Here is a 55,208-nt window from a genome sequence, read left to right on the forward strand (position 1 = left end):
ACGCGCCGTCGGCGAGCTCGCGGGCGGCACGGGCGGCCATCTCGATGCGGGACAGGGCCATCAGCGGGTCTCCTCACGGACGGTGCGCTTCTCGATGCGCTTGGCGATGTCGGGTCCGACCTCGATGATGCGGTGCACGTACACCCCGGGCAGGTGGACGGCATCCGGGTCGATCTCTCCCGGCTCGACGAGGTGCTCGACCTGCACGATGCACGTGCGGCCGGCCATCGCGGCGAGCGGGTTGAAGGCGCGCGCGGCCTTGCGGAAGACGAGGTTGCCGTGGCGGTCGCCCTTCCAGGCGTGCACGAGCGCGTAGTCGGTGGTGATGGCCTCTTCGAGGACGAACTCGCGGGGCTCTCCATCGACCTCGAACGTGCGGACGTCTTTCGCGGGTGAGGCGACGGCGACCCCGCCCGAGCCGTCGTACCGTCGCGGAAGGCCGCCCTCGGCCACCTGCGTGCCCACGCCCGTCTGGGTGTAGAACGCGGCGATGCCCGACCCCCCGGCGCGCAGCTTCTCGGCGAGCGTTCCCTGCGGGGTGAGCTCGAGCTCGAGCTCGCCCGAGAGGAACTGCCGCTCGAACTCCTTGTTCTCGCCGACGTACGACGAGGTCATCTTGCGGATGCGACCGGCACCGAGAAGGACGCCCAGCCCCCAGTCGTCGACGCCGCAGTTGTTCGACACGACCGACAGGTCGCGGGTGCCCTGAGCGAGCAGCGCCTCGATCAGCGCGATGGGGTTGCCCGACAGGCCGAATCCGCCCACGGCGAGCGAGGACCCGTCGGCGATGTCGGCGACGGCCTCGGCGGCGGACGCGACGGTCTTGTCGATCATGAGTGTCCCCCGCGGGTGGCGGCGCCGCGCGGCGCGGGCGGGAACAGGGTCGTGTCGACCACGCGGACTCCTTCGTAACAGCGTGCGTCCACTCTCGGTCGGGGTATCGACGCGGGGCCACCGTGTTCTTGTCATGTGGATGCCGCAGCGCGTAGTGTCCACATGGTGGACACCCCCGCTTCTCCCGCCGCCTCGGCATCCCCTTCCGCCGTCCCCGGCGCTCAGGCCATCGCCCGCGCCGCGCACCTGCTGCGCCTGGTCACCTCGGCCGGCGACGGCGGCGCCGGCGTCGGGGACCTCGCGCGCGAGGCGGGACTGACCCGGCCGACGGCGCACCGCCTGCTGAGCGCCCTGCGCGTCGAGGGTCTCGTCGACCGCGACGACGCGAGCGGACACTGGCTGCCGGGGCCGGAACTCTTCCTGATGGGGAGTGTGGCGGCATCCCGGTTCGACATCACCGCGATCGCACGCGACATCGTCCGCTCCCTCGCGGTGCGGACGGAGGAGAGCGCGTTCCTGTCGGTACGGCGCGGCGACGAGACCGTCTGCCTCGTCCGCGAGGACGGGAGCTTCCCGATCCGGTCGTTCGTGCTGTCGGAGGGGGTGCGCTTTCCCCTCGGGGTGGCGTCGGCGGGGCTCGCGATCCTGGCGTTCCTGCCGCCCGAGGACGTGGACGCGTATCTCGAGCGGCATCCGGAACTGTCCGAGAAGTGGGGGGCCTCGCACGCGCCCGCGCGTCTGCGGTCGCGGATCGCCGACACGAAGGCGCGCGGGTACGCGGTCAATCCGGGCCTGATCGTCGAGGGCAGCTGGGGCGTGGGGGCGGCGGTGTTCACGCGCACGGGCGATCCGCAATGGGCCCTGAGCCTGACGGGCGTGGAGTTCCGCTTCGGCGGCGAGCGCCTCGCCGAGCTTGGGCGGATCCTGCTGGCGCACGCTCACCAGCTGTCCACGCGGATCGCGGCGCGGTAGCAGCGGCATCCCGCCCCGTTTCATACCCTAGGTATATAACGGGGGTATACTTATGTGCATGACCCGCGACGACGACCTGCAGCGACTCCTGCTCGCGGTGCACGCCCTCACGCGCATCGCGGCCCTCGACACCCAGAGCGAGGCTCCCGCCGCCCAGTGGCGCACCCTGACGCTCCTGCGCGATCACGGTCCGCAGCGCCTGGGCGACCTGGCCACGCTGAGTCGTGTGACGCAGCCGGGCATGACCCGGCTGGTGCATCAGATGGATGCCGCCGGCCTCGTCGCCCGCACCGTCCATCCCGGCGATTCCCGGGTCAGCGTCGTCACCGCGACCGACCAGGGCCTCGCGGCCCTGGAGCGGTGGTACGAGCAGTTCCGCGCCGCCCTGTCGCCCCACGTCGCCGATCTGACGGACGACGAATGGGAGGCGGTCGGAGTCGCCGCGTCGGCGCTGTCGACGCGCGTGGGACTCGTGCCCGTCGGGTCGCATGACAACTCTTCACGAACCGAGCAGAAGGAGGCCGTCCGGTGAGCACCGGTACCGCAGCAGCACCCAGTGTCTGGAAACAGCCCGCCCAAGTGTGGGCCGTCGCGTTCGCGTGCGTCGTGGCGTTCATGGGAATCGGTCTGGTCGACCCGATCCTGCCCGCGATCGCCGAGTCGCTGAAGGCGTCGCCGGTCGAGACCGAGCTGCTGTTCACCAGCTACCTCGTGGTGACGGGACTGGCGATGCTGGTCACGAGCTGGATCTCGAGCCGCATCGGCGCCAAGGCCACCCTGCTGGTGGGCCTGGGACTCATCGTGGTCTTCTCGTTCCTCTGCGCGATCAGCGAGAGCGTGGATGCCGTGATCGGCTTCCGTGCCGGCTGGGGCCTGGGCAACGCCCTGTTCATCTCGACCGCGCTCGCCACGATCGTCGGCGCCGCCTCGGGCGGCAGCTCGGCCGCGATCATCCTGTACGAGGCCGCCCTGGGCCTGGGCATCGCCGTGGGCCCGCTGCTCGGCGGCGTTCTGGGCGAGGTCAGCTGGCGCGGTCCGTTCTTCGGCGTCGTCGTGCTGATGGCGATCGCGTTCGTCGCGGTGATGGTGCTGCTGCGCGGTCCCGCCCCGGCGCGTACCCCGCTGCCCTTCAGCGCCCCCTTCCGTGCGCTGGGGCGTCCGGCGCTGGCGATCCTGGCCGCGACCGCGCTGTTCTACAACATCGGCTTCTTCACGCTGCTGGCGTTCTCGCCGTTCCCCCTGGGCTTCGGCGCGATGGGGATCGGTCTCACCTTCTTCGGCTGGGGCGTGGGACTCGCGATCACGAGCGTGTGGGTCGCCCCGCTGCTGCTGCGCCGCATGCGCCTGACCTCGGTGCTGCTGATCGCGCTGCCGCTGCTCGCGGTCGATCTGCTGGTCGCGGCGTTCATCGTGTCGTCGGCTGCGGCTCTCGTCGTCTGCATCATCGTCGGCGGTCTCGTGCTCGGCGTGGTGAACACCGCGCTGACCGAGGCCGTGATGGAGGCCACCGACCTGCCGCGTTCGGTCGCGTCGTCGGCGTACTCCGCGGTGCGCTTCCTCGGAGGAGCCGTCGCTCCCCCGCTCGCCGCGCTCCTCTGGCACGCGTTCAACGCGGGAGTGCCTTACGTGATGGCCGCCGTGTCGGTCGCTCTGTCGGCGCTGTGCATCCTGTTCGGTCGGCGACTGCTCGCCCACGTCGACGGGGCGCACCCGGATGCCGCGGACGAGGGCGCCGCCGTCCTGGTGGGCGACGCCGCGTAAGACTCCCGGAGCGGCTACCCCGCCGCGTGCACCACGGCTCTCGCGCCGGGTGCCGACATGACGATCGAGTAATGGTCGACGTGCGGCACCCGGCGCGTCGTCGTCAACGCGGGGTGAGCGGTGCGGAGGGCCGCGAGGTCGGGATACAGCGGCGGTGTCTCACCGCGCAGCCCCCGCTCGGCGACGAGCAGGGCGGTGGGCCGCGGCATCCGCTCTCTGGCCCGCGCGATCGCCGCTCCGGTGTTCTGGTCGATCGAATCGGCCTCGACGGTCGCGAAGGTCGTCGCCGGGCGCAGCTGTCCGGGCGTTCCCCGCAGGTCGTAGGCGAAGTAAGCGTCCAGCAGAGGGTCCTCTCTGCCCGTGAACGCCGGGTGCGCCCGCCAGAAGTCCCGGTAGGCGCGGGCGGTGGCGAACCGCATGTCGAGGCGGGCGGCGGTGGGCCCGAGCACGTGACGCACCGCGTCGCGGGGGTGCATCCCCGCGGGGAGGTCGAGCGGAAGACCCCCGTCGACGAGGACCACGCGATCGATCCGGTTCGGATGCCGATCGGCGAGCACGAGCGAGACGAACGCGCCCATCGAGTGCCCCACGACGACGGCCCGGTCGATGGCCTTCGCGTCGAGAACGGCGACGAGGTCATCGGCGTGGCGCGCGAGGGGGGATGCGCCCCCCGCCGTCGGAAGCGGCATGGCGGTGCTGCGTCCGCGTCCGCGCAGATCGGGCGCGATCAGCCGCGCCGTCGTCTCGCGCGCGAGCCACGCCCACGCGAGGTGCGACGCCGTGACCCCGTGCACGAGCAGCCACGGGATGCCGTCGGCATCCGGATGCCACTCCCCCACCCGCAGGGTCCCGCCCGGGACGGGGACGTCGGTGCGGGCGGGTGGGGGCTCTCGGTTTGCGGGACCGATCGCGCCGGACGTGCTTGGCTCTTCGATGCCGCCGCCCGCGTCGTGGTCTTCGGCGCCGTCGGCTCCCTCGTTGTTCGGGGCGTCATCACCTCGCTCGTGCATGGGGGAATGCTGGCACGATCACGCGCGCCACGCACCGGTCCTTCGGAGCCTGGCGGTACGGTCTCGACGACGGCGCCCGCTCCCGCGAGAGATCATCGAAGCCCCCGTTTTCTGCCTGATCGGGATTTCTCTTCGATGTCGGAGGTCCTCGATACCGTCTCCGCATGACGGACTCCCGCGCGACTCTCGACCGGCCGCTGCCGGCTCGTCAGTCGCGCGCGTTCCCCTCAGACGCGGGGTTCGATCGCTACCCGGATGCCGTGTTCCCCCACGACCGCCGGTTCGATCTGCCGCCCCTCAGCGAGGACGAGCTGCTGCTCGACGCCGACACCGCATGGGCGCGACAGGGCGTGGACGAGTGGGCGCCGTGGCCTGAGCTCGACGAGGAATGGCCGGTGAGCCACGACCTGGGTGGGATGTTCGCTGCCGGGTCCGAGCGTGGCGGGTCCGGACGTGACCAGTCTGGGCGTGCCGGGACCGAGCCTGCCGGGGCCGAGCGTGCCGCACCGGGCCTCGTCGCACCCGAAGCCCATCCAAGCGACAGCGCACAACCCGAAGCCCTCGCAGCCAACTCCCCCGATGCGCATCTGGCGGCACTCGAGGCCGTCGCCGTCCAGCGTCGCCGCGCGACCGCCGAGGAGTACCGACTGATCGCGCTCATCCTCGACGGCGCGGTCACCCACCCCGAGCCGTGGGTGGGCCCCGACCCGACGCTCGACCTCGCGTGGGACGACGCGCGGGGGCGTTCGGTCGCGGCGGTGAGGCGTGATCGCCTCGACATGGCCGAGCGCGCCGCGGTGGCCGAGGTCGCGGTGCGTCTTCGTCTGTCCGAGCAGACGGTGCGGGTCCGCGCGAGCCAGGCCCGTACGCTGCAGGAGCGCACTCCCGTGTCGTGGCAGACGTTCGTCGACGGGCGCACGTCCGAGCGGCACGCGGTCGAGACCGCTCGCCTCGCCTCGTCGCTCCCCCACGACGACCCCGACTCGTGGACGGCGTTCGACGCCGGTGCCGCCGATCGCGCGCATCGCCTGACACCCGCCCGTTTCGCGGTGGCGGCACGCGCCCTGCGGGAACGGGTGCACGCGGAATCGATCGAGGAGCGCCATCGCCGTGCGGCGCGCGACCGCGGGGTATGGATGACGGCCGAGCTCGACGGAATGGCCACGCTGAGCGCCCTCATGCCCGCCGATCGCGCGTACGCGGCCATGTCGACCCTGGATCGGGCCGCTCGTCACCTCGCCACGGCGCCCGGCGAGGATCGCACGCTCGCGCAGCTCCGCGCAGACGTCATGGCCGGCCTTCTCGTCACCCCCGCCGGGGCCCCCGCATCTCGCCCACCCACGACGCCCGACTCGCCCACTGCATCCGACCCGCCCACTGCATCCGACCCGCCCACTGCGTCCGACCAACCCACTGCGCCCCACCCGCTCACTGCGTCCGGCCCGCCCGTCGCGCCCGGCTCACCCGTCAGTTCACAGCCAGCCGCGACGCCGACGTCCCGCGCCCGCCCCGGCCCCGCCTCCATCGTCGTCACCGTCCCCGCCCTGACGCTCCTTGGCGCCGGCGACGAGCCCGCCCTGCTCGACGGCTACGGCCCCATCGACCTCGACACCACTCGACGGCTGGCCGGCGAGTCCGCCACCTGGACCCGGCTGCTGACGCACCCGCTCACCGGCGCCCCGCTCGCCCTCGACCGCACGTCCTACCGCGTCACGGCCGCTCTGCGTCGATGGCTGGGGGTCACCTCTGCGACGTGCATCTTCCCGGGCTGCGGCCGCGCGGCCCGAGCGTGCGACATCGATCACCTGACCGCGTGGTCCGACGGGGGCACGACCGATGCCGACAATCTGGAACCCGAGTGCCGCCCTCACCACCGCCTGCGTCACGAAACGAAGTGGACCCCGGTTCGCGATCCCGACAGCGGCGATGTGCGCTGGCGATCCCCCCTCGGTCACGAGACAGGGGTCGATCCGCCGCCGTTCTGATCGTTCAGCCGGACTCCCCGGCAGTATTCACCGCCGCCTCGGGCCCTCGACGACAGCAGCCTGTCACTCCCCGTTCCCGCCGACGTCCGCCACCCGCTCGATCAGCACCTCCCACAGCTGCTCGAACCGCGCGTTCCACGGCGTCGCGAAGACACCGGCATGCCACCGGCGTTCCACCTCGTCGAGGGTCACCCATTCGGCATCCTGGACCTCCTCGGGGTCCGGCGTCGGGGTCGGCTCCCCGTCGATGGGTGCCACCCACAGGTCGAACAGCGCGCGCTCCTCGATCACCCGTCCCACCAGCACGAGATCATCGGGCGCGACGCGCAGACCCGTCTCTTCGGCGAGTTCGCGAAGGGCGCCCGCGCGGCTCGACTCCCCGCGCAACGCACTGCCCGCCGGGAACTCCCACGCGAGCGGATAGTCCTTCGACGCCGCGCGCAGGCTCATGAGCACACGTCCGCTCGTCCCCACCAGACAGACGGATGCCACGATGTGGAACGAGCCCGCCGGGACCGGCCCGTCCCCCCGCCGGTGCAGAGCGCCGGTCGGTGTCCCCTGGACGTCCGTGACATCCCACATCTCATCGTCGGCCATGGCGCCTCCCCCTCTCGAGCGCGCACCCGCACGCCCGAGGCTCATCATGCCGGGCAGCGCCGCAGATGCCAGGGAGCTTGCGCGGGGGCGCCGTCGCATCGTGACGGGTCACCGCGACCCGCAACGACGTACGCCGCGACCCTGCCCGCGCGCCGAGATCCTGCCCGCGCGCTGAAATCCTGCCCGCGCGCCGCGACCCCGCCCGCGCCCGCGCCCGCGCCCGCGCCCGCGCCCGCGCCCGCGATCCTGCCCGCCATGACCCCGCCTGCGCCCACGACCCTGCGCACGCACCGCATCGACGATGAGACCAGAACGCTCCCGAGCGCCCCTTGCTCCGCGAACCGGACCGAGCCCGCCGCGTGAGCGACGCCGGGTGAGCGACACCGTCAGAGCGGACCATTCGACGGGTCCACCTCGCAACCGCGCGACGCGATCGACCCACGTCGAACCCCAGGACACCGGACGCCCGATGTCGGCACCGCCGCTCGCAACGCCCGCCGACACGACGACCACCGGAAGACGCCCGTCGCGCCGACGTTCACGCGGACGACCCTTCCGATGTGCCGCACGTTCGCCACCCGCAACGCGAAAAGGCCCGGTTTCCCGGGCCTTTTCTCTGTGGTGCACCCCCTGGGACTCGAACCCAGAACCCACTGATTAAGAGTCAGTTGCTCTGCCGATTGAGCTAGAGGTGCGTTCCGTTCGGCGTGAAAATCGCTTTCCGCGCCGAGGGAATACGTTACCAGGCGTGACGCGACCACGCCAAATCGAGGCGAGGGCGACGGTTATCCTGGACGCGTGTCCCGCATCGAAGAGCCCGCCGCGACGCCCGCGGACCTGACCGACGATCTCGCACTCGCCCTGCGATTGGCCGACGCGGCCGACGCCGTGGCCATGGAGCGCTTCGACGCGGCCGACCTGCGCATCGACACCAAACCGGACCGCACGCACGTCACCGAGGCGGATCTCGCGACCGAGCGCGCGATCCGACAGATCCTGGATGCCGAGCGCCCCGCCGATTCCATCCTGGGCGAGGAGTACGGCACGTCCGGCGACACGGCGCGCCGCTGGGTCATCGACCCGATCGACGGGACCCACAACTACATGCGCGGCATCCCGGTGTGGGCGACGCTCATCGCCCTCACCGTGGACGGCGTCCCGCAGGTCGGCGTCGTCAGCCAGCCGGCCATCGGCCGTCGCTGGTGGGCCGCCGTCGGCCATGGCGCGTGGACCACCACCGCGTCCGGCGACACCCGACGCATCCACGTGTCGCGGATCGACGAGGTCGCGGCATCCAGCATCAGCTTCCAGAGCATCGAGCAGTGGGACGACGTCGACCTCGTCCCCACGCTCGAGAAGCTCTCGCGCGCCGTCTGGCGCGACCGCGCCTACGGCGACGCGCTCCCCTACATGTGGCTCGCCGAGGGACGCCTCGAACTCGTCGCCGAATTCGGCGTCAAAGAGTACGACATCGCCGCGATCGCCCCCATCGTCCGAGAGGCCGGGGGCCGATTCACCGCGTTCGACGGCTCCGACCGCCTCGACGCCGAGTCGTCGCTCGCCACGAACGGCACCCTCCACGACGCCTTCTTCCGTCTCCTGCACGAAGAGGACTCCCGATGACGGTGACCCGCGGATGCCACGCCCCCGCCCTCCTCACCGGACGTCGCCGTACCGCGAAGCGCGCCCCGCTGGCCGCTGCCCTCGTCACGGCGGCCGCCGTCGCCCTGGCCGGGTGCGCGGCATCCGCCACCCCCGACGCCGCGCCCAGCGTCGCCCCCACCGCCGAGGGCCCGACCATCGCGGCCCCCGACACCACCGCGACGCCGAAGTCCGGGACTGAAGCCCTCGAGCCGACCTGCGAGAACATCATTCCGCAGGCCACGGCCGACGACTTCACGAGTCTGGGCTGGACGTTCCAGTCCGAACCGTTCCGCATCGGCGCGAACGCGCTGGATGACGGCATCCAGTGCAAGTGGGGCGACACGAAGATCGCCTCCGACCGCGTGCAGATCTTCGGATGGGCGCCGATCGACGCCGCCGACGCCGCCCAGGCGCAGAAGGACCTCGTCGCCGCGGGATGGAAGGTCGAGAAGGCCGACGAGGGCACCTACGTCACCGAGAACCCCGAGTGGCTCGGCGGACGCGGGGTCGACGGGTACGGCCTGACGTACCTGTTCGGCGACGGCTGGGTCAAGCTCGCCGACACGAAGCAGAGTCTCGTCCTGGTCGAGGGGCCGCAGTAGGGTTCCCGCGCCCCGCTCACCGGTACGGATTCACCGCGCCCGGGTCCCGCCCGGCCGCGAACCCCTCGTCCCACGCGTCGCCCCGCGCCTCGAGACCCCGCCACAGCTCGTCGGCCCGCAGCACCCGGTGCGCCAGGGCGACCCAGTCGCTCCACCCGCCCTCGATCGCGTCCTCGCCGTCGCGTCCCGCGACCCGCCACCGCGCCGCGTCCGGCACGGGGTCGAGGTGGAACGGACCGATGTCGATGCGAGCGCTGCGAGGGTCGGGCATCCCCCGACGCTAGCGGGGCGCGCCCCCGGGAGCGCGTAGGCTCGACCCTCGTGGCTATCGGCGCGACCATTCATACATTCACGGTTCAGCTCTCGGACGTCGATCGCGGCGTCTACGACGAACTGAACCTCCGGGTCGCCCGGCATCCGTCCGAGACAGCGCCGTACATGCTCACGCGCGTGCTGGCGTACTGCCTCGAGTACGAAGAGGGCATCGCCTTCAGCGAGGGCGTGGCCGCGACGGACGAACCCGCCGTGATGGTCAAGGACATGACCGGGGCTCTCGTCGCCTGGGTCGAGGTGGGGGCTCCGGATGCCGCCCGCCTCCACACGGGCAGCATGAAGGCCGAGCGGGTCGCCGTCTACACGCACCGCGACCCCGACAAGGTCGCCGCCGCGTGGGCCGGCAAGCGCATCCACCGCGCCGACGAGGTGCGGCTGCACAGCTTCGAGCCCGGGTTCGTCGAACGCCTCTCGGAGGCGATCGAGCGACGCAACACCGCGACCCTCACCCGCACCGAGGGACGCGTGTACCTCGAACTGAACGGCGCCTCGGGCGACAGCGAGATCTTCAGCCGCAGCGCGGACTGACGCGTGACGGCGGCGGTAATACGCCGTCGAACTCCCCGGGTATACCCGCCCGCACGCATGAAGAAAGCCCCTGTCCCCGCCGAAACGGGCGGGAGCAGGGGCTTTCTCACGTGACGACGACTCGTGGAGCTGGGGGGAATCGAACCCCCGTCCAACGCTGGGTCTCCGCGTTTTCTCCGGGCGCAGTCTGTGCAGACGTTCTGCTCGGCCCCGACCTTTGTCACAGACACCTAAGTCGACAGGCCCAGCCTGGGAAAAGTCCCGCGTGACGTCCAGACGCCATCACGCAGCAAGACCCCTAAATGACGCCAGGATCCGTGGCGGGGTCACACACGGTCTGACGGACTATCGGGCTCGCTTACGCAGCGAGGGCGAAGTCAGTGCGCTTAGCATTGGCACTTATTGTTTTGCAGGGAGCGTTTACGAGATAACCCCACATCCTCGGCCCGCTTCTCGCAGGTTCGCAGGCGCTGTCGAAACCGATCAGCCCCGGGAACTCCGTGAAGGAGCGGTCGTCGTCACGCTGTTGAATTACCAACCCGGATGCCGAAGCACCCGAGCATCACAGCCTACAACGAATCGCGCGGCGCCGTATTCCCCGCGGCGGTCTCGTCGTAGGCTCACGCCATGAGCGACGTCGTCATCACCGTCCGGGGCGAGAGCCACGCCCGCGTCCGCGCCGAAGAGGCGGCGGTGCGCGTCACCGTGTCCACCGACGGCCCCTCGCGCGGACCGGTCGTCGAACGCGCCCAGGAGCGCGCCTCGAGCATCCAGGACGGACTGGTGGCACACCTGCGCTCCGGCGAGGTGTCGGAATGGTCGAGCGCGCGCGTCTCGGTGTGGTCGGACCGACCGTGGAACAACGAGGGCGCCCAACTCCCCCTGGTGCACCACGCGAGCGTCGAGGTGTCGGCCACCTTCACCGACGCGGGAGCCCTCTCGTGGTGGCTCGGCGACGTCGCCGAGTCCGACGACGTCCAGGTGACCGCGGTCGAATGGAGCCTGTCGTCCGACACCCGCGCGCGCGTCGAGCGCGAGGTCGCCGCCGAGGCGGTGCACGTCGCCGTCGAGCGGGCCGCTGCCTATGCAGACGCGCTGGGACTGGCATCCGTCGCCGCTGTCGAGATCGCGGATGCCGGACTCCTCGGCGCCCGCGCAGAGTCTCCCGCTCCCCTGGGTGCGCGTCTGATGGCCGCGTCGGCGGGAGGGGGCCCCTCGTTCAGTCTGCAGCCGCCCGAGATCGACGTGACGTCGGTCGTCGAGGGACGCTTCCGGGCGGAGTGACCGGAGTTACTCGCCGAGGCGGTTCTTCGTGCGCATCGCGCGTTCCGCCTCGCGCTTGTCCTCGCGCTCGCGGATCGTCTGCCGCTTCTCGAACTCGCGCCTTCCCTTGGCGACCGCGATCTCGACCTTGGCCCGACCGTCCAAGAAGTACAGCCGCAGCGGCACGAGCGTGTAGCCGCCCGCGGCCACCGCGTGCGAGAGCTTGATGATCTCTTCTTTGTGCAGCAGCAGCTTGCGCGTGCGCTTCGCGGAGTGGTTGGTCCAGTGCCCCTGCGAGTACTCGGGGATGTGCACGGCGTCGAGGAACGCCTGCCCGCCGTCGATGTACGCGTAGCCGTCCGTCAGGTTCGCGCGCCCCTGGCGCAGCGACTTCACCTCGGTGCCGGTCAGCACCAGGCCCGCTTCGTACGTCTTCTCGATGGCGTAGTCGTGACGCGCCTTCTTGTTCGACGCGATGAGCTTCTCACCCTGCTCACGAGGCATGGTGCCACCTCCTCATGATCATGGGCACACAGAGCCTTGAAGTCTACCGGATGCCGAGACGGCGGACGCCCCGCGCGTCAGGCGCGCAGCCAGCGACGGATCGCGAAGCTCGCGCTCAGCGCTGCCAGGATCACGCCGATCACCACGATCGCCGGGATGACGAACGCCACGTCGCCGAGGTCGACCCACGACGTGATGAACGCGACGCTCCCCCGCAGGTACTGGTTGACGCCGACGCCGACGATCGCCCACACGGCCACGCTGGCGAGCGCCGAGCCGATGAGCGCCGCCAGCACGCCCTCGACGACGAACGGCGTCTGGATGAACCGGTTGGACGCCCCGACGAGGCGCATGATGCCGAGCTCGCGGCGACGGGCGAACGCCGACAGACGGATCGTCGTGGCGATGAGCAGCACCGCGGCGATGAGCATGAGCCCGGCGATGCCGACCGCGACGTAGGTGGCGACCGTCAACGCCTGGAAGAGCGGCTCGAGGTACTGCAGCTGATCATCGACGGACTCGACGCCCACCTGACCGCTGAAGGCTTCGGCGATCACGTCGGACTGGCTCTGGTCGACCAGGTTGATGTTGAAGGTCGCGTTGAACTGGTCCGCCGTCACCACGCCGACGATGTCGTCGGGCAGCTGCTGCTTGGCGTTCTCGAACACCTCGTCGCTGGTGAGGAAGGTGTAGTCGCGGATGAGGGGCGCCAGCGCGGAGCCGTCGAGGGTCGCGCGCACCTGGTCGATCTGCTCCTGCGAGGCGGCCTCGCCCGCGGTGCACGTCGGCTCGTTCGACGACGTCGCGCACATGAAGACCGACACCTGCGCACGGTCCGACCAGTACGACTGCATCTTGCCGATCTGCATCTGCATGAGCATCGCCGCGCCGACGAACGTCAGCGACACGAACGTGACGAGGATGACCGAGATCACCATCGAGGCGTTGCGCCGAAGACCCGTGAAGGCCTCCGACAGGATGAGCCCGAACCTCATGACGTGGGTCCCACTTCGTCGTTGCGGTCTTTCTTTCCTCCGAGGCCGAGCCGGTCGGCCACGCCCAGAGCCTCCACGTCGGGAGTCGTCACCGGGATGGATCGCGTGGAGGTCCCGGGCTCGCGCTGCTGTTCGGCCGGCGCGGTGGTCACAGAGGGGGTGGATGCCGCGGCATCCGGGGTCTGGGTGGCACGCGGCGCGTCGGCCGAGGACCGCTCATCGGGGCGGGGCGCGTCGGGGCGCTGCGCGTCGGCGCGCTGCGCATCCGCGCGCGGCAGAGGCTCGACGGGACCGGTCAGCCCGGTCACCTCGCGCTGCACCTCGAGCACGGCCGTCAGCGCGGCCACCGCCGCGGCACCACGTTCGACCTCGGGCGCGAGGCGCGGCAGGCTCGACGTGTCGCCGTAGCCGCCGTGACGCTCGTCGCGGACCATCTCGCCGCCGCGCAGCTCGATCACGCGGCGCTGCATCTGGTCGACGAAGCCCGCCTCGTGCGTGGCCATGACCACGGTCGTCCCGCCGGCGTTGATGCGCGCGAGCAGGCGCATGATGTCGATCGACGTGCCGGGGTCGAGGTTTCCGGTCGGCTCGTCGGCCAGCAGCACCTGGGGGCGGTTCACCAGGGCGCGGGCGATCGCGACGCGCTGCTGCTCGCCGCCCGAGAGCTCGTGCGGCAGACGCTTCTCTTTGCCGTCCAGACCGACCAGCGCCAGCACCTCGGGCACGGCCTGCTGGATGAACCCGCGCGAAGCGCCGGTGACCTGCAGCGTGAACGCGACGTTCTGGTGCACGGTCTTGTTCGGCAGCAGGCGGAAGTCCTGGAACACCGAACCGATATGGCGCCGGAAGTACGGCACCTTGCGGTTCGACAGCGTGCGCAGGTCGCGACCGAGCACGACGACGCGCCCCTCGCTGGGGGTCTCGGCCCGCAGGATCAGCTGCAGGCAGGACGACTTGCCCGAACCCGAGGCTCCGACGAGGAAGACGAACTCCCCGCGCTGCACCTCGAAGTCCACGGCGTTCAGGGCGGGCTTCGCGGTGCCGCGATACCGCTTGGTGACGTTCTCGAACCGGATCATGGCTCGACGAGCCTAAGCGCGGGTCCCGGTCCCGCCGTCAGGACGCGCCGTGTCGTGAAACGCGGAAAGCCCCGTGGATGCCGGGCGACCGGCATCCACGGGGCTTCCGACCGAGGTCGGGACGATCAGTCGTCGTCGTCCTTGCGCTTGCGCCAGCGGATGCCGGCCGCGATGAGACCGTCCAGGTCGCCGTCGAACACGACGGCGGGGTTGCCGACCTCGTAACCGGTGCGCAGATCCTTGACGAGCTGCTGACCGTAGAGGAAGTACGAGCGCATCTGGTCGCCCCAGCTCGCGGTGATCGTGCCGGCGAGCTCCTTCTTCTTGGCGGCTTCTTCTTCGCGCTTGAGCAGCAGCAGGCGCGTTTGCAGCACGCGCATGGCGGCGGCGCGGTTCTGGATCTGCGACTTCTCGTTCTGCATCGACACGACCAGGCCCGTGGGCAGGTGGGTGATGCGGACGGCGGAGTCGGTCGTGTTGACCGACTGCCCGCCGGGGCCGGACGAGCGGAACACGTCGACGCGGATGTCGCCCTCGGGGACGTCGACCTCGACGGCCTCCTCCATCACGGGGATGACCTCGACCGCGGCGAAGCTCGTCTGGCGCTTGTCGGCACCGCCGAAGGGGCTGATGCGCGCGAGACGGTGCGTCCCCGCCTCGACGGACAGAGTGCCGTAGGCGTAGGGCACGTCGACCTCGAAGGTGGCCGACTTGATGCCGGCGCCCTCGGCGTACGAGGTGTCCATGACCTTGACGGGGTACTTGTGCCGCTCGGCCCAGCGCAGGTACATGCGCAGCAGCATCTCGGCGAAGTCGGTCGCGTCGTCGCCGCCCGCGCCGGAGCGGATGGTCACGACGGCCGAACGCGGGTCGTACTCGCCGTCGAGCAGCGTCTGCACCTCGAGCTGACCGATGACGTCCTTGAGCGCGGCGAGCTCGCGGCGCGCTTCGTCGGCGGAGTCCTCGTCGTCCATCTCGATCGCGAGTTCGACCAGCACCTCGAGGTCGTCGAGGCGCTGCTCGATCTCGGAGACGCGCTTGAGCTCGGCCTGGCGGTGGCTCAGACGGCTGGTGACCTTCTGGGCGTTGTCGACGTCGTCCCAGAGGTCGGGGGCACCGGCCTCTTCGCTGAGGCGATCGATGTCGGCTTTGAGTGCGTCGACGTCGACCACGGCCTGGATATCGGCGAAGGTCGAGCGCAGCGCCTGGATGTCGGCGGTCAAATCGAGTTCGAGCATGAGACATCAAGCCTATCGTGGAGACGGTGACAGCCGACTCTCCCCGGAACGTGCTGGTGCGCTTCGCACCGATGATCTACGGCCCCACGCTGCTGTTCGCCGTCGGCGAGGGCGCCGTGATCCCGCTCATCCCCGTGATCGCGAACCGCCTGGGCGCCGATGTCGCGGTCGCCGCCCTCGTCGCCGCGGCCCTGGTCGTCGGTCAGCTGTGCGGCAACATCCCCGCCGGGTGGGCGGTCGCCCGCTTCGGCGAGCGCGTGACGATGGGCGTGGCGGGCATCGTGGTGCTCGGCGGTCTCACCGGCATCGTCCTGGCGCAGTCGTTGGTGTTCTTCGCCGCGGCGGTGTTCCTCATCGGCTTCTGCGCCGCGTCGTTCGCCCTGGCCCGGCACTCGTTCATGACCACGCGGGTCCCCCTCGCCTTCCGGGCGCGAGCGCTGTCTCTGCTGGGCGGTACCTTCCGCCTGGGCATGTTCGTCGGGCCGTTCATCTCGGCGGCGCTGCTGGGACTGTTCGGCGACGAGACGGCATCCATCGTCTTCTTCGCCGTGTGCCAGGTGGCGACGATCCTGCTCGTGTTCCTGGGGCCCGACCCCGAGAAGGCCGTGCCCGTGGGCGCTCCCCCTCGACGCGGCGACGGCGATTCCCGCGAGGCCGAGGACACCGGCGAGGCCGTCACCGGCGCGATCCCCACCGTCGAGCGCGCGGGGGTCTTCCGCACAATGTGGCGGTTCCGCGGGGTGCTGGCGCGTCTCGGTCTCGCGGCCGCGTCGCTGTCGGCCGTGCGCTCCGCGCGACAGGTGGTGCTCCCCCTGTGGGGTGTCTCCCTGGGACTGGATGCCGGCACCATCGCCGTCGTCGTCGGCGTCTCGGGAGCCATCGACTTCGCGCTGTTCTACGCCAGCGGTCAGGTCATGGACCGCTTCGGCCGTTTGTGGGCGGCGCTGCCGGCGATGGTGCTGATGGGCTCGGGCTTCCTCGCCCTGTCGTTCACCCACGAGCTGGGCTCCGCCGCCATGTGGTACGCGATGTTCGCCGCCGTCCTGGGCGTCGGCAACGGCTTGTCGAGCGGCATCCTGCTCACGCTGGGCGCCGACATCGCCCCGCCCGACGAACCGGCGGCGTTCCTCGGGTCGTGGAGGACGCTGACGGATGCCGGCGGCGCCATCGCCCCGCTGATCGTCTCAGCGCTCACGGCGGTGGCGTCGCTGTCGATCGGCGTGGGGGCGATGGGGGTGATCGCGGTGCTCGGCGCGGCCGGGTTCATCCGCTGGGTGCCGAGATACGTCCCCCGCGCGCGCTGACGCCGTCACCGTCTCTCGTACCCGGGTGGACAGCGCGGCGCCTCCCGTCATGACGACGGGAGGCGCCGCAGGGTGCCACTCAGTTGGTCTTCATCACGATCAGGGCGGTCCTGGACCCGCACGAGGTGGTGGCGAGACGCTTCACCGTCTGCCCAGCAGGCAACCGCACAGCCACCGGACTCGGGCGATCCGTGGTGGTGCCGTCACCGATCTGTCCCTGGACATTGCGACCCCACGCCTTCACCGAGCCATCCGACAGCAGCGCGTACCCGCTCTGGAAACCAGCCGCGATCTGCGTCACGCCCGATGTCAGTCCCACGACCTGAACGGGTGAGGTCGGCGCCACGCCCGCGCTGCCGCTGCCGAGTTCGCCGCTGCCGCTGTAGCCCCAGCCATGCACCGAACCATCCGCCAGCAACGCGAAAGCATTGAAGCTCTGCGCGGCGACCTGCGTCACCGCCGACCCCAGACCCGACACCTGCACCGGTGTCGGCCGGTTCGTGGTCGTCCCGTCGCCGACCTCGCCATCCCTGTTGTAGCCCCAGGCCCGCAGCGAACCGTCCTTCATCACCGCGTAACCCGTGAACCCGCCTGCCGCCACCTGCGTGACCCCGGAGGTCAATCCCGACACCTGGACCGGAACATAGCTGTCTTGCAAGACCGTCCCGTTCCCCAGCTGGCCCTCCGAGTTGTATCCCCACGCCCGCACCGATCCATCCGACAGCAGGGCATAGACCTGACCGGCCCCGGCCGCGAGCTGCGTCACCCCGGAGGTCAATCCCGTCACCTGGACCGGCGTGTATCGGTCGTTCTGGGTCCCATCACCCAGTTCGCCGTTTCCGTTGTAGCCCCAGGCCTTCACCGACCCATCCGACAGCAGCGCGAAACCGGAGCGACTCGCATCAGCGATCTGCGTCACACCCGAGAGACCCGCAACCGGCGCCCACGTCGGTCGATCCGTCGTCGACCCGTCGCCGAGCTGGCCGACGGGGTTGCCTCCCTTGGACCACACCGTGCCGTCCTCCAGCAACACCAACGACCACGAGGGGTTCGCCTGAGAGTCCGCACCTCCCGATGTCGCGTCCACCACCGGCGACGGGAACACCAGCTCCGACTGCGCAACGGATGACGAATACGCCTGCCCCGCCGCGACCAGGTTCGATCCCAGTACCGTCGCCACCGCCGATGCCGACCGGGTGCTCGACTTCGCCCCCACCGTCACCGAGGACCCCGGCTTCGCCCACGGCGTTTTCAGGTCCAGCTGCGTCGACGCCGCACCAGAGGCATCCGTCGTCGCCGACACCGACGAGAACGACGAACCCGCCGGACCCGAGAACGACACCGATGCACCCTGTACCGGGCGACCAGAGAGGTCTTTCAACACCGCCGTCACCGCCACCGCCCCCGCCGCAGCCACCTGCAGCTTCGGGGTCGAAACCGTCAGCGGGTTCTCGGCCAGCATGAGCATGGCGGTCTTATAGGTTCCGCACCGTGCCAGTTGCTTCACGACCTGGCCCGCGGGCAAGGTGATGTCGATCGGGGTGGGCTGGTCCGTGGTGGTGCCGTCGCCCAGCTGCCCCTGGTCGTTGACGCCCCAGGCCTTGAGCGATCCGTCCGTCATGAGGGCGAACCCGTTCGAGACTCCGCCTCCCAGCTGCTTGACGCCGGAGGTCAAGCCCGGCAGCGCGACCGGGGTCAGGCGCAGGGTCGCGGTCGACCCGTCGCCCACCTCGCCTTTGCCGCTGTATCCCCACCCCTTCACCGAACCATCGCTCATGAGGGCGTGAGCCGTGAACGCCTGGGTCGCGATCTGCGTCACACCCGCGGTGAGACCGGACACCTGCACGGGAGTGCGGCGCTCGGTCTGCGTCCCGTCTCCGAGTTCGCCGTCGTTGTTGTAGCCCCAGGCACGAACCGACCCGTCCGACAGAAGCGCGTAGGACGAGAAGCCCGACGCCGCGACCTGCGTCACACCCGAGGTCAGACCGACCACCTGCACCGGAGTCAGTCTGCTCGTCGCCGAGCCGTCGCCCACCTGTCCCGTGGTGTTGTACCCCCAGGCCCGGACGGATCCGTCCGACATCAGTGCGAAGGCATGCCCGGCCCCGCCTGCGATCTGCGTGACCCCCGATGTCAAACCCGACACGAAGTCGGGCGTGAGTCGGGTCGTGGTCGTTCCATCACCCAGCTCTCCGTGCGCGTTGTACCCCCAGGCCTTCACCGACCCATCCGCCAGCAGGACGTACGGGGTGGCCGCGCTGGCCGCGATCTGTTTGACACCCGAGATGCCCGGCACCGGTCCCCACTGCAGACGGTCCTTCGTCGTGCCATCGCCCAGCTGACCGTCGATGTTCGCCCCTCGGGTCCACACCGTCCCGTCCTCCAACAGGACCATGAACCACCAGGGGTTCGTCTTCGAGTCGGCGCTCGACGCCAGGCAATTGACCACCGGGGAGGGGAAGACCGCCTCCGACTGCGCCAGCGCCACCGAGTACGCCATACCCGCGACCGCGAGGTTGGAGCCGATCACCGAGAACGAACCCGCAGCGTTGTCCGCTCCCGAGATGGCGGACAGCGTCACCGTCGAGCCCGGCTTGGCCCACGGCGTCTTCAAGTCGAACTGCGAGCCGGCCGACCCGCCACCGTCCGTGGTCGCCGACGCCGGCGAGAACGACGAACCCGCCGGACCCGAGAACGACACCGGTGCCCCCGCGACGGGTTGCCCCGTCGGCCCCTTCTTCACCGCCGTCACCGTGACCGCACCCGAGGCCTGGACACGCATGCCCGGACTCGACAGGCTCAACGAGCCACCCGACGCCGCGAACGCCGGCGATACAGCCATCATCGACACCACCGGCACCGCCCAGGCCGCCCCGGCCAGCACCGTCCGTCGCCCGACGCCGGAACCGTCGCCCGCGAACCCGCTCGCACCGCGATCGGAACCCGAACCCACTTCATCATGCGCGGCCATGAGGCCCCTCTCTTCTCGACCCGAACGCCGGGACGCCCATTAGCGGTGGCACACGCCACTCGAGCTTCATGGTCCGAGCCAGCGCTCCTCCCCACCCCCGACCGCTCGCCCGAAAGCCCGGGTGAAGGCTGCGACATCCGCGCCACCAGGCGCCTCGGCACCCAGGACTGAACGCACACCCGCACGACGTCCTCACCATCTCGGTCACCCAGGACCTTCACCACGATCCGCCGCTCGACGCGAAAGGGCGCCGGAGCCGTAGCCCCGACGCCCCTCTCAAGCCCGCTCAGTCACCGGAGACGCGGATGAGCACCTTTCCGGTGGCACCCTGCTCGACAGCGTCGTGCGCCGCCGCGGTGTCGGCCAGGTCGAAGAAGGTCAGCGGCAGCCCGGCCTCTTCGCCGACGGGGAGCACACCGTCGGCGACGGCGGCGGACACGTCCTCGGCGGCCGCGGCGAGCGCGCGCTCCCCCACGGTGTACAGCAGCAGCCCCTGCCACCGGACGTTCTTCGCGAAGCTCTCGCGGACGGGGGCGGTGAACTCCGCCCCGCCGTTGTCGGCGTAATAGCCGACCGTGCCCCCGTTGGCGATGACGGCGACATCGAGAGCGGCGTTGTCGGCGATGGCGACCTCGACGATGTGCTCGACGCCGTTCGGGGCGATCTCGCGGATGCCGTCGGCCAGGGTCTCGCTCGGGTACTGCAGCACGTGGTGTGCACCCGCGGCCCGCGCGAGGGCTTCCTTCTCGTCGCTGCTCACCGTGGCGATGACCGTCGCACCGGCCCAGGCCGCGAGCTGGATCGCCGCGTGCCCGACGGCCCCGGCTCCGCCCTGGACGAGCACCGTCCGTCCCGCAAGCGCGCCGGGCGCCAGACGCGACGGGCCGTCCTCGTGCACCGTGAGGGCGCGGTGCGCCGTCATCGCGGGGACCCCGAGGCTCGCGCCGAGCTCGAAGGAGGCGTCGTCGGCGAGAGGCACGGCGCGCTCGGCGGGCAGCACCGAGTACTCGGCGGCGGTTCCGGTCGGACGCTGGTGCGCGGCGAGGTAGATCCAGACCCGCTGACCGACCGAGAGCGAGTCCACGCCGTCACCGACGGCATCCACGATTCCGGCACCGTCCTGATTGGGCGTCACCTCGTCGAACGGGAGGGGTCGACCGGTCGTCGCGCGCGCCTTCCAGTCGGTCGGGTTCACACCCGAGACGACGATGCGGACGCGCACCTCGCCGGGGCCGGGCTCCGGGACGGGCCGCTCGACGAGCGAGAGGACGGAGGAGTCACCGGGCTGGGAGTACGAGATCGCCTTCATGCAAAGGCCCAAGCAGATCGGCGACGCGGAAATTCCCCCGTGCGCGGCGCAGCGCTTTAGCGGCTCGTTCACATCGAGCGCGCGACCGGGCCCCTTTAGACTGATCCCACTCGCGGGAGTGGTGAAATCGGCAGACACGCAGGATTTAGGTTCCTGTGCCTTCGGGCGTGGGGGTTCAAGTCCCCCCTTCCGCACGATCGAGGCCTTGCCGCACCCGGTCAGCCCCGATATCCCCCTGCACCGACTCTCACCCGACGGGACCGATGTGATCCACACCACCGCTGCGCTGCTCCCGTGGCTCGACCCCGCCACGATCATCACCAATTCGCAGCCGTGGGCGCTCCTGGTGGTCTGCTTCATCATCTTCGCCGAGACCGGCCTGCTGATCGGCTTCCTGCTGCCCGGCGACACGCTGCTGATCATGGCGGGCCTGCTCTCGCACTCGACGCCCGCCGCCCCCAACGGCGTCTTCGGGCTCAACGCGTGGTGGGTGGCCCTGGCCATCGGCGTGGCCGCGTTCATCGGCGGCGAGCTGGGGTACTACATCGGTCACAAGGCCGGCCCGTCGATCTTCGAGCGCAAGGACTCCGGAATCTTCAGCCGTAAGAACGTCGAGCGCACCAACGCGTTCTTCGAGCGTTTCGGTGGTCTGACGGTCATCCTGGCCCGCTTCGTCCCCGTGGTGCGCACGTTCGCGCCGATCGCGGCGGGCGTCGGCCACATGCCGTGGCGCAAGTACACGCTGTACAACTTCATCGGCGCCGTCGTCTGGGGCATCGGCCTGACGATGATCGGCTACGCCGTGGGTTACATCCCCTTCATCCGCGACATCGTCACGGAGTACATCGACGTCATCCTGCTCGCTGCCGTCGCCGGGACCGTGCTGTTCATCGCGATCCACTACTTCCGCGAGCGCGCCGCCGCCAAGCGCGAGGGGGCGATCACCCCCGCCGAGGCGGACTCGCTCACCCTCGACGCGAAGACGCTCGAAGAGGGCGATCAGCCCGCCCACTGAACCGACGTCGGATCACGACGCCTTCGACCGCTTCTTCTTGGCCGCCGACGTCGTGTCGGCGGCCTCGTCGTTCGCCGTGGAGCCGTCGGCATCCGTTTTCGAGGTCTTCTTCGACGGCGACGCCGCGCCCGCGCGCGCGGCCCGACTGCGCTCGACGCTCGCGCGGAGCGCCTCCATCAGGTCGATGACCTCGCCGCCGTCGTCGTCCTCGGCCTTGCCGAAGGTGGCATCCGTATCGAGGGCATCGCCCTGCTCGAGCTTCGCGTCGATGAGCGTGCGCAGCTCCTGCTGGTACTCGTCGGTGAACTCCTCGGGGTCGAAGTCCTTCGAGAAGCTGTCGACCAGGGATGCCGACATCTCGAGCTCCTTCGCCGAGATCCGCACGCTCTCGTCCAGGGCCGGGAACGCGGCTTCGCGCACCTCGTCGGCCCACAGCAGGGTCTGCAGCACCAGCACGTCGCCCCGCACCCGCAGGGCGGCGAGGCGCGTCTTCTGCCGCAGCGAGAACCGCACGATCGCGGTGCGGTCGGTCTGCTCGAGCGTCTTGCGCAGCAGCACGTAGGCCTTCGGCGACGAGGAATCGGGCTCGAGGTAGTAGGCCTTGTCGAGGGTGAGCAGATCGACCTGGTCGCTGGGGACGAATTCGACGACCTCGATCTCGCGGCTGCGCTCGCTCGGCAGCGACGACAGATCGTCCTTGGTGAGCACCACGGTCTGCTCGCCGTCGTCGTACGCCTTGTCGATGTCCTGGTACGGAACGACCTCGCCGTCGATCTCGCAGATGCGCTGGTAGCGGATGCGCCCGCCGTCCTTGTTGTGCACCTGGTGCAGCGAGACGTCGTGATCCTCGGTCGCGGAGTACACCTTCACGGGCACGTTGACGAGCCCGAACGTCAGGGCGCCCTTCCAGATCGATCGCATGCGCCCAGTGAACACCGAAAAGGCGGTTGATGCCGAGGGGGTTGTTTCGCGGCAGTCGAGTCCCGCGCGCAAGCCCCGCGGCATCCCCGCCCCCTCCCGTCCTACGCTGGGGCGATGACGGAGCAGACGGTGCGGATCGAGGGCCGTCGGCTGCGCCTGTCCAATCTCGACAAGGTGCTGTACCCCGAGACCGGGACCACCAAGGGCGAAGTCATCGACTACTACTCCCGTATCGCGCCCCTGCTCCTCCCCCACGTCCGCGATCGCCCGCTGACCCGCAAGCGCTGGCCCGACGGCGTCGGCACCGAAACCGACCCCCGGCAGCCGTTCTTCGCGAAGGCGCTCGAGCCGGGCGCGCCGGCGTGGGTGCGGCGGCATCCGATCGATCATTCGTCCGGGGCCAAGGACTACCCCGTGGTCGACGACCTGCCGACCCTCGTCTACCTCGCGCAGGTCGCGAGTCTCGAGCTGCACGTTCCGCAATGGCGCTTCTCGGGCGAGGGCGCGCGGCAGAACCCCGACCGGCTCGTGCTCGACCTCGATCCCGGACCGGGCGTCGACCTGGCGACGTGCGCCGAGGTCGCGCGCTGGGCCCGCGACATCCTGCGCGACATCGGTATGGACCCCCTGCCGGTCACGAGCGGCAGCAAGGGCATCCATCTGTACGCGCGGCTCGACGGCGGCCAGTCCAGCGACGACGTGAGCGCGGTGGCGAAGGAGCTGGCGCGCGCGATCGAGGCGGATCACCCCGACCTCGTGGTCAGCCAGATGGCCAAGGCCGTGCGCGAAGGGCGCGTCTTCATCGACTGGAGCCAGAACAACGGCTCCAAGACGACCATCGCCCCCTATTCTCTGCGCGGTCGCACCCACCCGACGGTCGCCGCCCCCCGCACGTGGGACGAACTCGACGACCCCGGACTGCGGCAGCTGCTCTTCACCGAGGTCCTGGAACGGATGCCGGTCCTCGGCGACCCGCTGGCTCCCGTCGACGAGGGTCACGGTCCCCTGCGCGCCTACCTCTCCAAGCGCACGGCCGGGCGCACCCCCGAGCCGGTCCCCGACGCCCCGCACGGCGCCCCGGCCGAAGAAGGACGTGCCCGCTTCGTCATCCAGGAGCATCACGCGTCGCGGCTGCACTGGGATCTGCGTCTCGAGCGCGACGGGGTGCTCGTCAGCTGGGCCGTCCCCAAGGGCGTTCCGCACACGACCGCCAAGAACAGCCTGGCCGTCATGACCGAGGACCACCCCCTGCAATACCTCGACTTCGCGGGCGAGATCCCGCGCGGCGAGTACGGGGCGGGCGTCATGACCGTCTGGGACACCGGCACCTACGAGCTCGAGAAGTGGCGGGACGACGAGGTGATCGCGACCCTCGAGGGGCGAGAGGACGGGCCGCTCGGTCGGGTGCGCGTCGCGCTCATCCGCACCGAGGGCCGGGGCGAGAAGTCCCAGTGGCTGCTGCACCGGATGAAGACGGATGCCGACGGCCGCCCCCAGCCTGACGGGAACCCCGTCGTGGCCCGGGATCACGCGGGCGCTTCGGACCTCACCCCTCTCCCGGAGACATCCGTAGCGGGATCCGCCGAGCCGACCCTCGCCGAGCTGCGGCCGATGCTCTCCACGTCGGCGACCGCGGGGATCGCCCGCGCCGCCGCCGAGCGGTGGGAATCGCCGTGGGTCGAGATGAAGTGGGACGGCATCCGGGGTCTCGGGATCTGGGACGGCCGCCGCCTGCGGTTGCGGTCACGCAACGGCAACGATCTGACGGCGACGTATCCCGAGCTGACCGGGGCCGACCTCGGACTCGGCGACCTCCCCGCCGTGGTGGACGGCGAGATCGTCGCCCTCGACGAGCAGGGGCGTCCCAGCTTCCCCCTGCTGCAGAAACGGATGAACCTCGCTCAGCCCCGCGAGATCGAGCGCGAGGCCGCGCGGGCGCCCGTGCAGCTGTACCTGTTCGACGTGTTGTCCGCGGGCGGGCGGGACGTGGCATCCCTCCCCCTTCGCGAGCGGCGGCGCGCGCTCGAGCAGCTGACCGCGGGCGCGGGGCTGCCCGTCGTCGTGCCCCCGGTCTTCGACGATGTGGATGCCGCCGTCGCGACGAGCGCGAGCTTCGGCCTCGAGGGCGTCGTGGTGAAGGATCCCTCGTCGACCTATCGCCGCGGGGTGCGGTCGGAGCAGTGGCTCAAGGTCAAGCACTCGCGCACGCAAGAGGTCGTGATCGGGGGCATCCGGCCCGGCAAGGGCCACCGGTCGGGATCGATCGGGTCGCTGCTCGTCGGCGTCCCCACGGTCGACGGCCTGCGCTATGCGGGCCGGGTGGGCTCCGGATTCGGCGAGCAGACCCTCGCGCGTCTCGCCGAGGTGCTGGAGCCGCTGCGCACCACCGAGAACCCGTTCGTCGGAGTGCCCGCGGCCGACGCACGGGATGCGCTGTGGGTACGACCCGAACGGGTGGGCGAGGTCGAGTTCGCCGAGTTCACCCCGGGTGGGATCCTGCGTCAGGCGCGGTGGCGCGGGCTGCGTCCGGACAAGGCGCCGGACGAGGTCGTCCGGGAGCAGTGACGCCGCGGGGCGTCTCGAGCGGAGGGTCGGCGCTCTCCGCTGCCGCACTCGCTCGCGCGATGTCGCAGACGGGGCTCCCGGCCGCCGCGGCGACGGCGCTCTCGGCGCGACGCCGTGCGCGTCCCACCACGACGCCCGCCGCGAGGAGGACCAGGATGCCACCGCCCCACCACACCGCCACGGGAGTCCGATCGGTGGCGGGGCGCGTCGGAACCAGGTTCCGGCGGTAGACCGCATATGCCTGGAGTGCCGCCGCATCGGCGACCCCGTCTCGGTCCAGGTCCTCTTCTCCGGTCGCGCACGCGGCCGTGCCGCAGACGACGAACTCGACCCAGTCCGGGACGCCGTCATGGTCGGCATCCTCACGTCCGTTCGAGCACGTGGCGGTGCCGCACACGAATCGCTCGACGAAATCGGGGATGCCGTCGCCATCCCCGTCGCCGCGCGGATCGGTGCACCGTCGCGAACCGCAGGGCGGAATCTCGACGACATCGGTGATGCCGTTGCCGTTGCCGTCGGCTCCCGTCCGTGCGCAGGTCACCGACCCGCACACGACGCGCTCGACGGCATCCGGGATGGCGTCACCGTCGCTGTCGAGGGGGTCGGTGGTGACCGCGGTCCCCGAGGGCGCGGGCGACACCGCGGCAAGCGCGGGCGCCTGCGCGCACGAGAGGCCGACGGCCGTCGCGAGGACGAAAGCCAGAGCGAAGGCGCGGACGGCCGAGCGGGAGGGCACGCGTCACGATGGCGCGGCCGCCGTGTCATCCCGAACACTCGTCTCGGAAAGACGCGGCAGGGCGCCCCGCGAAACACCCACTCCTTCACCCCGTCAGCGGTGCGGGCACCTGGAGGTTCGCCCAATGCGAGCCCGACGCGCTCAGGAGTCGATGACGGTCCACTCCCCGAAACGTCGGAACCCCGCCGCGATCGCCAGGGCGATCGAGGGGGCGTTGTCGAGCTGGCAGCGGTACTGGGGCTCGTACCCGCGGGCCAGCGCCTCGGCCGACAGCGCGCGCACCGTCACCCGTGCCAGCCCTCGACCGCGGAACTCGGGCAGCGTGATCACGCCGAGGTCGGCGAGGTGGGTCGCTCCCCACGGATACATGCTGCCCACCGCCGCGAGTCGCGCGTCGACGAAAGTGCCGACCACGAGCCAGTGATCGAGTTCGACGAACGCCTCGTCGAGCTCGTGCGCGGGCGCAGCGGCGACCATGTCAGCGAAAGCCGGTGCGTCATCCGCCGTGAGTCGGCGGGTGTGGATGCCATGCCCTTCGGCCGCGACCGCCTCCTGCTCCTCGACCGGCAGGTAGAAGAGATGGTCGGGGTCGTTCAGAGCGACCCCCGCGGCGGCGATGCGCGTCGTGGCCTCGACGGCGGGAATGGTCTCGCCGTCGTCGAGACCGATCCGCTCGGCCTGCCCGGCCGAGACGGCGACGATCGTCGGACCGCCCTCCATCCGCACCACCGACACCGCGCGATTGGCGGGCAGATCGGGATCGACGACGACGAACGCCTCTTCTTCGGGAACGTGCGCCGCTCGCGCGGGAAGCCAGTGATCGGTGACGACAGCGGTGAACATGGCAGACCTTCCGGGGGGTGGGTGTCTGCTCGCAGGCTACCCGAGCCCCTCCGCCCGGCCGAGGATTCTCGACGGATTCCCCGCTCTTGAGATCGGGTCAGGCGTGACGCGAGTCGTGCTCGATGTGCCCCGCGGGCTCGAGCTGGAAGGTCGAGTGCTCCACGTCGAAGTGGTCGGCCAGACACGTCTGCAGCGACGCGAGGATCGCCGCCGCGCGGCCATCGGTCAGGGCGGCGTCCTCGACGATCACGTGCGCACTGAAGACCGGGGCACCGCGGGTGAGCTGCCACACGTGCACATCGTGGACGTCGACGACGCCGTCCGCCTCGCGCAGATGCTCGCGGATCTCCGCGACGTGCACCCCGACGGGCGCCGACTCGGTCAGCACGACCACGACCTCGCGCAGCAGCCCGATGGCCCGCGGGACGATCATGACCGCGATCAGCAGCGAGGCGAGGGCATCCGCCTGCACGAAACCGGTCGTCACGATGACCACGGCCGCGATGATCACCGCGATAGATCCGATCAGGTCGCCCAGCACCTCGAGATACGCGCCGCGGACGTTGATGCTGCGCTTCTGCGCGCGACCGAGCAGCCACATCGACACCGCGTTCGCGATCATGCCGACGGTCGCCACGACGAGCATGAGGCCGCCCTGCACCTCGGCGTCGGCCGGAACCAGCAGACGTTGCACCGCTTCGACCCCCACCCAGGTGCACAGGACGATGAGGATGACGCCGTTGACCAGCGCACCGAGCACCTCGGCACGCTGGTATCCGAACGTTCGGCGATCGTCGGCCGGCCGCGCGGCGATCGCAGTGGCCACGAGCGCGACGACCAGGGCCGCCGCATCGGTGAACATGTGAGCCGCGTCGGCGAGGAGCGCGAGCGACCCCGACACGATGGCTCCGACGATCTGCACGACCATCACCGTGGCGGTCAGCGCCAGGGCGATGGCGAGCAGGCGCTTGTCGCCGGCATCGCGGATGCCACCGGCGGGCGCGTGATCGTGCATGGATCCAGCGTAGGACCGGGGCCGTCGGCGCCGCGCGGTGTGGCGGCAGTCGGGAATGAGAACCGGTGTCGCCGCAGCCGGGCGGGTGGCGTCGTCGGTGGGGGTGATGGTGGGGGTGACGGTGGGTGGGCCGGCAACACCGCTTCTCCACAGCTTTGCCCCGATGAGCGAGTTGTTCACAGTCCCTCACCCCCCGCCAGGTCGGGTGGTGATGGCCCTGCGGGCGCGGGTGGACCGTAAGAAGAACCTGATGTCCGGTCGTCCCGCAACGCCGGACGACCTCACCGTGTTGTTCGAAAGGATCGATCCCGTGACAGAAACGACCCTCCCCGAGGTGTCTCCCGCGACGCCCACCTCGGTCTCGCGTCGAACCGTGCTGATCGGGTCCGCTTTCGCGGTGCCGGCGATCACCCTCACGGCGGCCACTCCCGCGCTGGCGGTGTCGGGCCCGACGCTGGCGTTCAATCAGCCGTCGTACACCGCGCCCGGATGCTCCACGATCTCGGGCGTCAAGATCACCGCTCAAGAAGCCGGAGCGCCGAAGGCGGGAATCGCCGTGACGGCATCGCTGTCCACCGGGTACACCTTCTCGGACGGCAGCTCGTCGACGACCTCCACCACCGGAGCCGACGGCACGGTCACCCTGCTCGCGATCAACGTGCCCTCCGTCGGGGGCAGCGGCACGATCACCGCCACCGCGTCCGGCGCCACGAGTACGACGTCGACGCTGACGGGAACCGCCCCCACCTTCGCCGCTTACCTCCGTTCCGGCACCAGGACCGCCGGCTCGGGGGTGCCGGCCAACGCGAAGCCGCTCTCCGGCGGACTGTTCCTCACCCGCGACAAGGACGTCATCGATGCGGTGACGGGCAAAACCCTCGTCAAGAGCGTCGACGCCGCGGGCACGCTGCTCAGAGACGGCACCGACACCTGGCTGGCGACGCGCTACACCGACGGCACCACTGGCCTCGTCCGCAACACCACGCAGCTTCCGACGACGGGCAACGTCGATCCGGGCTCGACACCGATCGGCTACACCGTGTTCCTCAGCCCCGACGGGCGTCTGGTCGACGGCTTCGCCAACAAGCAGTACGCCACCGGCATCCGCTCCGTGGGCACGATCACGATCGACGCCGCCCACGTCTGGTGGCTCGCTCTGGCCAAGACCGACGGGACCTTCAGCTACATCCAGGGCAAGACCCAGAACTCCACCGGCGTCGCCAACACCACCGAGATCCCCTGCCCCGCCATCCCCGCCGGGTCCACCCCCACCGCAGCCGGCTTCCTCACCACGGACGGCCGCCTGCTCGACCGCACCGGCAACGTCCTGGCCACCAACGTGGCCAAGGTGGGAACCCCCTTCGTCACCGGCTCGCCCGCTCGCACCCCCCTGCAGAAGACCGACGGCACCGCGACCTACCTCGAGAACAACACCGAGAAGACGGCGGTGGACGTGCCCTACGGCTCCACCCCTCTCACCGACGCGGTGTTCCTGACCGTCGACGGACTCGTCATCGACGGGACCACCGGCAAGCTGATCGCTACGGACGTGGCGACCCCCGGCGGAGTCTTCGTGGATGGCAACAACCAGTGGGTCATCCCCCTCAGCGTCCGGACGACCACCCCCACCCTGTTCCGCGTCGACCAGTACGGCTACACCTACGACTACGCCGCCAAGAACACCCCGGCCGGATCGACGGCCGTGGCGTACTCCTACTTCCGCACCCCCGACAACAAACTCGTCGACGGTCAGACCGGGACCGTCCTCGCGAACGACATCGACACCTGGGGCTGGATCTTCACCGACGCCAAGAAGGACTACGCCCTGCCGCTGCGCAAAACGGACGGCACCACCTCGTTCATCCTGAACGGGACCGAAACCGCCACCGTCGGCGTCCCCGCGAACTCCCGGCCGATCGGGAACAGCTCCTTCCTCACCGCGGACGGCCGCCTGATCCGCGGAAAAGACGGCACCATCGAAGCCACCGGTGTCAAAGCCGTCGGACAGATCTTCCTCATGCTGCCCAACTTCACCGCCCTGGTCCCCCTCCTCAAGACCGATGGGTCCTGCGTCTACCTCGAAGACGGCGTCGAAAAGGCCGCCCAAGGAGTACCCAACGGCTCGCAACCCGTCGCCAGCACCTACTTCCGCACCACCGACGGACGACTCATCGATGGCGCCACCGCGACCGTGACCGCAACCAACGTCGACATCTGGGGCCAGATCTGGCTGGAGCAATACCTCGGAAACCAGGGGAACTGGGACCTGCCATTGCGGAAGACCGACGGGTCGTTCACCCTCGTTCGGAATGCGTCCGAGATCGCCGCGCAGAATGTCCCCGCAGGCTCGATACCCGCAACAGCCGCAGGATTCCTCGCCCCCAACGGAGACTTCTTGAACGGCTTCGGCGGCACCGTCGAACGGACCGGCATCGCAACCTTCGGCCAGACCTTCCTCACCTCGGGCAACGAGGCGTGGCGAGCGTACGGCGCACGCCCGCAGACCTGCTGACGACCACCCCGTCGCAACAGCCCCGTGTGATGGCCGCCTGCCGCTCGTCGAAACGACGAGCTCAGGCGGCCATCGTGCGCTCGTCCCGTCGAAAGCAGCCCCGCGACCCGGAAGCGACCGTCACAGGGTGACGAGAAGCGGCACCAGCTCCCGGAAGGCCCGCGAACGATGCGACTGCGCGTTCTTCTCGGCCGCCGTCCACTCGCCCACGGTGCGTTCGTCGCCCGCCGGCTGACCGTCGGGCACGAAGATCGGGTCGTACCCGAACCCGCCCGGCCCGGCCGGCGATGTCGCCAGACGACCGGGCCAGCGACCCTCGACCGTGTCCTCGGTGCCATCGGGTCGCACGAGCGCGATCACCGACACGAACTGGGCGGAGCGGTGCGGATCCGCGACATCGGACAACTGATCGAGCAGCAGCTCGAGGTTGGCGGTGGCATCCTTCTGGTGTCCGGCCCAGTAGGCCGAGAACACCCCGGGCGAGCCGCCCAGCACGTCCACCGCGACACCGGAATCGTCGGCCAACGCCGGCAGTCCGGTGTGCTGCGCCGCCGCGCGCGCCTTGATCAGCGCATTCGCGGCGAACGTCACCCCGTCCTCGACCGGCTCGGGGCCGTCGTAGCCGATGACCTCGAGGTCGGGGCGCACCTCGGCGACGATCGCCTGGAACTCCTCGACCTTGTGCGGGTTGTGGGTGGCGAGGACGACGCGAGCCATCTCAGCCCTCGAGAGCCGTGGTCTGGATGCCGCGCAGCTCGGCGCAGCCGTTCACACCCAGCTCCAACAGCTGGTCGAGCTCGCGCTTGTCGAACGGGGCGCCCTCTGCGGTTCCCTGCACTTCGACGAACAGTCCGCGGCCGGTGACGACGACGTTCATGTCGGTCTCGGCGCGGACGTCCTCGACGTAAGCCAGGTCCAGCATCGGCTCGCCGTCGATGATGCCGACCGACACCGCCGCGACGGAGTCGCGCAGCACCTCGGAGCGCTGCGCGATGAACTTCTTCTCGCGGCCCCAGGCGATGGCATCCGCCAGGGCGACGTAGGCACCCGTGATGGCGGCGGTGCGCGTGCCGCCGTCGGCCTGCAGGACGTCGCAGTCGATGACGATCGTGTTCTCGCCCAGCGCCTTCGTGTCGACGACCGCGCGCAGCGCGCGGCCGATCAGGCGCGAGATCTCGTGCGTGCGACCGCCGACCTTGCCCTTGATGCTCTCGCGGTCGTTGCGGCTGTTCGTCGCGCGCGGGAGCATCGCGTACTCGGCGGTGACCCAGCCCTTGCCCTTGCCGGTCAGCCAGCGCGGAACGCCGTTGGTGAACGACGCCGTGCACAGCACCTTAGTGCCGCCGAAGGTCACGAGCGCAGAGCCCTCGGCGTGCGCCGACCATCCGCGCTCGATGGTCACGGGGCGCAGCTGATCGTTCGTGCGGCCGTCTTTGCGGGTCATGGGGTCCTCCAGGGGAACGGGGATGGATGCCACGCGTCAGCGCGGCAGGTCGATGGCGCCGGTCTGCACGAGTTGCACCTCGCGCACCTCCCGGCCCATGAGGCGGTGCGCGAGGCGCACGAAGTCGTCGGCCGACGACCCGGTGGCCTCGTACCGGTGGTGGGGGACGGCATCCGGGCTCGCGAGGAGGTCGCGCGAGACCAGCTGCCGGAAGACGTCCTTCGCCGTCTCGCTGTCGCTGGAGACGAGACTGACGTCGGGGCCCATGACGTAGCTGATGACGCCCTCGAGGAACGGATAGTGCGTGCAGCCGAGCACGAGCGTGTCGACCCCCGCGTGGCGCAGCGGCGCGAGATACTGCTCGGCGGTGGCGAGGACCTCGGGCGAATCGGTGATGCCCGCTTCGACGAACTCGACGAAACGCGGCGCCGCCTCGGCGAACACCGTCAGGCGCTCGTTGACCTCGAGCATGTCCTGGTAGGCGCGGGAGCCGATCGTGCCCACCGTGCCGATCACGCCGATGCGGCCGTTGCGGGTGGTCGACATGGCCGTGCGGACCGCGGGCCCGATCACCTCGACGACGGGGACGTCGTACCGCTCCCGAGCGTCGCGCAGCATCGCGGCCGACGCGGTGTTGCACGCGATGACGAGCATCTTCACGCCCTGGTCGACGAGCGTGTCGAGCACCTCGAGCGCGTACTTGCGGACGTCGGCGATCGGTTTGGGGCCGTAGGGCGAGCGTGCGGTGTCGCCGATGTAGAGCACCGACTCGCGCGGCAGCTGCTGCGACACGGCCCGGGCGACGGTGAGACCGCCGACCCCCGAGTCGAAGATCCCGATCGGCGCGTCGTTCATAGGGGTCCAGCCTATCGGGCGGGCTCCGGCGGCGCGGGCGGGTGGGCGGGGCGACCTGTCAACCAGGTGCGGGGCAACCGGAGCGGGCGCGGGAGCCGCAATAGGCTGGCGCCATGAGCCGCAGCACCGCCCTGCACACCGACCGCTACGAACTCACCATGCTCGACGCCGCTTTGCGCGACGGCACCGCCTCGCGCCGCTGCGTGTTCGAGGTGTTCGGACGCCGCCTGTCGGGCGGACGCCGCTTCGGCGTGGTCGCGGGCACGGGCCGGCTGCTCGAGGCGATCCGCGACTTCCGCTTCGGCGAGGACGAACTGCGGTTCCTGCGCGACGAGAGGATCGTGGATGCCACCACCGTCGACTTCCTCGCCGATTACCGCTTCACGGGGTCGGTCACCGGGTACCGCGAGGGCGAGGTGTACTTTCCCGGGTCGCCGCTGCTGACCATCGAGGGCACCTTCGCCGAGGCCGTCCTTCTCGAGACGCTGGCCCTCAGCATCCTGAACTACGACTCCGCCGTCGCCACGGCGGCGGCCCGCATGAGCGTCGCCGCGGGCGACCGCCCGCTGGCCGAGATGGGCTCACGCCGTGCCAGCGAAGAAGCCGCCGTCGCAGCCGCTCGCGCCGCGTACATCGCCGGGTTCTCGGCCACCAGCAACCTCGAGGCCGGCCGCCGCTGGGGCGTGCCGACCATGGGCACCGCCGCGCACGCGTGGACGCTGCTTCACGACACCGAAGAGGACGCGTTCCGCTCGCAGATCGATGCCCTGGGAACCGGGACCACCCTGCTCATCGACACGTACGACATCACCGAGGGCGTCCGCACCGCGGTCCGGGTGGCCGGCACCGAGCTCGGCGGGGTGCGTATCGACTCCGGCGACCTGCCGATCGTCGCGGGTGACGTCCGCGCCCTGCTCGACGAACTCGGAGCGACCGGCACGCGGATCACCGTGACCAGCGACCTCGACGAGTACGCGTTGGCGGCGCTGGCGGCATCCCCCGTCGATTCCTACGGGGTGGGCACCTCGGTGGCGACCGGTTCGGGCGTTCCCACCGCGGGGCTGGTGTTCAAGCTCGTCGCCCGCGAAGCCGCCGACGGATCCTGGGTGGGCGTGGCCAAGGCCTCGGCCGAGAAAGCGTCGCACGGGGGTCGCAAGGCCGCTTTCCGCACGCTCGACGCGGGCACGGCCACGTCGGAGCTCGTGGTCGTCAGCGACGGGTTCGAAGAGCTGTCGACGGCCGCCGAGCACCCCGACGCCCGCGCTCTGCAGACCACGCTGATGGTGCGAGGAGAAGCAGATGCCGCGGCCCTCGGACACGAGGGGGTGGCGGCGGCCCGCGCTCACCACGCACGGGTGCGCGAGGAGCTGCCCGTTCGCGCGCTGGCGCTCAGCAAGTCCAACCCGGCGCTGCCGACGGAGTACCGCGACGCCGAGTGACGCCCGGGCCTACCCGGAGGGCGTCAATTGACGAGGGACTCGTAGATCTCTTTGCACTGCGGGCAGACGGGGAACTTCTCGGGGTCGCGCCCCGGCGTCCACTTCTTGCCGCAGAGCGCGCGGACGGGCTTTCCCGTGATCGCGGACTCGAGGATCTTGTCCTTCTTCACGTAGTGCGAGAAGCGCTCATGGTCGCCGGGCTCGATGTTCTCTTCGCGGATGAGCTCTTCGAGCTCGCGGTCGAGGGTTGCGAGGCCCCCGCTGTCCGGTCTGTCGAGAGGCGTGCTCATGGAGAGCCAGTGTAGTCGCGGACGCGGGGATCGGGTCGGCGGGGCCGGGTCAGGTGGCTTCGGCGAACTCCATGAGCCGGGTTCCGCGACGCTCGAACAGCACCGCACCGATGGCGACTCCGACGACCAGGACGCCCGCGCCGATGCCGACGCCGACCCAGAGGGCGAACAGGGAATCGACGGTGTCGCCGTTGATCGCCTGCCAGGTCAGCACCGCCGACGGCAGGGAGGCGAGGACGGCGCCGGCCATGACGAGCCCCTGAGCCACCACACCCCCGGAACCGGTGCGCTGCGGCTGCTGGAAGGGACTGTCTCCCGGCCGCGACACGGCGTAGGGCGCGAGGACCGACGAGATGCTCGACAGTCCGAGACCGGCCAGGAACAGTGCTGCGCACACGCCGACCATCGCGGGGAAGACGGCCCAGCGGCCGTGCACGACGATCGCGAGCGGCAGGCTCACCGCAAGGATCGGGATGCCGATGAGCAGCACCGGGATGAGGCGGCCGATGCGGTCGGGCGCTCCGCGCATTCCGCTCGCGATGTGCATCCACAGGGCGGTCGAGTCGTACGCGAGGTCGTTGTGCGGGAGCCAGCCGAAGAACAGCGCCATGATCGGCACGGGCAGGAGCACCGCGAGTTCGAGAGGGACACCGGCGACGAGCAGCGGAACGGTCGACACGACGGCGGCGATCGGCACGATGACGACGTTGACGAGGTAGCGGCGATCGCGGAGCCAGTACGACAGGCTGCGCGCGGCGACCGCTCCCCCGGGCGTGCCGGGCAGCAGCGCGAACCACCCGAGCCCGCCGCGCTCGCGCACCGGGACCGGGCGGGGCGTCGAGGTGAGCAGCACGGTGACGAGCGCGAACCACGCCACGGCGAGCACGGCCACCGTGGCGAGCGCGACGACGACGCTGCCGACAGCCGCTCCCGCCGAGGGCGCCAGGGCGATCCCCCACGCCGCGCCGATCGGCGTCCAGGCCAGGATCTCGGCGGCCGAGGCGAGCTGCGAGGGCACGACCCCCCGCCACTCGAGCGAGCCGAGGAACACCCCGACCGGGACGACGACGACAAGCACCGCCACGAGGTACACGCTCATCAGCTCGCGCGACTGTCGCGGTCGGCGCACCAGGGCGCCGAGGGCCATGCTGACGCGTGCGAACAGCACGCACGTGGTCACCCCCAGGACGACGGATGCCACGCTCGCGACGGCGTTGGCGCCGTGTGCGCCCCACGCGATGGCGAGCGCCACCCCCAGAACCAGCACGACCACGACGGGGACGCTGAGGAATCCGGCGAGCAGCAGTGCCCCGGCGAGGGGCCGCGGCTCGGGGCCGACGACCGCGAAGCGTCGGGGATCGAGCGGGTCCACGGAGGCGGTGACGGGCGGCCCGACGGCGAAGCCGAGGGTGACCGCCGACCCGGCGAGCACGGTGACGACCGCGGTCGTCAGGCGCCCGGCATCCGCGAGTCCGGCGGCGCTCATGGCGGCGACGACGGTCGCGGCGATGAGGACGATCACGCCGAGCGACCGGCGGATGACGTCGCGACGGTCGCCCCGGAGGGCGCCCAGCATCATGGCCAGCCTCAGGCGGAGAACGTGTGCAACCATTCGAGGCCCTCCACGTCGCCGAGTCCGCCGGACAGCTCGCGGAACCGTTGCTCGAGCGTTCCCTCGCCGCGCACCTCGTCGACGGTGCCTTCGGCCAGCACCTGGCCCGACACGATGACGGCCACGCGCGAGCAGACGCGCTCGACGAGCTCCATGCCGTGACTGGACAGGATGACCGTCCCGCCGTGATCGACGTAGGCGCCGAGGATGTCGAGGATCACGCCGCTCGAGACGGGGTCGACCGCCTCGAAGGGTTCGTCGAGCACCAGCAGCCGCGGGGAGTGGATCATCGCGCCGGCGAGCATGACCTTCTTGGTCATACCGGCGGAGTAGTCCGAGACGGGGCGGGCGAGCGCGTCGACCAGGTCGAAAGCGCGGGCGAGGTCGGCCATGCGGCTCTCGACCAGACCGCTGGGCAGCCCCCGCAGCGCCCCGTAGTACGACAGCAGCTGACGACCGGTGAGGCGGTCGAACGTGCGCAGGCGGTCCGGCAGCACACCGATGAGCTTCTTCGCCTCGCGGGCCCGCTTCTTGGCGTCGACGCCGTTGATCGTGACCGTCCCCGTGTCGGCGCGCAGCAGACCGGCGATGATCGACAGGGTGGTCGTCTTGCCGGCGCCGTTGGGGCCGACCAGTCCGTAGAAAGAGCCCGCCGGCACGGTCAGATCGATCGCGTCGACGGCGCGCAACTCGCCGAAGTTCTTCGTCACGTGCCGCAACGCGAGGGCGGGGACAGCGGTCTCGTCGTCGGTGTCGGGGGAAACGAATGCCACGGCCTCGACCTCGAGGGCAGGCTGGGCGATAACGGCGGTCGCGGTTGCCGACGGGGGTTCGGCGTCGGGGGCCTCGGCGTCGGTGTCGACCGCAGGCTCGATGGTCCGCTCATCGGGCGTGACGTCGGAATCGAGCTCGTCGACGCGCACGTCGGGCGGCGTGGGATCGACCGGCGTCGTCCCTGCGGCTTCGACGTCGGTCGACGGCTCCTCGGGATCGGTAGCCTGGACCGGCTCCGGGTTCTCGTCGACGTCGATCGACTCAACGACAGGCTCCTCGACCGCGGCATCTGCCGGCGTCGGATCCGCCGCAACGGGCGCATCTTCGACCACAGGCTCCTCGACCGCGACGTCCGCCGGCGTCGGATCCGCCGCAACCGACGCACCCTCGACCACAGGCTCCTCCACCGCGGCATCCGCCGGCGTCGGATCCGCCGCGGGCGTCGAATCGATCGCGGCGGGTGCGTCCTCGACGATGTCGTCCGTCGACGACGACTCGACCGGTGCGGCCGAGGGCGCAGGCGCCACGGAAGCAGTCGCGGGCAGCGGCGGGCGCGGCGGAACGACGATGTCGTCGAGCTCGAGGACGGGAGAGACCGGCGGAGCGGTGGGACCCGGCTGGGACACCACATCATTCGGGGTGGCGACCTTCTGCGCCGCGGTCTTCGTCTCGAGCGTGCTCTCATCGGCCGCTGTCGGCGCCTGCGATGCGTCAGCCTCGGGCGCCGGGGACGCAGCCGCGGCGCGCGGGGCAGCCGGCTTCTTGGCCGTCGTGCGGGGGGTCGCGGGCTTCTTCGCGGCGCCGGTCGCGCTCGCGGTGCGCGGCTTGGCCGTGCCGGCCGCGGCGCGCGGCGTCGCAGGCTTCTTCGCCGCGCCGGCGGCGCGCGGGGTCGCGGGCTTTTTCGCGGAGCTCGCCGTGCCTGCGGCCCCCGCCGCACGCGGCGTGGCGGTGCGCGGAGCGCGGGGCTTCGCGGCGGCCTTGGGCTTCGCGGCGTCGGTCGGTGCGGACGCGTCCGGGGTCGCGGCATCCGTCGACGAAGAAGAGGCGGGCGCCGAGTCGGAGTCCGCCGACGGAGCCGGTTTCGCCGCCGTCTTTCGCGGCGCCGGGCGTTTCGCGGTCGTCGCCCGGGGAGCGCGAGGCGCCCGCGGTTCGGACGGTTCGGCCGTCGACGCGGCGGCCGCGTCGGGTTCGACGCTCGCCGCGGCGCCCTCGGTCTCGGAAGAGGACGTGTCTGGGAGCTCCGGCAGCGACGCTGTCATCGCACCAAACTATCAACCCCCTCCGACAGCCCCCGACCCTTGTGGGAACGGCCCGGGCGTGCCGCGAACGGTCGGGATGCCGGTGAGCGTCCCGGCACCGGCGGGCACTCAGGCTGGGCGTGGAGGATGAGGGCATGTCCGAGAAGGTGCACCGCATCCACTCCCTGCCGAACGACGCGCCCTGGAAGGGCGGATTGCCACCGGTCGGGTCGGAGGAGCACCCCCGGACGATCCGCATGCTGGACCGCGTGCTGTCGGTTCAGCGGCCCGTCGTCCTCGCGCACCTGCGCAGCATCCGGCTGCGTCACCCCGACGCCTCGGTCGCCGAGATCCTGAAGATCCTGGAGCGCCGTTACCTCGCGGCGGTGACCACCGGCGGCGCGGCCGTCGGAGCCACCGCCGTCGTGCCCGGGATCGGCACGGGTGTCACCCTGGCCCTGAGCGGGGTCGAAACCCTCGGCTTCCTCGAGGCGACCGCGCTGTACGCGCAGTCGGTCGCCGAGGTGCACGGCGTCGCCGTCGACGACCCCGACCGCGCTCGCGCGCTCGTCCTGGCGCTCATGCTCGGCAAAGAGGGCGTCGACCTCGTCTCGCAACTCGCCGCACAGGCCTCGGGGCGAGGAACCAGCCGCTCGGGCTACTGGGGCGAGATGATCACGAAGACCCTTCCGCGCGCCGCCGTCGGCCCGCTGGTCGACCGACTCAAGACGACGTTCGTCCGTCAGTTCGCCACCCGCGGCGGGGCCTCGTGGGTCGGCAAGGCGCTGCCCTTCGGCGTCGGTGCGGTGGTCGGCGGCACGGGCAACCACATCCTCGGGCGTCGCGTGCTGGTCAACGCCCGCCGGGCCTTCGGCGCCGCTCCCGCGCAGCTCCCCGCCGATCTCGAGCCGCGTCCGGGCAGTGCGCCCCTCGAGCGCGCGGCCGCCGGGGGTGTCCGCCGCGTCGGCAGCGCCCTCGGTTCGGCGGCGAAGAACGCCCTCCCGCGGCGCCGCACGCGGGACTCCTCCGGGGCCGATGCGACCGCGTCGCCCGAGGGCCCGGCATCCTGATCTCTTCTCATCGACGACACCCCGGGCGCAAGTCCCGCGCGCACCCGGGGTTCGCGCGTTAGCCTCGCCGCATGGGCGACCTCCTCGAATCCCTTGCCTTCTGGATGCCGCGTCAGCGCTGGTACGGCACGAAGGGCCGTGACCCGCGCCTCACGGTCGTCGCCGACTGGCCACTCGATGCCGGGGGCCACCTCCTGCTCGTGCGCGACGAAGCCGTGCAACCGGCGATCGTGTACCAGGTGCCGGTGGTCCGTCGCACCGAGGGGTCCGTTCCCCCGGGCAGTCTGATCGGTCCCGCCGGCGAGGGGCAGGTGTGGGCGGATGCCACGACCGACCCCGCCTTCACCGACCTGCTCTACACGTGGGTCACGGTCGGCGGCGAAGTGGGCACCGCTCAGGACGGCTTCATCGGCATCGCCCTGGTGACCGACCCCGCGGACGCGCCCGCGCCGCGTGCGACCGCGCGGGTGCTGAGCGGCGAGCAGTCCAACACCTCGCTGATCTTCCGCCCCGAGGGCGAGGGTCGGCCCGTGATCTGCAAGCTGTTCCGACAGGTCAACCCGGGCGTCAACCCCGATGTCGAGCTGCAATCCGCCCTCGCGGCCGGCGGTGCCGCGTTCGTGCCCGCCGCGATCGGCGAGGTGCGCGGATCGTGGGTGACGCCCGAGGGCGTGCCGGTGAGCGGCTCGCTCGCCTTCGCCCAGGAGTTTTTCGAGGGCGTCGAGGACGCCTGGCGGGTGGCCCTCGATGCGGCCGCCGCCGGAGAGGACTTCGCCGCCCGCGCCCACGCGCTCGGCGCGAGCGTCGCCGGCATGCACGTCGCCCTCGCCCAGCAGTTCCCCACGGTCGAGCCCGACCAGGCCGACCGCGCGGCGGTCGTCGGCGCCTGGGAGCGGCGGCTCGCGATCGCCCTCGCCGAGGTCCCCGCGCTCGCGCCGTACGCCGAGCGGATCCGCGCGGTGTACGCCGCCGCGGCGACCGCTCCGTGGCCCGCGTTGCAGCGCGTCCACGGTGACCTGCACCTCGGCCAGGTGCTGGACACGGCATCCAATGGGTGGGTGCTGCTGGACTTCGAAGGCGAGCCCCTGCGTCCGATCTCGGAGCGGCTGCGCCCCGACGTGGCGGTTCGCGACGTCGCCGGCATGCTGCGCTCCTTCGATTACGTCTCGGGAGCGGTCGCCGATGACGACGGCGCGTCCGTGCGGGCGTGGGTCATCGCGGCGCAGCAGGCGTTCTTGAGCGGCTACCGCGAGACCGCGGGGGTCGCCGGCGCGGGCGACGACGCGCTGCTCGCGGCCTTCGAGCTCGACAAGGCCGTGTACGAGGCGATCTACGAGACGCGCAACCGCCCCAATTGGGTGGGGATCCCGCTCGCGGCGATCGGACGGCTCGCGCCGCTCGACTGAGCGGCGTGCGCCGGGCCCGGCCCGGCGGCGGGGGCGCGTGCTTACGCCGCGGACGCCGCTTCGTCGGTGAGGGCATCCACCCGGGCGACCTGTTCGTTCGCGGCCTTGGTGGTCTGCTGGAGGAAGTCGGCGAGGTCGATCTCGATCTGCGAGTCGAGGCTGGTGATGATGCGTCGGCACGTCTCGTCGAATCGCGCGAGCTGCGACCACGGCTCTTTCTCGAGGTCGACCGCGAGGTGGATGTGGTTGACGCGACGGTCATCCTGGTCCGACTCGCGCCGCAGGATCTCGCGGCGGACGAGCCGCTCGACCATGGTCGTGACCCCCGCGGAGGTCACCCCGAGGTGCTGGGCCAGGGCGGACGGACGGATGCCGGGGTTCGCGCCGACGTAGGCGAGCGCCTTGGCGTCGAGTTCGTTGACGCCGAGCTGCTTGCGGGCCTGCGCTGCGGCCTCGTCGCGTGAGCGGCAGAACTGGATCAGGGCCGTCATGAGAGGCGAGGTGTCGCCGGTCTCTTCCGTCATCGGTCCGCTCCCCTTCTGTCGGTCGGACGCCCCCACTATATCTAACGAGCTTAGGTACCGGCTCTAGCGGTCAGTCTTCGTGAATGTCAGTGTTCGTAATCATTAGTTCACTTAAATACCTGCTAGGCTACAGATCACCGAGGTTGATCATCCTCGGTCGACACGAAGAAGGGAACGTCCCGATGACCAGCACCGCCCTCACCACGACCGCACCGCTGCGGCACCGTTCCACCTTCGTGCCCACCGCCGGCGCCGTCGCCGGTTCGCGTCTGGCCGCCGTCGTCGTCTGGGCCAGCGTCGCGACGTGCGCCCTGAGCGCCGCCGTCGTCCTCCCCCTCGTTTTCTGACAAACCCGCACCACCAGGAGTCCTCTCATGGGCACGCTCTTCTACAGCTCCGACTCGCAGCCGATCACCATCGACGACCGCCTCCTGCAGTACCTGCAGGTGGTTCTGTCGACCAAGCTCCGCCGCGGCGAATCCTTCACCATCACGTGGACCGACGAAGCCGCCGGCCACAAGCGCACGACCCTGTGGATCCAGCCGTCGATCTCGATGCGCTTCCAGTACACCGCCGTCGAGGCCGCTCCCCTGTCGGGCGGGTACCTGCGCCAGCTCGCCGATCAGGCGTCGATGTCCTCGGGCCTGCTGCTCAACGCGGCCACCTGGCAGCAGAACGAGGACGCGCATCGCGTCCAGCTGCTCGCCGCCGCCTGACGCTCCCCCGCACGCAAATGCCGCCTCACCTTCGTGGGGCGGCATTTTCGCGCGGTGAAACGGTGTCGCCGCCCCACCCCGCGGCATGTTCGCGCGGGCGTGCGAAGGCGGCGCCACCGCCGCACAACGCACGAGACGCCGCCCCGCGATGAAGCGGAGCGGCGTCCTCGTGCCGGGAAGCGGCGGAACTCAGCTGGTCGGCATCGAACCGAGGGTGACCTCGGCCGTCCGCTGCTGACCGTTGCGCAGGTAGGTGACCTGCGCCTGGGACCCGGCGGCCAGGGCGCGCACCTGCGCCGTGAGGTCGATCGAGTTGGTGACCGGGATGCCGTTGAACTCGGTGATGACGTCACCCTTCTGCAGGCCCGCGGCTTGCGCGGCACCGCCGCTGACGGCCTCGGCCACGTACGCGCCGGTGGTGGTCGCGCCCTGCTGGGACGCGGCATCCTGGACCGAGGCACCCAGCAGACCGTGGGTGGCCGAACCGTTCTCGATGATCTCGGTCGAGATGCGCTTGGCGATGTCGGAGGGGATCGAGAAGCCGACGCCGATGTTGCCCGACTGGCCGCCCGACGACGACCCGCCGGCGCTGGCGATGGCGACGTTGATGCCGATCAGCTTCCCCTCGTCGTCGACGAGCGCGCCGCCGGAGTTCCCGGGGTTGATGGCGGCATCCGTCTGGATGACGGCGATCTTGATCGTCTGATTGGTCGACTGCGACTGCTGACCCTGGCCGAAATCGAAGCGGAACGGGCTCTCCTGCCCGGGCTCGGTCTGCTGCTGGTCGGAGCCGTCCGACGGGGCGGCCGACGAAGCGACCTGGATCGAGCGGTTCAGAGCGCTGACGATACCGGTGGTCACCGTGTTCGGCAGGTCGAGAGGGGCGCCGACGGCGACGGTGTTGTCGCCGACGTTGAGCTTCGACGAGTCGCCGAACTCGATCGGGGTCAGTCCCGAGGCGTTCTCGAGCTTGATCACGGCGAGGTCGTACGTGGGGTCGGTGCCGACGACGGTCGCGGCGTACACCTTGCCGTCGCTCGTGGTGACCGAGATGCGGGCGTTCCCGGTCTGGCCGTCAAGGGTGACGACGTGCGTGTTGGTCAGGACGTAGCCGTCCGCGCTCAGCACGACGCCCGATCCGGTTCCGCCGGCCTGCGAGCCGGTCGCGCTGATGGTGACGACGCTGGGCACGACCTTGCTGGCGACCGCGGCGGTGGCGTTGACGTCCTGCGGGTCGTTGACCGTGATGGCGGTGGGGCCCGAGACGGTGGACGCGTTCGAGCCGCCCCACAGGCTGAGGCCCGCATAGGTGCCGCCCAGGCCCGCGCCGCCGCCGACGAGGGCCGCGGCCACGAGCAGGGCCGCGATGCGCGGCGCCGAGCTCTTCTTGCGGGGTTTGTCGGTGGATACCGTGTCAGGCATCGCGAGCGTGGGGTGCGCGTTCGTGGCGCCCGGGCCGAAGGCCTGACCGGTCGGTGCGGTGGCGCCCGTGGGGGCCGAGGCGTAGCCGGGGTGCGCCGAGCCCGCCGCGGGTGCGGGCCAGGCGGCGGCCGCCGCGGCCGGCGAGCGCGTCGGCACGGGGGGCACGTCGTAGCGCGGGGCGGGGGCGGGGGTGCTCTCGCCGAGGTTCGGGGCGTCGTGGCGCGGCGACGTGGGGACGCCGCCGTGCGCGTCGGCCGTGTTGTGGCTGTGGTCGTTACCCTCGGGACGGTTGTCCGTGGTGTCGCTCATGGGATGCTCCTTCTTCCAGGCGCTTCTACGATGACCTCGGATCCTGTGGGCCACCTATGACGAGCGTGAGCCGCCTCTATGGGTCTAGCAGGTACACACCCCATGGCATTCCCGCTTGCGCCGGTCGGGTGTGCGGCATCCTGGATCCATGCAGCAGATCCCCGGCGCCTGGCAGCGCACCGCCCGCGGTGCGGGGCTCCTCGCGCCCGACGGCTCCTCCGTTCCGACGATCTTCGCCGAGATGAGCGCGCTCGCCACGGCGACCGGTGCGCTCAACCTCGGCCAGGGCTTTCCCGACCAGAACGGACCGGAGGCGGTGATGGATGCCGCGCGCCGCGCGATCGCGGACGGCGTCAACCAGTACGCCCCGGGCCGCGGTTTCCCCGAGCTGCTCGCCGCGATCGCGGAGCACCAGCAGCGGTTCTACGGCATCTCGCTCGACCCCGCCCGCGAAGTGCTCGTGACGGTGGGCGCGACCGAGGGCCTGGCGGCGACGCTGCTCGCGCTGGTCGACTCCCCCGACGACGAGGTCGTCGTCTTCGAGCCGTACTACGACTCGTATGCCGCGTGCGTGGCGCTGTCGGGGGCGAGGCTCGTCCCGGTGCCGCTGCGGTGGCCGGATTTCCAGCCCGACCTCGAGCGATTGGCATCCGCCGTCTCGGATCGAACGCGCGTAATCCTCGTCAACGATCCCCACAATCCGACGGGCACGGTGTTCTCGCGCGAGGTGCTCGACGAGATCGTGCGCCTGGCGCACCTGCATGACGCCGTCATCGTGACCGACGAGGTCTACGAGCACCTCGTCTTCGATGGTCCGCACGTGCCGATCGCGACCCTGCCCGGGGCGGCGGAGCGCACCCTGTCGATCTCGTCGGCGGGCAAGACGTTCTCGCTCACCGGGTGAAAGACGGGGTGGGTGACCGGCCCCGCCGAACTGGTGTCGGCCGTGCTCGCGGTCAAGCAGTTTCTGACGTACGTGGGCGCCTCGCCCTTCCAGCCGGCGATCGCGGTGGGGCTGCGCCTGCCCGACGAGTTCTTCGCGTCGGTGGCGTCCGAGATGGCGGCCAAGGCCGCGCTGCTCGGCACGGGTCTGCGCGCGGCCGGGTTCGACGTGTCGACGCCGGGCGGGTCGTATTTCACGGTGGTGGATGCCGCCCCCCTCGGCGCCACGGACGCCGACACGTTCTGCCGCGAGCTGCCCGATCGCGCCGGGGTGGTCGGCATCCCGCTCACCGCTTTCGTCTCGCCCGCGCATCGCGATCAGTACCGGACCCTCGTGCGTTTCGCCGCCTGCAAGCGCGTGGAGGTGCTCGCCGACGCGGCCGAGCGTCTCGCCGCCATGCCGCGCACCTGATCGCTCGCCCCGGTCGCTGAGCCGCCGATCACCCCGCGGGGTGATCTTTTCGTCGCGGTAACGGGGACGACGAAACACGAAATGCGCCCGTGGTACTTTTCCGCAGAACGAGGTTTTCGCCGCCGCGTTCTGGGGGGAAGTACGAAGAATGTCTCGAAGAAAAAGCACGCACGATTCGCGACCCGTTCGCGTCGTCGAGCTCTACGGAAAAGACCTGCGGTGGGAGAGCGCGGAACCGCATCTGCGCCTGACCGACGAAACCGTCGCGCGTCTGACGCGCGAGGGCTACACGATGGCGCTCGTGCGCGTGGGGCTGTGGCGCACGCGTCGCGTGTCGCTCATCCGCCACGCGCAGCGACTGTCCTGAGACTCGTCAGCGCGGCGTGACCCGAAAGCGCCGCAGCTCGAGAGCCGGATTGACGCGCCGCACGCGCGCGATGGCCTGCGGGTCGACGTGCGCCACCGCGATGTCGGTGGCGGTACCGACCTGGGCGATCGCGACCCCCTGCGGGTCGACGATCATCGAATGCCCGACGCCGAGGGGCGGGGTGTGGTCCGCCGCGGCGACGAAGAACGTGTTCTCGATCGCCCGCGCCTGCAGCAGCGTCTGCCAGTGGTGTTCTTTGAGCGGACCGCGCACCCATTCGGCGGGCACCAGAGCGACGTCGACGCCCGCGTCGGCGAGCAAGCGCGCCACCTCCGGAAACCGCAGGTCGTAACAGGTCATCAGGCCGAACCGCAGGCCGTCGACGACGAAGGTCTGCGCAGGGGCGAGTTCGCCGGCCTCGATCCAGTCGGACTCCCGCTGGCCGAAGGCGTCATACAGGTGGAGCTTTCGATAAACCGCTCGGATGCCGTCGCCCCCGACCGCCACGACCGTGTTGCGCACGCGTCGGCCGTCGTCGGCCTTCTCGAGCAGCCCCGCCACGATGACGACATCGAGGTCGGCGGCCAGGGCCGTCAGGGTGCGGACGAAGGGTCCGTCCAGGTCTTCGGCGTTCTCGGCGAGCGAGGCGTCGAACGGGTTGACGAAGTAGCTCGAGTACTCCGGATAGACGATCACCCGCGCGCCGCGTCGCGCTGCCGCGTGCGCCGCGGTCTCGATGTCGTCGAGGTTGCTCTGCCGAGACGCGACGGGGGCGAACTGGGCCACGGCGATGCCGACGGTGTCGTGGTTCATCGCGTGCTCCCTCTCGCCCGGCGTCGGACGGACACCGGCACCACGATCCACAGTACGAGGATGATCAGCCCCAGCACGACCCCCGCGGCCGTGCCCGCCGCGAGACTCACGACCACGTCGAACACGAACACCACCACCCCGACGAGCAGCAGCGACACGAGGGTGAGCGCGCCGCGCAGGCAGTTGTGCCCCGTTCGCACAAGGGCCGGCTTGACCTGCAGATGGAACACCGCGCGGTGCAGCGCGACCGGCGCGAGAGCGACCACCGCGCTCAGCGCCGCGAGGCAGACGAGCACCAAATAGAACGTCCGCTGCGTCGGCGACAGGTCGGCGAACGAGGACTGGAACGCGAGCGCCAGCAGAAAGCCGGTCAGGATCTGCGTGCCCGTCTGAAGCACCCGGAGTTCCTGCAGAATCTCGTTCCAATTGCGGTCGGCCCTCTGCGCGGGCGTTTCGGGGCGTCCGTCGTCGAGATCGTCGAATGTGTTGCTCACCGGCCTATTCTCTCGCGACACTCCCGGGCGGTATGCCCGGATTTGCCATGTCGTTCATCTCGGCGTAATGTTTTCTCTTGTGCCGCGGGGTGGAGCAGCTCGGTAGCTCGCTGGGCTCATAACCCAGAGGTCGTAGGTTCAAATCCTGCCCCCGCAACAAGAAGAAGGCCCCGGATCGCAAGATCCGGGGCCTTCTGCCTTTTCCGGATGCCAGCCCTCTCGCGTCGCAGGTTCACCCAATCCGGCGCCGATTTCACCTGGGGATAACCCCCGTCGACGGGGCCACGCGTTCTTAGCTAGAACGCATGTCAACGTTCTCGGTCGATCCCGATGCCCTCACGAGCACCGCCGGTGTCGCGCGCAAGCTCGTCGACGCGGCGGCTGCCGGCACTCCGACGGAGCGTCCTGCCGACGTCGGCCACGACATCCTCGCCGACGCCATCGGTCATTTCGCCTCACGCACCGATGACGCGTGGCGCGCTCGCGTCGATGACCTGCGCCGTATTCCCGACGCGCTGGACGACAGCGCGTCGACGTACGAGAACGCCGACAACGAGGCAGCCGCAGTGGTGCGACGAGCGGACGGGGGGCTGTGATGCTCGGCTCGATGTCGACCGACCCCGCGGTTCTCGTCCCCGGCTCCCCCGCATCGATCGACACGGCCATCCGGGGGTGGAAGGCTCGCGCTGACCACGCCGAAGAGAACCGGCTGGCCCTCACGAAACTGGCCGTGCCCGACGGGTGGCAGGGTTCGGCTCCCGTCGCGTTCACCGACCACATCCGCAAGGTCGCCTCGACCTGGATGCCACTGCAGCAGTCCCTCACCGTCGCCTCCGGCGCCCTGCAGGAGTACAGCTCGACCCTGACGTGGGCCCGGGATCAAGCAGGCGTCGCGATCGACACGTGGCTGCAGGCGAAACGGGCCGAAGAACAGGCCCCCCTCCTCCCCACCACGCAGGCGGCCGCCGCCGAGGTCGAAGCTCTGCGAGAGAAGGCGTGGTCGATCCTGCGCCACGCGCAGACGCGCGTCGCCGAGGCGGGTGACCGCGCGGCAGGCATCATCCGCACGGCCGCCGCACAGCCCGAGCTGACACCCGCAGCGTGGCAGCGCGTCGGCGAGACCGTCTCGACACCGGAGCAGGCCGCCGCGCTTCTCGCCTCGCTTTCCGCGTCCGACATCGACGACGTCCTCGCGGCGCGTCCCGACCTCGTCGCTCTGCTGCAGCAGCTGAATCCTGAGGCGGTGAATCAGTGGTGGAGCGCATTGTCGACGGGCGCGCAACATGCGCTGATCATGTACGCGCCCCGCGTTATCGGCAATCTTGAGGGTGTCACCTACGGTGCGCGCGACAGAGCCAACCGCCTCGCGCTCGACCAACACATTATCGACGCAGAGGCGCGCGCCGCGGCAGCTCGATCTCCCATGCCGTTGTTTCCTCCCCCCTCCGAGGGGCAGGTCATCGAATGGGCCAAAAGAGCGGAAGCTGCCGAAGAAGACGCGGAGGCCCTCAGGAAAATTCGCGAAAGCTTGCTCGCGACCGAAGACAGCGTTCCACGGTCACTGATCTCGCTCACTGACGATCACCCCCCTCTCGCGGCAGTCGCAATCGGAGATATGGATCGAGCGACGAATGTTACTTTCGCGATTCCGGGCATGGGGTCGTCGGCGGCAGGTCTTCCCGATTGGGCCGGGACGGCTCAGGACGTGTATACAGCGCAAGCGTCTGCCGATCCACACGCTCAACTTGCCGTCGTCGCTTGGCTGGGATACAAGGCGCCGCCTGTCCCATCCTTTGACGACCCAGATTTGGGCGTCTTGCATTCCGAGCTAGCCGAGGAAGGCGGACGCAGGCTCGACTCGGCGCTAGCGGGCTTCAACGCAACGAATGCGACTTCCACGCTGAACGTTCTGGCGCACAGCTACGGAACTACGACAGCATCGTTCGCACTGTCGGAGGGCGACGCTCATGTCGACACTTTTGTATCCGTCGGAAGTGCCGGCTTGACCCCGAGCGTCGATAATGCAGCCGATCTTCATGCTGACCGAGTCTTCGCTGGGCAGGCGCGCGATGTCTCCCCCCTGTCCAACGATGGTGGAGACCAGTGGGCATGGGTTGGGAGGATTGGAGGTGATCATCCCGTTGATCCCACGGTTGAGTCCTTCGGCGCTGTGAGGTTTGGCGTCGACACCCCGGGAAGCAATCTCGCGCCGGTTCTCGATCACAATGCGTCAACTGAGACGTCGAACGGATACCTGGATTTGGGAACGGAATCACTCTTCAATGTGGCCTTCGCAACGACGGGGCAAGGTCAACAGGTCACTCCATACGTCCCGCCGGCGCGGGCGAAAGGTTGAGATGTACACCACAACACTCCGGAGCCTCAGCTTTGCTGCGGCCTTGATGCTTGCCACGACGCTCGCCGGTTGCGACACAGAGGGAGATGTTCGAATGACGTCAGATCAGGTCCGAGACGCCCTGGAGTCGCTGATTACCGACACAGCGGCACAAATGGGTGACGCGACGTGGGATGAGGTGGTCGGCCGACCCTACTCGAAGTCCTGCGGCTCGGAGGAACGGGTCAAGTTCTCTTACTCCATAAACACCTCCCTCGGGGTAGACCCCCGGGCCGATGCCAAGAAGGTCGCCGATTACTGGCAGAGCCTGGGCATGAGCGTCAAGATATCGGATGGCCCAGTCTTGGCCGTGTTCGGCAGCGGCGGTCCCGTTTCCGCGGTGTCTTTCGGCACCGGTCCCGCTGTGTATTCGATCTCCGGCACATCGCGTTGCTCGGCCGGCGAATGAGACACAAACCAGGGCACTACAAGGCGCCTCGTCGACCATCGCCACCCTCCGACACAGAGACTCTGCCTTCAATGACCATCTCCTTCGACCCCGCCCGCCACGCACAACACCTCAAGGCTCTCGCCGACGCCGACGCCGCCATCGAGTCCCACCTGACCGAGCTCGAAACGCAATCCGACGCCCTTCGCGCACAGTGGAGCGGTCAGGCTCAGCAGGCGTATGAGCGCACCCATGCGCAGTGGTCGTGGCACATGCTCGACCGACGCGCCACTCTCAAGGCCGCGAGCGACGCCGCGCGGAAGGCCGCCGAACTGCTCGTCGATGCCGATCGCAGGGTCACGCAGTCGTGGCACTCCCTCAGCTGAACAGACAGCAAAAAAGAAAGCCCCGGGCCTCTCGACCCGGGGCTTCCCCATCCCCCCACTGGCTCTCAGTACCGCCCTCGGTCCCCCGACCGAGCAGGCAAGACTGTTTTCACAGATAACTGCGGTGGCGGCTCGACGCGGCGGCAGGCGCGGCCACGACGAGTGCGGCGACGAGCAGAAGAACTCCGGTGTCGCCGTGGATGGTCAGCATGACGACGCCGGCCACCGCGAGGACGACGACCGTCGCCCACAGCATGATGGTGACCAGGGGTGTCGCCCAGAGCGGCAGGGCTGCTGCCTGCTGCGTGTAGTCGTTTCGCATTGCTCCTCGCCTTTGAGACGCGTACGGAAGTACTTCGGCCTGTCGATCTGTAGCTTCTTCGGAACCCTCACCGGAACGGTTTGGATGCCGATGCACAAACCATACGCCAGACGTCCCCCTTTTGGGGGACATTGTGCGGGCGAGACAAAATTGATACCGCTGCGTCTAGCGGATGCCGCTGCGCGCGAACCCCTGCACGAAGTACCGCTGGAACAGCAGGAACAGCAGCACCATGGGCACGACCGAAATGAGCGCCAACGCCATGCTGGCGCTGTAGTCCGGCGTCGACTGCCCCTTCAGATACAGCAGCCCGATCGGCAGCGTGAACAACGCCGGGTCCTTCAGGGCGATGAGCGGCCACGCGAAGTCGTTCCAGCTGCCCAGCAGCGTCAGCAGCGTCAGCACTGCGATGAGCGGCTTGCTCAGCGGCAGCACGATCTGCAAGAAGGTTCGCAAGTGGCCCGCCCCGTCCATGCGCGCCGCCTCGATTAGCTCCTCGGGAATGCTCAAAAAGAACTGCCGTGCCAGAAACAGTCCGAATGCGGCGGCCGCTCCCGGCAGGATGACCGACCAGTACGTCCCGGTCAGTTGCAGCCCGGTCACCAAGCGGAACTGCGCGACCATGATCGCCTGCACCGGAATCATCATCGTCGCGAGAGCCAGGATGAACAGGATGCCGCGGCCCGCGAACCGGATGCGAGCGAACGCGTACCCGGCCAGCAGGTTCACGATCACCGTCAACGCCGTGACGAACGCGCCGATGACGAGCGAGTTGGTGAACCACTCCGCGATCGGAAAACGGGCGAAGAGCGCTGCGAAGTTCTCGGTGCTGAAGGTACTCGGCCAGAACTGCACCCCGCCCGGGCGGAACACCTCTCCGCGCGGCGAGAAGGCGATGACGACCATCCAGTACAGCGGAAAGAAGATCACCGTCGAGGCGACGACGGCAAGGGCGATGCGGATGCCGAGCCCCAGCGCTGAGCCGTCGCGGCGTCGCCGGCGTCGCGGTGACGGGCTCTGCGGAGGTTCCCCCAGCGGGGCGATCTGCGTGAGCGTGGAAGAAGTCATGGTTGTCCCTACTCGACGGTGTCGCGCGAGCGGCTCGTGCGCCACTGGAGGTACGTGAACACGAGGGTGAGGAGCAGGATGACGACACCCAGTGCGGCGCCGTACCCCTGCTCGCGGATCTGGAAGCCGTTGCGGTACGCGTAGGTGCCCAGCACGGACGTCGAGAACCCCGGCCCGCCGCCGGTCATGACGAACACGATGTCGAACACCTGGAACGACGCGATCACGTTCATGATCAGCAGGAAGAACGTCGACGGTCCCACGAGCGGCGCGGTGATGCTGCGGAAGAGCTGCCACCGCCCCGCGCCGTCGAGGCGGGCGGCCTCGTACAGCTCCGGCGACACGCTCTGCAATCCCGCCAGATAGATCACCATGTTGAACCCGATGCGCAGCCAGATCGCCGTCACCATCACCGAGACGAAAGCCGCGGTGCCGTCGGACTGCCACGCGATCGGCGCCGCCCCGAGCGACGTGAGCGCTTTGTTGATGATTCCGGAGCCCTCGCTGAAAATCGTGACGGCGATCATTCCGGATGCCACTCCCGAGATGACCAGCGGCAGCACGATGATCGTGCGGAAGACGCCCTTCGCCGGCAGCACCGAATTGAGAAGAACGGCCAGTCCGAGACCGCCGAGCAGTTCGACCGGCACGGTGATGAGGGTGAACAGCAGTGTATTGCCCAGGCTTTGCCAGAACACGGGGTCGCCGACCATGCGCGCGTAGTTGGCCAGGCCCACCCACTCGGGGTCGCCGAATCCGCGCGAGCTGGTGAACGACAGCTGCACCGCGAAGACGATCGGCACGAACAGGAACAAGCCCATCAAGAGCATGTTCGGCGCGATGAACCCGTACCCGGTCAGCGCTTCTTGCACGCGCGCCCGCCGCGGCCGCCGTGTCGAGGCGACGGGACGACCGCGGACGGACGCGACGGTCACGAGCCGGTCGCCTGTCGGATGCCGGAGGTGATGTTCGCGAGGGTGTCGGCGGTGCTCTGCCCGTTGACGAAGGCCGCCTCGAGCTGGTCCTGCATCGACACGGCGATCGCGGCGAGCGACGGCGAGGTGAGCTGCTTGACGTCGCTCGGCTGGATCGTCGTCGCCTGCTCGACGAACACCGGCATGACATCGGGGCGCACCGCGAACGGAATGGACGACGGATCGATGTCGACCCGGGTGGGCAGCTCGTTCGTGGCCGCGCAGAAGGCGGTCATGTTGTCGGCATCCGTCATGAACTTCAGGAACTTCGCGGCGAGCTCGGGCTGCGCCGAGGACTGCGTCGCGACCAGGGCGTTGCCGCCGAGGTCGGTGGCGCCGCGGTCGTTGACGGGCATGGGCAGCGCGGTCCAGTCGAAGCCGGCGAGGTTCTCGATGTCGGGGACGACGAACGAGCCGACGAAGGCCATGGCGACGGACTCCTCGGTGAAGAACGAGTCGGCGTAAGTGGCGGCCTTGACCGAACTGGTGGGCGGCACCCAGCCCTTCTCGAAGAACGATCGGGTGAAGTCGAGGGCTTCGGTGCCGGCGGCGGAGTCGATCTCGGGGGTGGTGCCGTCTTCGCCGAGCAGGGCTCCGTCGGCCTGGAACAGCCAGCTCAGCCACCGGGGTGTGCCGCCCAGCTGCCAGTTGTAGACGAAGGGGTACGTGTCGGCGGGGAGGGATGCCTTGAGCTTCGCCGCGACGTCGGCGAACTCGTCCCACGTCCAGGCGTCGGCCTGGGTGGTCGGCAGGTCGGTGATCCCGGCGGCGCTGAGCAGCTGCGTGTTGACGAGGAGCGCCGAGACGTCGGTCTGGTGCGGGACGCCGTAGGGCGTGCCGTCGTACGACACCGCCTCCCACATGGCGGGGGTGAACTGCTCGACCTCTTCGGGCGTGAAATAGGGGCTGACGTCGAGCAGCTGATTCTGGCTCGAATAGACGCCGAGGTTGCCATAGTCGACGCGGAAGATATCGGGGGCATTGCCCGCCGACAGTTGCGCGTCGATGTTGCTGAACATCTGGTCATAGGGCACGACATTGAGCTGGACGGTGACGCCCTCGTTCTCGGACTCGAATTGCGAGACGAGGCTCTCGAATGCGGTCTGCTCGGATTCGCTCGCCCAGGTGGTGAAGGTGAGCGTGCCTTCTTGCTGTGCGGTGGAGCCTCCGCCGGTGAATCCGGTGCAGGCGCTGAGCGACAGGGCGGTCACGGCCGCGAGAGAAAGCGCGCTCAGCATTCTGGTGTGATTCATGGTTCTTCTTTCGTGTCAGCGAGCGTCGGGCTGTGGGGCAGCCGTTCGAGCTCTTTCTCGACGAGGGTCACGAGCCCGTGGGGGCCGAGGATTCCGTCGAGCATCCGGAAGGGGGCAGGGTCTGAGGGGTCGCCGTCGAGGGCGGCGAGAAACGACGAGGTGGCGTCTTCGATAGCGCGCACGCAGCCGAAGCGGATGACGCGCTCGCGGTCGATGGCGACGTCGTGGCCGTATCCGTCGCGGAACAGCTCGCGGTGCTTCTCGGTGAGGGGCGCATCGAACATGACGCCCAGTTCGACGAGCATCAGGTCGACCTCGCGCGGGGCGATGGTCGCTTCGTCGAAGTCGATGAGCCACGGGCGTCCGCCGTCGTCGAGCAGTACGTTGCCCAGGTGGGGGTCGCCGTGGGCGGTGACGCGAGTGGTGGGCCGTCGGGTGCGCTTGAGCTGCCGGGCGACGGCGGCGAGGTGGAGCAGCCGGGGGTGGGCGGCATCCCATCTGCTGGTGAGCTCGGGGGCCACGTCGCGGCGGTAGGCCCGGTCGACGGTGTCGATCAGGGCGCGGGGAGAAGAAGAAGAGCGACGGATGCCACTGCGCTGCGGCCGCACCCCCTCGGGGACGGGCTGGTCGTGCACCGCGCGCAGGACGCGTCCGAGTTCGCGCCAGTCGACGTGGTCGGGTCCGAGGTCGACCGCGTCGGCGCCGTCGACCCAGTGCGAGACAGTGATGAGGTATCCGGCCGCGGTGGCCCACAGCGCTCCGTCGCGAGTGGGGACGGGTTGCAGCACTCCCCCGGCGGCGGCGAGTCCCGTGGATCCTGCGAGCGACAGCCCGAACTGCACGTCGCGTGAGGTGATCTTGAGCGCGTAGCGCGCTCCCCCGGCGTCGACGCCGGTCCACATGGTCGCCGCGGAGTCCCACCCGCCCTCGAACCGCTCGAGGCCGGTCAGGTCGAGGTCGTACTGCTCGCGAAGCAGACGGGCGACGCCCGCGGGGGTGGACACGTCGGCAGGCGCGCCGCTGAGGGCGTCGCGAGGTGCCCCTGCCCCCGAACGCCGTCCTCCGTTGGTGCCGGCCCCCATGGCCGTTGAACGTTCCACTGTGGGGTCAGCCTGGACCACCGGCGCTCAGACGGATGGCTCTTGACAGCGGCGGTCGTCTCTGAGCGGGCTATGAGCGTTCCCAGTCCCCCACGATCCAGTCGGCGAGGGATGCCACGTGCTCCGCGACGCGCACGTGGTCTGCGCTTACGCGCCAGGCGGCGAAGGCCGCGGCGTCGGCGAACGTCCCGTCCTCGACGATGACGCGTCCTTTTCGCGTGTCGAGCGACAGGGCGATGTCCCACGCGGTCACTCCCGGCTGGTCGCCGAGCCCGCGCAGCAGGTCGATCGCTCGAGACACGTTCGGGTCCGTGACGTCGTCACGGACCCGGAACAGCACAACGTGTCGGTACATCTACTCGCGGATGGTGTCGACGTGGTCGCGATACCAGGCGACCGTGCGCTCCATGCCCTCTTCGAGCGAGATGGAGGCCGTCCACCCCAATGCTCGCTCCCGGTCAACGACGCCCCAGGCGGCGACGGGTGCCACGTGGTCCGGTACCCGCCTACACCTGCAACAGCATAAAGCCGCAGATCAAGTCGTGCGTGCGCACCTAGGGCCCGCGCACTACTCCACGGGTTGATGTAGTCGTTTGCTGGCGCCCAGCGATAAACCACCTTGATCCTTCGGCAAGGCGGCGACGGGCGCACCCCAAAGA

At 70.1% G+C, this 55,208-nt stretch carries 54 protein-coding genes, 3 tRNA genes, 1 other RNA gene and 1 pseudogene (1 of these 59 cut by a window edge); 25 read left to right on the forward strand and 34 right to left on the reverse strand.

Annotation, left to right across the window (positions count from 1 at the left end):
- Together DC432_RS04445 and DC432_RS04450 are read right to left on the reverse strand one after the other, a co-directional pair.
- On the reverse strand, positions 1-61 hold the 5' portion of the coding sequence (locus tag DC432_RS04445) for a CoA transferase subunit B (RefSeq protein ID WP_207770743.1). It extends 611 nt beyond the left edge of the window; the window shows 61 of its 672 coding nt (coding positions 1-61); its start codon is at positions 59-61; its stop codon lies beyond the left edge, outside the window.
- On the reverse strand, positions 61-834 hold the full coding sequence (locus DC432_RS04450; protein ID WP_116536853.1) for a CoA transferase subunit A: 774 nt from the start codon (positions 832-834) through the stop codon (positions 61-63). The genes DC432_RS04445 and DC432_RS04450 overlap by 1 nt, the downstream gene beginning before the upstream one ends.
- 162 nt (positions 835-996) lie before the next feature.
- On the opposite strand from DC432_RS04450, the gene DC432_RS04455 reads away from it, so the two are divergent.
- Genes DC432_RS04455 through DC432_RS04465 form a run of 3 tightly spaced genes read left to right on the forward strand, consistent with a single transcriptional unit; the run spans position 997 to position 3,567 of the window.
- Positions 997-1,806 (forward strand): IclR family transcriptional regulator, encoded by an 810-nt coding sequence (locus DC432_RS04455; RefSeq protein ID WP_116536854.1) that lies wholly within the window; start codon positions 997-999, stop codon positions 1,804-1,806.
- Between the two features lie 58 nt (positions 1,807-1,864).
- Positions 1,865-2,338: a MarR family winged helix-turn-helix transcriptional regulator gene (locus tag DC432_RS04460; protein WP_116536900.1), complete on the forward strand. Its 474-nt coding sequence runs from the start codon at positions 1,865-1,867 to the stop codon at positions 2,336-2,338.
- On the forward strand, positions 2,335-3,567 hold the full coding sequence (locus DC432_RS04465; protein ID WP_116536855.1) for an MFS transporter: 1,233 nt from the start codon (positions 2,335-2,337) through the stop codon (positions 3,565-3,567). The genes DC432_RS04460 and DC432_RS04465 overlap by 4 nt, the downstream gene beginning before the upstream one ends.
- Before the next feature lie 14 nt (positions 3,568-3,581).
- Here the strand turns inward: DC432_RS04465 and DC432_RS04470 are convergent, their stop codons facing one another.
- Positions 3,582-4,577, reverse strand: a complete 996-nt coding sequence (locus DC432_RS04470; protein ID WP_116536856.1) for an alpha/beta fold hydrolase — start codon at positions 4,575-4,577, stop codon at positions 3,582-3,584.
- A gap of 164 nt (positions 4,578-4,741) precedes the next feature.
- Between DC432_RS04470 and DC432_RS04475 the strand changes: the two genes are divergently transcribed.
- Entirely contained in the window at positions 4,742-6,562 is a 1,821-nt protein-coding gene (locus tag DC432_RS04475) for an HNH endonuclease signature motif containing protein (RefSeq protein ID WP_243393026.1), read from the forward strand.
- Positions 6,563-6,625: 63 nt separating this feature from the next.
- Here DC432_RS04475 and DC432_RS04480 read toward each other — a convergent pair whose 3' ends face one another.
- Entirely contained in the window at positions 6,626-7,159 is a 534-nt protein-coding gene (locus tag DC432_RS04480; protein ID WP_165801175.1) for an NUDIX hydrolase, read from the reverse strand.
- Between the two features lie 619 nt (positions 7,160-7,778).
- Positions 7,779-7,854, reverse strand: a tRNA-Lys gene (locus DC432_RS04490).
- A gap of 103 nt (positions 7,855-7,957) precedes the next feature.
- Here DC432_RS04490 and DC432_RS04495 point away from each other — a divergent pair.
- Positions 7,958-8,782, forward strand: coding sequence for an inositol monophosphatase family protein (locus tag DC432_RS04495; RefSeq protein ID WP_116536859.1), 825 nt, complete (start codon positions 7,958-7,960; stop codon positions 8,780-8,782).
- Positions 8,779-9,405, forward strand: a complete 627-nt coding sequence (locus DC432_RS04500) for a hypothetical protein (protein ID WP_116536860.1) — start codon at positions 8,779-8,781, stop codon at positions 9,403-9,405. Before DC432_RS04495 ends, DC432_RS04500 begins: the two co-directional genes overlap by 4 nt.
- Positions 9,406-9,421: 16 nt before the next feature.
- Here DC432_RS04500 and DC432_RS04505 read toward each other — a convergent pair whose 3' ends face one another.
- A complete protein-coding gene (locus tag DC432_RS04505) occupies positions 9,422-9,676 on the reverse strand; it encodes a hypothetical protein (protein WP_116536861.1) in 255 nt (84 codons plus the stop codon).
- 50 nt (positions 9,677-9,726) lie between these two features.
- On the opposite strand from DC432_RS04505, the gene DC432_RS04510 reads away from it, so the two are divergent.
- On the forward strand, positions 9,727-10,266 hold the full coding sequence (locus tag DC432_RS04510) for a YaeQ family protein (RefSeq protein WP_116536862.1): 540 nt from the start codon (positions 9,727-9,729) through the stop codon (positions 10,264-10,266).
- A gap of 121 nt (positions 10,267-10,387) precedes the next feature.
- Here the strand turns inward: DC432_RS04510 and ssrA are convergent.
- Positions 10,388-10,757, reverse strand: a transfer-messenger RNA (tmRNA) gene (gene ssrA / locus DC432_RS04515).
- Between the two features lie 136 nt (positions 10,758-10,893).
- On the opposite strand from ssrA, the gene DC432_RS04520 reads away from it, so the two are divergent.
- Positions 10,894-11,550: an SIMPL domain-containing protein gene (locus DC432_RS04520; RefSeq protein WP_116536863.1), complete on the forward strand. Its 657-nt coding sequence runs from the start codon at positions 10,894-10,896 to the stop codon at positions 11,548-11,550.
- A 6-nt stretch (positions 11,551-11,556) separates the two neighbouring features.
- On the opposite strand, the gene smpB is transcribed toward DC432_RS04520, so the two are convergent.
- The 4 genes from smpB to prfB form a co-directional block, all read right to left on the reverse strand.
- Complete coding sequence (smpB, locus tag DC432_RS04525; protein ID WP_116536864.1) at positions 11,557-12,033, reverse strand: SsrA-binding protein SmpB; 477 nt, start codon at positions 12,031-12,033, stop codon at positions 11,557-11,559.
- A gap of 77 nt (positions 12,034-12,110) precedes the next feature.
- Positions 12,111-13,028 carry a permease-like cell division protein FtsX gene (ftsX, locus tag DC432_RS04530; RefSeq protein WP_116536865.1) on the reverse strand — a complete coding sequence of 306 codons (918 nt, stop codon included), beginning with the start codon at positions 13,026-13,028 and terminating at the stop codon, positions 12,111-12,113.
- Positions 13,025-14,107: a cell division ATP-binding protein FtsE gene (gene ftsE / locus DC432_RS04535; RefSeq protein ID WP_116536866.1), complete on the reverse strand. Its 1,083-nt coding sequence runs from the start codon at positions 14,105-14,107 to the stop codon at positions 13,025-13,027. Before ftsE ends, ftsX begins: the two co-directional genes overlap by 4 nt.
- A gap of 125 nt (positions 14,108-14,232) precedes the next feature.
- Positions 14,233-15,345, reverse strand: coding sequence for a peptide chain release factor 2 (prfB, locus tag DC432_RS04540; RefSeq protein ID WP_116536867.1), 1,113 nt, complete (start codon positions 15,343-15,345; stop codon positions 14,233-14,235).
- Between the two features lie 71 nt (positions 15,346-15,416).
- On the opposite strand from prfB, the gene DC432_RS04545 reads away from it, so the two are divergent.
- Complete coding sequence (locus DC432_RS04545; protein ID WP_165801181.1) at positions 15,417-16,649, forward strand: MFS transporter; 1,233 nt, start codon at positions 15,417-15,419, stop codon at positions 16,647-16,649.
- Between the two features lie 79 nt (positions 16,650-16,728).
- Here DC432_RS04545 and DC432_RS04550 read toward each other — a convergent pair whose 3' ends face one another.
- Both DC432_RS04550 and DC432_RS04555 read right to left on the reverse strand, forming a co-directional pair.
- Complete coding sequence (locus DC432_RS04550) at positions 16,729-19,620, reverse strand: RCC1-like domain-containing protein (protein WP_116536868.1); 2,892 nt, start codon at positions 19,618-19,620, stop codon at positions 16,729-16,731.
- A gap of 286 nt (positions 19,621-19,906) precedes the next feature.
- Positions 19,907-20,929, reverse strand: a complete 1,023-nt coding sequence (locus DC432_RS04555; protein WP_116536869.1) for an NADPH:quinone reductase — start codon at positions 20,927-20,929, stop codon at positions 19,907-19,909.
- A gap of 112 nt (positions 20,930-21,041) precedes the next feature.
- On the opposite strand from DC432_RS04555, the gene DC432_RS04560 reads away from it, so the two are divergent.
- Positions 21,042-21,123 (forward strand) — tRNA-Leu (locus DC432_RS04560).
- A 71-nt stretch (positions 21,124-21,194) separates the two neighbouring features.
- On the forward strand, positions 21,195-21,944 hold the full coding sequence (locus DC432_RS04565) for a DedA family protein (protein WP_116536903.1): 750 nt from the start codon (positions 21,195-21,197) through the stop codon (positions 21,942-21,944).
- Between the two features lie 12 nt (positions 21,945-21,956).
- Here the strand turns inward: DC432_RS04565 and DC432_RS04570 are convergent, their stop codons facing one another.
- On the reverse strand, positions 21,957-22,865 hold the full coding sequence (locus tag DC432_RS04570; RefSeq protein WP_116536870.1) for a Ku protein: 909 nt from the start codon (positions 22,863-22,865) through the stop codon (positions 21,957-21,959).
- Positions 22,866-22,979: 114 nt separating this feature from the next.
- Between DC432_RS04570 and DC432_RS04575 the strand changes: the two genes are divergently transcribed.
- Complete coding sequence (locus DC432_RS04575) at positions 22,980-25,430, forward strand: ATP-dependent DNA ligase (protein WP_116536871.1); 2,451 nt, start codon at positions 22,980-22,982, stop codon at positions 25,428-25,430.
- Here the strand turns inward: DC432_RS04575 and DC432_RS04580 are convergent.
- From DC432_RS04580 to DC432_RS04590, 3 genes are all read right to left on the reverse strand, one after another.
- Complete coding sequence (locus tag DC432_RS04580) at positions 25,345-26,166, reverse strand: hypothetical protein (RefSeq protein WP_116536872.1); 822 nt, start codon at positions 26,164-26,166, stop codon at positions 25,345-25,347. The two genes, DC432_RS04575 and DC432_RS04580, sit on opposite strands and share 86 nt — an antisense overlap.
- A gap of 141 nt (positions 26,167-26,307) precedes the next feature.
- A complete protein-coding gene (locus DC432_RS04585) occupies positions 26,308-27,009 on the reverse strand; it encodes a GNAT family N-acetyltransferase (RefSeq protein ID WP_116536873.1) in 702 nt (233 codons plus the stop codon).
- Positions 27,010-27,106: 97 nt separating this feature from the next.
- Positions 27,107-28,024, reverse strand: coding sequence for a cation diffusion facilitator family transporter (locus DC432_RS04590; protein ID WP_116536874.1), 918 nt, complete (start codon positions 28,022-28,024; stop codon positions 27,107-27,109).
- A gap of 310 nt (positions 28,025-28,334) precedes the next feature.
- On the opposite strand from DC432_RS04590, the gene DC432_RS04595 reads away from it, so the two are divergent.
- Positions 28,335-30,536: a hypothetical protein gene (locus DC432_RS04595; protein ID WP_133177881.1), complete on the forward strand. Its 2,202-nt coding sequence runs from the start codon at positions 28,335-28,337 to the stop codon at positions 30,534-30,536.
- Positions 30,537-30,656: 120 nt separating this feature from the next.
- On the opposite strand, the gene rdgB is transcribed toward DC432_RS04595, so the two are convergent.
- From rdgB to murI, 3 genes are read right to left on the reverse strand one after another with little or no spacing between them, the layout of a single operon-like run.
- On the reverse strand, positions 30,657-31,253 hold the full coding sequence (gene rdgB, locus DC432_RS04600) for an RdgB/HAM1 family non-canonical purine NTP pyrophosphatase (protein ID WP_116536876.1): 597 nt from the start codon (positions 31,251-31,253) through the stop codon (positions 30,657-30,659).
- A 1-nt stretch (position 31,254) separates the two neighbouring features.
- Entirely contained in the window at positions 31,255-31,980 is a 726-nt protein-coding gene (gene rph, locus DC432_RS04605) for a ribonuclease PH (protein WP_108317283.1), read from the reverse strand.
- Positions 31,981-32,016: 36 nt separating this feature from the next.
- The gene (gene murI, locus DC432_RS04610; protein WP_116536877.1) at positions 32,017-32,835 is read right to left on the reverse strand and encodes a glutamate racemase; all 819 of its coding nucleotides are present in this window, start codon (positions 32,833-32,835) and stop codon (positions 32,017-32,019) included.
- Between the two features lie 113 nt (positions 32,836-32,948).
- Here murI and DC432_RS04615 point away from each other — a divergent pair, with 113 nt between their 5' ends.
- Entirely contained in the window at positions 32,949-34,274 is a 1,326-nt protein-coding gene (locus DC432_RS04615) for a nicotinate phosphoribosyltransferase (RefSeq protein ID WP_116536878.1), read from the forward strand.
- A gap of 23 nt (positions 34,275-34,297) precedes the next feature.
- Here the strand turns inward: DC432_RS04615 and DC432_RS04620 are convergent, their stop codons facing one another.
- From DC432_RS04620 to DC432_RS04630, 3 genes are read right to left on the reverse strand one after another with little or no spacing between them, the layout of a single operon-like run.
- Positions 34,298-34,564, reverse strand: coding sequence for a DUF3039 domain-containing protein (locus DC432_RS04620; RefSeq protein ID WP_076676153.1), 267 nt, complete (start codon positions 34,562-34,564; stop codon positions 34,298-34,300).
- Between the two features lie 49 nt (positions 34,565-34,613).
- Positions 34,614-36,140 (reverse strand): hypothetical protein, encoded by a 1,527-nt coding sequence (locus tag DC432_RS04625; protein WP_243393027.1) that lies wholly within the window; start codon positions 36,138-36,140, stop codon positions 34,614-34,616.
- An 11-nt stretch (positions 36,141-36,151) separates the two neighbouring features.
- A complete protein-coding gene (locus DC432_RS04630) occupies positions 36,152-38,209 on the reverse strand; it encodes an ABC transporter ATP-binding protein (protein ID WP_207770744.1) in 2,058 nt (685 codons plus the stop codon).
- Between the two features lie 134 nt (positions 38,210-38,343).
- Between DC432_RS04630 and DC432_RS04635 the strand changes: the two genes are divergently transcribed.
- Together DC432_RS04635 and DC432_RS04640 are read left to right on the forward strand one after the other, a co-directional pair.
- Positions 38,344-39,258 (forward strand): hypothetical protein, encoded by a 915-nt coding sequence (locus DC432_RS04635; RefSeq protein WP_116536880.1) that lies wholly within the window; start codon positions 38,344-38,346, stop codon positions 39,256-39,258.
- A 71-nt stretch (positions 39,259-39,329) separates the two neighbouring features.
- Positions 39,330-40,664, forward strand: a complete 1,335-nt coding sequence (locus tag DC432_RS04640) for a maltokinase N-terminal cap-like domain-containing protein (protein ID WP_116536881.1) — start codon at positions 39,330-39,332, stop codon at positions 40,662-40,664.
- 41 nt (positions 40,665-40,705) lie between these two features.
- Here the strand turns inward: DC432_RS04640 and DC432_RS04645 are convergent, their stop codons facing one another.
- Positions 40,706-41,188, reverse strand: coding sequence for a MarR family winged helix-turn-helix transcriptional regulator (locus tag DC432_RS04645; protein WP_116536882.1), 483 nt, complete (start codon positions 41,186-41,188; stop codon positions 40,706-40,708).
- A 182-nt stretch (positions 41,189-41,370) separates the two neighbouring features.
- Here DC432_RS04645 and DC432_RS16340 point away from each other — a divergent pair, with 182 nt between their 5' ends.
- Both DC432_RS16340 and DC432_RS04650 read left to right on the forward strand, forming a co-directional pair.
- Positions 41,371-41,535: a hypothetical protein gene (locus DC432_RS16340; RefSeq protein ID WP_165801176.1), complete on the forward strand. Its 165-nt coding sequence runs from the start codon at positions 41,371-41,373 to the stop codon at positions 41,533-41,535.
- Positions 41,536-41,562: 27 nt separating this feature from the next.
- A complete protein-coding gene (locus DC432_RS04650) occupies positions 41,563-41,904 on the forward strand; it encodes a hypothetical protein (RefSeq protein ID WP_116536883.1) in 342 nt (113 codons plus the stop codon).
- A gap of 189 nt (positions 41,905-42,093) precedes the next feature.
- Here DC432_RS04650 and DC432_RS04655 read toward each other — a convergent pair whose 3' ends face one another.
- Entirely contained in the window at positions 42,094-43,635 is a 1,542-nt protein-coding gene (locus DC432_RS04655; RefSeq protein ID WP_116536884.1) for a S1C family serine protease, read from the reverse strand.
- Between the two features lie 148 nt (positions 43,636-43,783).
- On the opposite strand from DC432_RS04655, the pseudogene DC432_RS04660 reads away from it, so the two are divergent.
- Positions 43,784-44,989, forward strand: a pseudogene (locus tag DC432_RS04660) (aminotransferase class I/II-fold pyridoxal phosphate-dependent enzyme).
- 148 nt (positions 44,990-45,137) lie between these two features.
- Positions 45,138-45,356 carry a hypothetical protein gene (locus DC432_RS04665; RefSeq protein ID WP_116536885.1) on the forward strand — a complete coding sequence of 73 codons (219 nt, stop codon included), beginning with the start codon at positions 45,138-45,140 and terminating at the stop codon, positions 45,354-45,356.
- Between the two features lie 6 nt (positions 45,357-45,362).
- Here DC432_RS04665 and DC432_RS04670 read toward each other — a convergent pair whose 3' ends face one another.
- The gene (locus DC432_RS04670; protein ID WP_116536886.1) at positions 45,363-46,169 is read right to left on the reverse strand and encodes a carbon-nitrogen hydrolase family protein; all 807 of its coding nucleotides are present in this window, start codon (positions 46,167-46,169) and stop codon (positions 45,363-45,365) included.
- Complete coding sequence (locus tag DC432_RS04675) at positions 46,166-46,663, reverse strand: DUF6328 family protein (RefSeq protein ID WP_116536887.1); 498 nt, start codon at positions 46,661-46,663, stop codon at positions 46,166-46,168. Before DC432_RS04675 ends, DC432_RS04670 begins: the two co-directional genes overlap by 4 nt.
- A gap of 83 nt (positions 46,664-46,746) precedes the next feature.
- Here DC432_RS04675 and DC432_RS04680 point away from each other — a divergent pair.
- The 5 genes from DC432_RS04680 to DC432_RS04700 all read left to right on the forward strand — a co-directional run bounded on the left by DC432_RS04680 (position 46,747) and on the right by DC432_RS04700 (position 49,832).
- Positions 46,747-46,820 (forward strand) — tRNA-Met (locus tag DC432_RS04680).
- 148 nt (positions 46,821-46,968) lie between these two features.
- On the forward strand, positions 46,969-47,259 hold the full coding sequence (locus tag DC432_RS04685) for a hypothetical protein (RefSeq protein WP_116536888.1): 291 nt from the start codon (positions 46,969-46,971) through the stop codon (positions 47,257-47,259).
- Positions 47,260-47,270: 11 nt separating this feature from the next.
- Positions 47,271-49,019: an alpha/beta hydrolase gene (locus DC432_RS04690; protein ID WP_165801177.1), complete on the forward strand. Its 1,749-nt coding sequence runs from the start codon at positions 47,271-47,273 to the stop codon at positions 49,017-49,019.
- A 1-nt stretch (position 49,020) separates the two neighbouring features.
- On the forward strand, positions 49,021-49,467 hold the full coding sequence (locus DC432_RS04695; RefSeq protein WP_116536890.1) for a hypothetical protein: 447 nt from the start codon (positions 49,021-49,023) through the stop codon (positions 49,465-49,467).
- Between the two features lie 71 nt (positions 49,468-49,538).
- Positions 49,539-49,832 (forward strand): WXG100 family type VII secretion target, encoded by a 294-nt coding sequence (locus DC432_RS04700; protein ID WP_165801178.1) that lies wholly within the window; start codon positions 49,539-49,541, stop codon positions 49,830-49,832.
- Positions 49,833-49,941: 109 nt separating this feature from the next.
- Here DC432_RS04700 and DC432_RS04705 read toward each other — a convergent pair whose 3' ends face one another.
- From DC432_RS04705 to DC432_RS16840, 7 genes are all read right to left on the reverse strand, one after another.
- Positions 49,942-50,154, reverse strand: a complete 213-nt coding sequence (locus tag DC432_RS04705; protein WP_116536892.1) for a hypothetical protein — start codon at positions 50,152-50,154, stop codon at positions 49,942-49,944.
- A gap of 165 nt (positions 50,155-50,319) precedes the next feature.
- Positions 50,320-51,222: a carbohydrate ABC transporter permease gene (locus DC432_RS04710; RefSeq protein WP_116536893.1), complete on the reverse strand. Its 903-nt coding sequence runs from the start codon at positions 51,220-51,222 to the stop codon at positions 50,320-50,322.
- Positions 51,223-51,230: 8 nt separating this feature from the next.
- Positions 51,231-52,157, reverse strand: coding sequence for a carbohydrate ABC transporter permease (locus tag DC432_RS04715; RefSeq protein WP_243393028.1), 927 nt, complete (start codon positions 52,155-52,157; stop codon positions 51,231-51,233).
- Positions 52,154-53,449 (reverse strand): ABC transporter substrate-binding protein, encoded by a 1,296-nt coding sequence (locus tag DC432_RS04720; protein WP_116536894.1) that lies wholly within the window; start codon positions 53,447-53,449, stop codon positions 52,154-52,156. Before DC432_RS04720 ends, DC432_RS04715 begins: the two co-directional genes overlap by 4 nt.
- Positions 53,446-54,453, reverse strand: a complete 1,008-nt coding sequence (locus DC432_RS04725; protein WP_165801179.1) for a phosphotransferase — start codon at positions 54,451-54,453, stop codon at positions 53,446-53,448. The genes DC432_RS04720 and DC432_RS04725 overlap by 4 nt, the downstream gene beginning before the upstream one ends.
- A gap of 166 nt (positions 54,454-54,619) precedes the next feature.
- Positions 54,620-54,904 carry a Dabb family protein gene (locus DC432_RS04730; RefSeq protein ID WP_116536896.1) on the reverse strand — a complete coding sequence of 95 codons (285 nt, stop codon included), beginning with the start codon at positions 54,902-54,904 and terminating at the stop codon, positions 54,620-54,622.
- A complete protein-coding gene (locus DC432_RS16840) occupies positions 54,905-55,039 on the reverse strand; it encodes a hypothetical protein (protein ID WP_279304095.1) in 135 nt (44 codons plus the stop codon). It lies immediately after the preceding gene.
- Between the last annotated feature and the right edge of the window lie 169 nt (positions 55,040-55,208).

The sequence above is a fragment of the Microbacterium testaceum genome (assembly GCF_003075375.1).
Taxonomy (GTDB): domain Bacteria; phylum Actinomycetota; class Actinomycetes; order Actinomycetales; family Microbacteriaceae; genus Microbacterium; species Microbacterium testaceum_E.

What these genes read in the sequence shown, in the direction of transcription:
- DC432_RS04450 (WP_116536853.1), bottom strand. Translation starts at nt 834, where the DNA reads ATGATCGACAAGACCGTCGCGTCCGCCGCCGAGGCCGTCGCCGACATC.
- DC432_RS04570 (WP_116536870.1), bottom strand. Translation starts at nt 22,865, where the DNA reads ATGCGATCGATCTGGAAGGGCGCCCTGACGTTCGGGCTCGTCAACGTG.
- DC432_RS04690 (WP_165801177.1), top strand. Translation starts at nt 47,271, where the DNA reads ATGTCGACCGACCCCGCGGTTCTCGTCCCCGGCTCCCCCGCATCGATC.
- DC432_RS04505 (WP_116536861.1), bottom strand. Translation starts at nt 9,676, where the DNA reads ATGCCCGACCCTCGCAGCGCTCGCATCGACATCGGTCCGTTCCACCTC.
- DC432_RS04630 (WP_207770744.1), bottom strand. Translation starts at nt 38,209, where the DNA reads ATGACAGCGTCGCTGCCGGAGCTCCCAGACACGTCCTCTTCCGAGACC.
- DC432_RS04625 (WP_243393027.1), bottom strand. Translation starts at nt 36,140, where the DNA reads ATGCTGGGCGCCCTCCGGGGCGACCGTCGCGACGTCATCCGCCGGTCG.
- DC432_RS04700 (WP_165801178.1), top strand. Translation starts at nt 49,539, where the DNA reads ATGACCATCTCCTTCGACCCCGCCCGCCACGCACAACACCTCAAGGCT.
- DC432_RS04460 (WP_116536900.1), top strand. Translation starts at nt 1,865, where the DNA reads ATGACCCGCGACGACGACCTGCAGCGACTCCTGCTCGCGGTGCACGCC.
- DC432_RS04710 (WP_116536893.1), bottom strand. Translation starts at nt 51,222, where the DNA reads ATGACTTCTTCCACGCTCACGCAGATCGCCCCGCTGGGGGAACCTCCG.
- DC432_RS04645 (WP_116536882.1), bottom strand. Translation starts at nt 41,188, where the DNA reads ATGACGGAAGAGACCGGCGACACCTCGCCTCTCATGACGGCCCTGATC.
- smpB (WP_116536864.1), bottom strand. Translation starts at nt 12,033, where the DNA reads ATGCCTCGTGAGCAGGGTGAGAAGCTCATCGCGTCGAACAAGAAGGCG.
- DC432_RS04665 (WP_116536885.1), top strand. Translation starts at nt 45,138, where the DNA reads ATGTCTCGAAGAAAAAGCACGCACGATTCGCGACCCGTTCGCGTCGTC.
- DC432_RS04615 (WP_116536878.1), top strand. Translation starts at nt 32,949, where the DNA reads ATGAGCCGCAGCACCGCCCTGCACACCGACCGCTACGAACTCACCATG.
- DC432_RS04520 (WP_116536863.1), top strand. Translation starts at nt 10,894, where the DNA reads ATGAGCGACGTCGTCATCACCGTCCGGGGCGAGAGCCACGCCCGCGTC.
- prfB (WP_116536867.1), bottom strand. Translation starts at nt 15,345, where the DNA reads ATGCTCGAACTCGATTTGACCGCCGACATCCAGGCGCTGCGCTCGACC.
- DC432_RS04620 (WP_076676153.1), bottom strand. Translation starts at nt 34,564, where the DNA reads ATGAGCACGCCTCTCGACAGACCGGACAGCGGGGGCCTCGCAACCCTC.
- DC432_RS04575 (WP_116536871.1), top strand. Translation starts at nt 22,980, where the DNA reads ATGACGGAGCAGACGGTGCGGATCGAGGGCCGTCGGCTGCGCCTGTCC.
- DC432_RS04720 (WP_116536894.1), bottom strand. Translation starts at nt 53,449, where the DNA reads ATGAATCACACCAGAATGCTGAGCGCGCTTTCTCTCGCGGCCGTGACC.
- DC432_RS04480 (WP_165801175.1), bottom strand. Translation starts at nt 7,159, where the DNA reads ATGGCCGACGATGAGATGTGGGATGTCACGGACGTCCAGGGGACACCG.
- DC432_RS04685 (WP_116536888.1), top strand. Translation starts at nt 46,969, where the DNA reads ATGTCAACGTTCTCGGTCGATCCCGATGCCCTCACGAGCACCGCCGGT.
- DC432_RS04695 (WP_116536890.1), top strand. Translation starts at nt 49,021, where the DNA reads ATGTACACCACAACACTCCGGAGCCTCAGCTTTGCTGCGGCCTTGATG.
- DC432_RS04545 (WP_165801181.1), top strand. Translation starts at nt 15,417, where the DNA reads ATGATCTACGGCCCCACGCTGCTGTTCGCCGTCGGCGAGGGCGCCGTG.
- rdgB (WP_116536876.1), bottom strand. Translation starts at nt 31,253, where the DNA reads ATGGCTCGCGTCGTCCTCGCCACCCACAACCCGCACAAGGTCGAGGAG.
- DC432_RS04650 (WP_116536883.1), top strand. Translation starts at nt 41,563, where the DNA reads ATGGGCACGCTCTTCTACAGCTCCGACTCGCAGCCGATCACCATCGAC.
- murI (WP_116536877.1), bottom strand. Translation starts at nt 32,835, where the DNA reads ATGAACGACGCGCCGATCGGGATCTTCGACTCGGGGGTCGGCGGTCTC.
- DC432_RS04470 (WP_116536856.1), bottom strand. Translation starts at nt 4,577, where the DNA reads ATGCACGAGCGAGGTGATGACGCCCCGAACAACGAGGGAGCCGACGGC.
- ftsX (WP_116536865.1), bottom strand. Translation starts at nt 13,028, where the DNA reads ATGAGGTTCGGGCTCATCCTGTCGGAGGCCTTCACGGGTCTTCGGCGC.
- rph (WP_108317283.1), bottom strand. Translation starts at nt 31,980, where the DNA reads ATGACCCGCAAAGACGGCCGCACGAACGATCAGCTGCGCCCCGTGACC.
- DC432_RS04585 (WP_116536873.1), bottom strand. Translation starts at nt 27,009, where the DNA reads ATGTTCACCGCTGTCGTCACCGATCACTGGCTTCCCGCGCGAGCGGCG.
- DC432_RS04475 (WP_243393026.1), top strand. Translation starts at nt 4,742, where the DNA reads ATGACGGACTCCCGCGCGACTCTCGACCGGCCGCTGCCGGCTCGTCAG.
- DC432_RS04655 (WP_116536884.1), bottom strand. Translation starts at nt 43,635, where the DNA reads ATGAGCGACACCACGGACAACCGTCCCGAGGGTAACGACCACAGCCAC.
- DC432_RS04705 (WP_116536892.1), bottom strand. Translation starts at nt 50,154, where the DNA reads ATGCGAAACGACTACACGCAGCAGGCAGCAGCCCTGCCGCTCTGGGCG.
- ftsE (WP_116536866.1), bottom strand. Translation starts at nt 14,107, where the DNA reads ATGATCCGGTTCGAGAACGTCACCAAGCGGTATCGCGGCACCGCGAAG.
- DC432_RS04635 (WP_116536880.1), top strand. Translation starts at nt 38,344, where the DNA reads ATGTCCGAGAAGGTGCACCGCATCCACTCCCTGCCGAACGACGCGCCC.
- DC432_RS04640 (WP_116536881.1), top strand. Translation starts at nt 39,330, where the DNA reads ATGGGCGACCTCCTCGAATCCCTTGCCTTCTGGATGCCGCGTCAGCGC.
- DC432_RS04670 (WP_116536886.1), bottom strand. Translation starts at nt 46,169, where the DNA reads ATGAACCACGACACCGTCGGCATCGCCGTGGCCCAGTTCGCCCCCGTC.
- DC432_RS04500 (WP_116536860.1), top strand. Translation starts at nt 8,779, where the DNA reads ATGACGGTGACCCGCGGATGCCACGCCCCCGCCCTCCTCACCGGACGT.
- DC432_RS04550 (WP_116536868.1), bottom strand. Translation starts at nt 19,620, where the DNA reads ATGGCCGCGCATGATGAAGTGGGTTCGGGTTCCGATCGCGGTGCGAGC.
- DC432_RS04730 (WP_116536896.1), bottom strand. Translation starts at nt 54,904, where the DNA reads ATGTACCGACACGTTGTGCTGTTCCGGGTCCGTGACGACGTCACGGAC.
- DC432_RS04455 (WP_116536854.1), top strand. Translation starts at nt 997, where the DNA reads ATGGTGGACACCCCCGCTTCTCCCGCCGCCTCGGCATCCCCTTCCGCC.
- DC432_RS04555 (WP_116536869.1), bottom strand. Translation starts at nt 20,929, where the DNA reads ATGAAGGCGATCTCGTACTCCCAGCCCGGTGACTCCTCCGTCCTCTCG.
- DC432_RS16340 (WP_165801176.1), top strand. Translation starts at nt 41,371, where the DNA reads ATGACCAGCACCGCCCTCACCACGACCGCACCGCTGCGGCACCGTTCC.
- DC432_RS04590 (WP_116536874.1), bottom strand. Translation starts at nt 28,024, where the DNA reads ATGCACGATCACGCGCCCGCCGGTGGCATCCGCGATGCCGGCGACAAG.